Consider the following 57,671-nt stretch of genomic DNA (forward strand, 5'->3'; position numbering starts at 1 on the left):
CGGGTAGTCACGCCACTCGTTCGAACCGGTCGCGGCCGGGTCGGCCAGAATGCGCTCGTCCACCCGGATGGGCGCACCCGTGATGCAGGCCAGGCACAGCGCGTCGCTCGGCCGAGCGTCAATCTCGCCTTGCCCGGCCGGTCCGTCCAGCAGGACGGACGCATAGAAGCTGCCACCGGCGAGTTCGTTGATTCGCACCTCCGTGACCAGCGCGCCGGCCGCGCCGAGGAGGTTCGCGGTGAACTGGTGCGTCATGGGGCGCGGCATCTCCACGCTCTCCACGATCATCGTCAGCGCGAGGGCGGCGTTGGCGAGTACGCCGATCGGAAGCTCCCGGGTGCCGTCGTTCTCCCGCAGGATCACGATGTGCACCTTGAGACCGGCGTCCTCGCCGCCCGGACGCCGGATCCCGGCGACGGAGACGTCCACCCACCGCGGCTGCGTCGGCGCTTGACGTGCTGGCGTGTGTGACACGGAATCCTCCTGGACAAGGGGAGTCAGCCGAGGCGCCAGCGCGGCTCGCGCCTGGTGCAAGCGCGCCTTGACAGCACCCGGGCTTATGTGGAGTTCGGCCGCGACCTCGCGGTGACTCAGGCCCTGTAGGTAGTAAAGAAGCACCGCATCGCGTTGACCTGGTGCGAGGTCGCCGATCGCACGACGTACACGGTGTGCGAGGAGGGACGTCTCGGCGAGGTCTGCAGGTCCGGGACCGCGGTCCGGCACGTCCGTCTCCGGCAGGCGACCGAGCCTGCCGACCTCCTGCAGCCAGCGGCGAGCAACGTTCAACGCGATGCCGCACAGCCACGGCCCGAAGCTGGCCGGGTTGGCGAGGCGTTCCAGGCTCACCAGCGCCACCACGATCGCTTCCTGGCTCGCGTCCCGCGCCAGCTCGGGGTCGTTCAGTACGCGTTTGGCCAGCCGGCGCGCCTGGTCGCGATGACGGAGGACCAGCGTCGCGAACGCCGCCTTGTCACCTGCCCGCGCACGGCCGACCAGCATCTCGTCCGCGGCGTCCACCACGTCGTCGGCGTCACCGGCGTCATCGGCGTCGGGCTCCTCCACCACCGAACCAGACTGGGACATGCCCCATAGTGCGGTTACGGGTCACGGAGGTTGGCTCCGCGTACGACGGGTGGCCGGAATCGGGCACCATACGGCAGAGACGGCAGGCCGTTCGGCGCCGAGCACAGGAGGGCACCCCCATGGACCAGGAGACGAACGAGAGGAACGAACACCACAGCCAGTACGCCGTGCGGCCGATCGGCGTGGTCGAGTCCCCGCTCCACGATCCGGCGGCGGCGCCGAAGCAGGGTGACGAGGGCGCACCCGATGCGACCATCGTCTTCGTACCCGACGTCGAGGAGGCCCTGCGCGACCTGCGGCCCGGCAACGACGTCCTCGTACTCACCTGGCTGCACCGCGCTGACCGGGACGTCCTCGCCGTCCACCCGCGCGACGACCGGACCAGGCCGCTCGCCGGCGTCTTCAGCACCCGCTCACCGGACCGCCCGAACCCGATCGGCCTGCACCGCGTACGCATCGTCGCCGTGGACGGCCTCCGCGTCAGGGTGGCCGACCTGGAGGCGCTGGACGGCACCCCGGTCCTGGACGTGAAGCCGGTGCTCGACCCCGCCACCGAGCGCTGACAGGAGCGACCAGCACCGGAAGTGACCGGCGCGAGTCCGGCCGCCCGGTGGAAGGATGGCAGGGCCAGACCCGTACGCCACCCGGCGATCCGGGTCCCGCGTAGCAGAGCGAAGCAGAGGAGTCTCCGACCGTATGACGTCGCTCAAGGTCTTGTTCATCGGCGGTACCGGCATCATCAGTTCGGCGTGCGGGGCCCGCGCCGTCGAGACCGGTGTCGACCTCACCATCCTCAACCGCGGCTCGACCTCGATCCGCCCCGTACCCGACGGCACCGAGGTGATCCAGGGCGACATCCGCGACCCCGAGTCGGCGCGGGCGGCGCTCGGTGACCGGGAGTTCGACGTGGTGGTCGACTTCGTGGCGTTCACCCCCGAGCACGTGCAGACCGACGTCGACCTGTTCGCCGGCCGCACCGGGCAGTACGTCTTCATCAGCTCCGCCTCGGCGTACCAGACTCCCCCGGCCCGGCTGCCGATCGTGGAGTCGACGCCGCTGCGCAACCCGCGCTGGGAGTACTCCCGCAACAAGATCGCCTGCGAGAACCTCCTGGTCGAGGCGTACCGCGACAAGGGCTTCCCGGCCACGATCGTGCGCCCGTCGCACACCTACGACCGGACCGCGATCCCGACCACCGGCGGTTGGACCGACCTGGACCGGATGCGCCGCGGCCTGCCGGTCGTGGTGCACGGCGACGGCACCTCGCTGTGGGCGCTGACCCACCACGTCGACTTCGCCAAGGCGTTCGTCGGGCTGCTGGGCCAGCCGGCCGCCGTGGGGGACAGCTTCCACATCACCTCCGACGAGTCGCTGACCTGGAACCAGATCTACACCGCGCTCGGCACCGCCCTGGGCGTCGAGGCGAAGCTGGTCCACGTCGCCTCCGACACGATCGTCGCGGCCGAACCCTCGCTGGAGGGTGCGCTGCTCGGCGACAAGGCCCACTCGGTGATCTTCGACAACAGCAAGGTCAAGGGGCTGGTCCCCGACTACGTGGCGACGATCCCGTTCTCCGCCGGTGCCCGCGAGATCGTCGAGTGGTACGACGCCCACCCCGAGCGCCAGACCGTGAACGACGACCTGAACGCGACGTTCGACAAGCTGATCGCCGCCGCCGGCCAGTAGTCCGGACCACCCGCACCAGCACGCTCACCCGGGTCGCCACCACATCCGACCCGGGTGAGCCGTGGGTGCGTGACCCTCGTCCCTGACCGCCCGGGACGGACCGGCCCTCCCACCGTCCTTTGTCCCCTGGGTCCGCCCGCGCCCCGAGCCGCATCGTGGGTTTGGCACCCACCGGCGACAGGTACGCGACCACCGCGAGGGGGACGGTCCGGTCACGACCGACCGAGGCGGGCTCGGGCTCGAACCAAGCCCCACACGGTCCGTGCGACGCCCCGTCGGTGGGTGCCTCCTACCCGGCATCGCGCCGCAAGGAGGCCGGACGTGGCGGTCATCGCCCCAGAGCGCCCCGAGCTCCCCGAACGCCCGTCGCGCCGGGAGCGCCGGAAACGTCGCAAGGCTGACAAGGCCGACAAGCTCCGCAAGGCCGGCAAGGCCGGCAAACCCCGAAGGCCCCGCAAGCACGGGGAGCGCGCGAAACGCCCGAAGCGCACCCCCATCCGGCGGCGAGTGCTGCGGCGCCTGGGCCGGCTGGTCGGGCACCGCCCGGTCTGGCGGACACCGAAGCCTCCGCTGCGGTTCCTCCCGCAGGCGACGAAGGTGTCCGCCGTCGGGCTGGTGGTCGTGCTCGCACCGGGCGGCACGTTCTTCGGCCGGGTTTTGCGGCTGTTGGTGATCGTGGGTGCAGCGCTGCTCGTCCTGCGCGCCCAGCGGGGTGGCGCTCCGCGCCGGCGGGCCAGGCTGGCCACCCTGGTCGGCGTGGTGGACGTGGCCGCCGGCTTCGGGATCGGCCTGCCGCACGCGAGTGCCGACGGCCTGTCGCTGCGTTCGATGTTCGGGGTGACCCTGGTCGTGGTGGGCCTGCCGCTGCTGCTGGCCGGCATTCTGGCGTACGGCAGAACGGTGCGAGGTTGGCTGCGACTGCCCGTTCTGCTCGCCTCGGCGATCGCGGCGGCGGTGCTGCTGCCGCCCGTCGTGTCCGCGGTGGCCGCGGTCAACCCGCCGCCGGCGCTGCTGGACAAGCTCGACCCGGGGGACAAGGGGTTCGTGTACGACGACGTGGAACTTCACACCTCCGACGGCGTCCTCCTGCGCGGGTGGTACATCCCGTCCCGCAACTCCGCCGCGGTCGTTCTCGCGCCCGACGCCGGTATGACCCGGTCCAACGTCCTGCCGCAGGCGGCGCTGCTGGCCAAGCACGGGTACGGCGTCCTGCTGTACGACCCGCGTGGCACCGGGGCCAGCGAGGGTGACGCGATGGACCTCGGCTGGACCGGCGAACGCGACATCTACGCCGGGGTGAAGTTCCTCGCCCACCACTACGGCGTACGGCGGTCCAAGATCGGGGTGATCGGCCTGGGCCGGGGCGGCGAGGCGGCGATGGCCGCGTCGGTGCACGACGGCCGGATCCGCGCCGTCGTCGCGGAGGGCGTCGGGCGCCGCTCCCCCGGTGACACCCTGCGCATCCCGGGGACGCCGGCCGGCTGGCTGCAGCGGGTCACCGAGAACGTCGAGTACGCCACGGCCGCGGTGCTCCGGCGCTCACTTCCGCCCCGCGGCCTGCGGCACGACATCAGGGCGATGCACCCGCACAAGCTGCTACTGGTCGCCGAGCGCGGGGAGATCCGGGTGGGTCAGCTGTACCGGCGCACCGCCCCGTGGACGGTCACCTTGTGGAAGCTGCCCGACACCCCGCCCCTGCAGGCGTACGCGACCCGGATCGCGGCCTGGGAGGACCAGGTGATGGGCTTCCTGCAGAAGAACCTCAGGCCTCGCCAGGTGCCGACGAGTTCCTGACCGGCGGGAACGCCAGGCGTTCGCGGATCGCCACCGACTCGTCGATCGCCACGAACGCCTCGACGAGGTAGCCGCGGGCGTCGTGGAGGTGGGCCATCTCCTCCAGCGCGTCGGCCAGCAGCGCCTGGTCGTCCTGCCACGCCCGCTCGCTGAGGCGGACCGGCCGGCCACCGGTCAGCTCGTCCTCGGTCAGGGGGCCGTCGGCCAGGCCGTCGTCGGTCAGCACGTCGTCGGCCAGGGCGTCGTCGCGGCGTACGTCATCGCGGCGGACGTCGTCGGGCAGGGTGCCGCCGTCGTCGGCGCGCCGGGACTCCTCGGAGAGTACGGCGTCCGCCGGCACCGCCTGGTCACCGGCGAACCTCGCCGCCCGGGATCGCAGCAGCGCGATCGTCTCCTCGATCGCCTGGGCCGCCTCCTCCGACTGGCCGGTCGTCCGGCAGCGGACCCCGAGCAGGTAGAGGTCGCGGGCGAGCGTGTGCTCGGGGTCGGCACCGGAGCCGTCGGTGCCGGCGACGTTGGCGGCGAGGAGCCGCCGGTCGACCGCCACGCGTTCGGCGGTGAGCCGGATCGCGGGCACCCGCCGGCCCAGCCCCCACATGAGGTCGGCGAACTCCATCAGCAGCGCCGCCAACGGCCACAGCTGGGCGGGCGAACCTGTCGCCAGCCGCCGCCGGAGGGCGACCGCCTCCTCCAGCGCGACGATCGCGTCGTCGGCTCTACCCTGCGCGCGCAACTGGACGGCGAGGCACCGCAGGGCGTACGCGAGACCGGCTCCGGCCCGCTCCGGCTGGACGTCGAGCTCGTGCCGGAACAGCGACACCGCGAGGTCGGCGCCGTCCAGCGCCTCCGCGTGCTGGCCGAGGGCGCCGCGCCACCGCGCCACCTCGGTGAGCAGCGAAGCCTGGACGCAGCGGTACTCGGCCGGGTACGCACCGGCCATCAGTTGGAAGTACGCCAGTGGCCGGGCACCGTGTTCCAGCGCCTCGGCACAGCGTCCGAGGGCACCCAGCTGGCGGGCCAGCTCGCCCTGGGCGCAGAGGTAGGGGACGGTGTAACGCCAGCAGCCCCGCCGGAACAGCCGTTGGTACCGAACGACCGCCTCGCCATAGGCCGACAGGGCTTCCTCGTGGCGCCCGGCGGCGGCCAGCAGGCCGCCCATCCGGCTCAGCCCCGCGGCCAGCACCGCCACCGCGGTCCGGCTCGGGGCGACGTCCAGCGGAAGCAACAGGTGGACCGCGCGTTCGACCGCGGCCAGCGCCTCGTCGGGCCGCTCGGCGCGTGCGTGGACGACCGACAGCGCGGACCGGGTGGCGGCCAGGGTCACGACGTCCGCGCTCTCCTGGCGTTCGGCGAGCGCGACCCCCTCCTCGGCCACCGCGAGCGCCTCACCGACCGAGCCGAGATCGGCCAGGCGCTCGGCGAGCACCCCCAGGGACCGGGCCAGCCCGGCGCCGTGCCGACCGGGCCGGCGGGACTCCAGGGCGCGCCAGCAGTGCACGCCCGAACGCGCGGCCGCGGCGGCCTCCTCGCGCCGGTAGTGGAACGCAAGCTGCTGGGCGGCCCGGACCCACATCGCGGCGAGCCACACCCGACCCCACACGGGCACCACCCGAGCCGCCACCCGGGCGGAGGCGATGCGAGCGCGGAGAACGATCACGGGGCTCCCTACCAGTCATGAGGGACGAGCCGCCGAGGACAGGGGCGAGCTCACCGAGCCGGAGCATGAAACGTGTCCCCAGATCATCTCACCGCTCGGGCACTTGGTCACTCCAAACGTTCCGCAGCCAGCCACGTACCGAACATCTCCAGCGTGTCGTCCAGCTGGGAATGCCGCGGGCTGGGCAACGCGTCCAGGGGGAACCATCCCAGGGCGTCGAACTTGTGCGGCTCCCCGATCTCGACGGTGCCGGGTTCGACCGCGAACAGGACCGCCACCCAGTGCGAGACCGGCTCGCCCCGCAGGACGTTGCGTACGCCGAGAGTCGTCACCGCCCGCGCGTCGGTGGCGTACTCCTCCTTCACCTCACGCGCCAGGGTCGGATCAGAAGTGTGCGAGCAGGTCGGTGAACGCGTCCAGCCGGAGTACGCCGTCGTCGTCGGGGTCCACCTCGTCGTGCTCGAGTACCCAGGTGTGCCGGTTGGGGATGAAGACCGCGTTCATCCCCGCCCGCCGGGCCGGGTTGATGTCGGACTTCGGCGAGTTGCCGATCATCCAGGTGCGGCCGGGCTCCAGGCCGTGGGTGGCGGCCAGCTCGACATAGGTGTCCACCCGCTTCTCCGCGACGATGTGGATGCCGGCGAAGTGGTGCGCGAGGTTGGACGCGTCGATCTTGCGTTGCTGCTCGTCGAGGGCGCCCTTGGTGAGCAGCCGCAGCTCGTGCCGACTCCCGAGGGTGTCCAGGGTCTGCGCGACGCCGGGCAGGAGTTCGACCCGGTGCTCGACCAGCGCCACCGCGAGCTCGTCGATCTCGGTGCGTTCCCGGGCGGTCGCGGGCCGGGCACGCAGGTGTTCCAGGCACTCACCGAGACTGCGCAGGAACACCTTGCTGCCGTACCCGTGGGCGACGGCGTTGGCGGCCTCGATGTCGTCGAGGATGCGCCGGATCTCGGCCCGGTCGAGGGTGGGGTGCTCGAGCCAGTCGAGGTAGTCCTCGATGACCCGCTCGAACAGCAGGTTCATCTCCCACAGCGTGTCGTCGGCGTCGAAGATGAGCACCTGACCGGGCTGCACCGGTCGGGAGGTGGTCGGGGTCGTGGGTGAGGTCATGCCGGAACCTTCGGGTAGGCGTCGTCGAGAACACCGGCCAGCCGCCGGCGTACGGAGGGATCGGCGAAGCTCGCGGCCGGCGCCGCGCGGTTGACCTCGCCGAAGGCGGTCCTGGTCCAGCCGAACGCCTCGCCCAGCCTGGCGTACTCCCCGGTCAGGTCGACGTCGGTGACCGCCCTGGTGTCGGTGCTGATACTCACCGGCACCCCCGCCGACCGCAGCGCCCGGACCGGATGCGCGGCGTAGGTCGCGACCGCCCGGGTCTGCACGTTGCAGCTCCGGCACACCTCCAGGTGGATGCTCTCCGCCGCCAGCCGGGCCGGCAGGTCCGCGTCCTCGACCGACCGGACGCCGTGACCGATGCGGCGGGTGGTGGTCGTGTCCAGTGCCTCCGTCACGCTGTCCGGGCCGCCGCCATCGCCCGCGTGCACGGTGACGCCGAGCCCCGCGTCCGCGACGTCGATCTTGGGCAGGGCGCGCAGCTCCGCGGCCTCGTTCATGGTCGGCACCTCCGGCAGGCAGATTACCCAGCGCGGTCCGGCGGTCAGAGTGAATAAGTCACTCCTCAGCGGGGTTCTGCCCCGATATCTGACAGTCTGCTGTCAGGTTCGCCGCTGACGTCGAGGTGGCTGTGCCAGACTCTCGGGCCATGTCCACGACCTCCGAGCCGGTCCGCCCCGCCGCCTCCTCCGCGGCCTCCTCCACCGATGCCCCGGCCGCCGCTGCGAACGCGCACCCCGCGGTCCCCGTCCCGGACGCCGTTCCGCGCCGGTACGAGGCGTTCATTGCCGGGCTGCCGAAGGCGGAGCTGCACGTGCACCACGTCGGCTCGGCGTCGCCGCGGATCGTGGCGGAGCTGGCCGCCCGGCACCCCAAGGCGGGGGTGCCGGCCGACCCGGCGAAGCTGGCGGAGTACTTCACGTTCACCGACTTCGCGCACTTCATCACCGTCTACCTCAGCGTGGTGGACCTGGTCCGCGACGCCGAGGACGTCCGCACACTGACGTACGGCGTGGCGGAGAACATGCACGCGCAGGGCATCCGGTACGCCGAGCTCACGGTCACGCCGTACTCCCACATCCACCGCGGCATCCCCGGCGAGGCGTTCATGGACGCCATCGAGGACGCGCGGCTCGCCGCCGAGCGCGACCTCGGCCTGGTCCTGCGGTGGTGCTTCGACATCTCCGGTGAGTCCGGGATCCCGGCCGCCGACGTCACCCTGGACGCCGCCACCCGGCTGGCGCCCGCGGGCCTGGTGAGCTTCGGACTCGGCGGGCCGGAGATCGGGGTGGGGCGACCGCAGTTCAAGCCGCACTTCGACGCGGCCCGGGCGACCGGACTGCACAGCGTGCCACACGCCGGAGAGACGACGGGGCCGGAGACGATCTGGGACGCGCTGAACGTCCTCGGCGCCGAGCGGATCGGGCACGGCACCTCCGCCACCCGCGACCCCGAACTGCTGGCCCACCTCGCGGAGAAGCAGATCCCGCTCGAGGTGTGCCCCACCTCCAACATCGCCACCCGTGCGGTGGCGACGCTCGCCGAGCACCCCCTGGCGGACATGGTCGCCGCCGGCTGCCTGGTCACCGTCAACTCCGACGACCCGCCGATGTTCGCCACCGACCTCAACACCGAGTACGCCGTGGCCGCGGACCTGCTCGACCTGGACGAGAGCGGCATCGCAGCACTGGCCAAGAACGCGGTCACCACGTCGTTCGCACCCGAGGATGTCAAGGCGCGCTTGACAGCGGAGATCGACGGCTACCTCACGAGCTGGACGTCGCGGTAGTTCAGCGCACACCCCAGACTTCGCTCACCGTGCTGCCCCGGCACCTGGTGCGGGCGCGGGGTACGTTCCGAAGCAGCTTCCGACGTACGCACCGACCATCGGCCCTGCCGCGCTCGAGACCCGCACCGATGCCCACGGGAAGACGATCTACGTCAGGTGCGGGTCTCCGTCGTCCCGCGACCGGGTGGACTCCACCAGCTAACCGCTGAACCCGCCGCCGATGCCTCACCGCTGACGCAGGTGATGAGCCTTGTCCGTCTGGACAACGACCACGCCGCGGTCCAAGTCGACGCCGAAACCCGGCGGTGCACCCTGTGGGTCCTCCTCGCGGATCAGCGACACCGACTCCCGGTGTTCCAGCTCGGTCCGCTTGGTGGCGTGGAACAGTGCCGTGAACTCGTTCAGGTACGTCGATGACAGTGGCGTTCCCTGCCGCCTGCCACGGCGCTGCTGCACCTTGTCGTACGCCCAGAAGACGACAAGGAGGACGACGACCGCCGGAACGGTCAGTCCGAAGACCAGCTCCACCGGGCCACGGTAACAGGCGATCGCGCGAAGGGGGCTCGAAACCGGGCGTAAGTCCACACAGGTGTCGGTGGCTGCTCGTAGGCTCGCGACCATGACCGACCTGAACAACCTCACCGCGTTCACCGAGCTGATCCCTGCCGACCACGGCCTGTGCGTGCTCAGCACGTTGCGGCGCGACGGCAGCATCCAGTCCTCGGTGATCAACGCCGGCGTCCTGGAGCACCCGCTGCTGGGCGGGCAGGTGGTGGGGCTGGTCGCCATCGGCGGGTCGCGCAAGCTGAGCAACCTGCGCGCCGACCCCCGTGCCACGATCGTTGTCCGAGCCGGGTGGCAGTGGGCGGCCGTCGAGGGTGAGGTCGACATCATCGGACCCGACGACCCGCATCCAGAGGTCGACGCCGAGGCGCTGCGGCTGCTGTTGCGGGAGGTCTTCTGTGCCGCCGGCGGCACCCACCACGACTGGGACACCTACGACCAGGTGATGGCACAGGAGCGACGGGCCGCCGTGCTCATAGTCCCCCGCCGCGTCTACACCAACGCCCCGACCTCGTGACCCGAGACGACCTGCTCGCCACCTGCGCCGCGATGCCCGGCGCCGTCGAGGACTACCCCTTCGGGGACGGCGTGGCGGTGTTCAAGGTGGGCGGCCGGATCTTCGCGCTCGTGCCACTGGAAGGCAGCCCGACCACGAACCTCAAGTGCGACCCGGACCTGGCGCTGGAGTTGCGGGCCCGGCACCCGTCGGTGCGTCCCGGCTACCACCAGAACAAGCGGCACTGGAACACCGTCGACCTGGACGGTTCCGTCGACGACGACGAACTGCGGTGGATGATCGACCACTCCTACGACCTCGTCGTCGCCAAGCTCCCCCGAGCAGTCCGCGCCCACATCCCCATCCCCTGAGTTACCTCCCGCTGGAGCACTCAGAGGTGTCGGCGAACCTCGGCAGCGAACCGCGGCAAGCCGGTGCGTGGACGCGTCTGGCCTTCGGATGGTTGGTCACGGCATCAATGGGGGACTCATAGCCGGCGCCCGCAGCGTCAGGGAAGGATCGGCTCATCTGACCCACCCGACGATCAGGTCGGTCTGGAGCACGCAAGCATCGAGGAATGCGGGAGAGGCAACGAAACTTCGACCTCACCTCGTGCGTCTGGGGGTGGAGGTGAGGTCGTACAGTCCGTTCTCCTCGGCGTCCGCTGCCATCTGGTCCAAGATTTCGCCGGACGACCGAGCTCGTCTGGCAGCGTCCGACGGTACGCCGTGGTCTGGTCGCGGCCGGCGCCGTGGCGATCGGCTGGGCCGCCAGCCGCTGACGGTTAAATAGCCGGGCGAGCGTTTCCGCCTGTCCTGCCTGGCCTGGCGGATGACACTCTGCTCGCGTACGACCGCACGACGTCATGTCAACTCGCAGTTGTCAGTGTGAAATTGAGATTCCTACGACCACAATGGCCGTTCTGGGCCACATTGCCCGCCATGATCACTCCCGATGCGCGTGGTTTGACCACAGTGGAGTAGCGTGCGAGCACCCGATCCGCCTGGATCACATCACTGCACCCGGCGTTCCCCCGTCGCTGGTGAGCGGTGACCTCCGTGTGGTCCAGCGGATCGGGCCCCACCGCCGATCGCGGTCTCGCCATCAAGGGCGGCGTTGGGCTCGGACACCTGTTCGAAGGCCTACCGCTTTCGAGAGAATCGCCGTTAGCGAGTGGGACCAACCCGGTCTAGCCTTTCCGAAACCTCGCCCGAGGTCACCGACCTTCCGGTGACGGATACGGCGCGGGAAGCATCCGACAGTGGCGTGGGGATTTTGATGGATCGGCCAGACGACCAGCGGCTTGCGGATGCACTCGAGGGATTGACGCACGCTCTGTGGACCAACGAGTCTCCAGAGTCATCACTTGCCTGGCTGACCAAGGCCGCGGTGACGGCGGTGCCGGGGGCGATCGCCGCGGGGGTGACACTTCGCGACCAGAAGGGTGCGCTCGAAAGTTTCGCGGTCACCGCCGACTTCGTGCGGGAAGTGGACGCGGTGCAGTACCGCTACCGCGAGGGGCCCTGCGTCGCCTCGTTGCATCACGGGCCTGTTCACCTGGTCAGCGACATGGCCACTGACTCCCGGTGGCCGACATTCGCCCCCGCGGCGGTGGCCATGGGCGTCGGCGGCATGCTGTCGGCGCACATGTTCGCCTGGGACGGCGCCGCCGGGTCGCTGAACTTCTACGCCGACCGACCGGACGCCTTCGCCACGGGCGCGGACGCCATCGGCCTCCTGTACGCGTCCCAGCTGGCCATGACGTTCGCCCTCAGCCGGCAGCCGACGCGACTTCGGGACGCCATGACCACCCGAACCGAGATCGGCGCGGCGACCGGGATCCTGATGGAGCGCCACCACCTGGACAGGGACCACGCGTTCAGCCTGATGAGGAAACGTTCCCAGACCCGCAACATCAAGTTGCGGGAGGTCGCCCGGCAGATCATCCAGCTGCGGCTGGGCACCCAACTGCTCGACCATGAAGTCGACGTCTGACTTCGTTCCAGCGCGGTCGACAAGGCTCATGGAGCAGGTCACCCGCGGTGGTCGATGATGGACGGGTGATCATCCCCGAGGTCCTCGCGTTCGGTGATCAGGTGGCGGACGCCCTCACTCGCACGCTCGGCCCGGATCTTGTCGGCGCGTACTTCGTCGGCTCTGTCGCCCTGGGCGGCTACGTCCCGGGCGAGAGCGACATCGACATCGCCGCCGTGTCCGGTGCCGCACTGACCGACTCGCAGCGGCGATCGGTCGCCTCAGCGGTCGTCGAGGCGAGTGCGGGGTGCCCGGCCCGCGGCGTGGAGTTCACCCTCTACCGCCGCGAGATCGCAGGCTCGCCTCCCTCGGGCGCCGACTTCGAGGTCAACGCCAACGGCGGACCACGCATGCCAACGGCCGTGCATCTGGACGCGTCGGCCGAGCCCGGTTTCTGGTACGTCCTGGACCGGGCGATCGCCCACCGGTCCGGTCTCGCGATCAGTGGACCTCCTGCGCGAGAGGTCTTCGCCGATGTCCCTCGCGACACCCTGCTGGAGGCCATGTACCGGTCCATGGCATGGCACCGCGCCCACGAGAAGGCGACCCTCTATTCGGTGCTGAACGCCTGCAGGGCATGGCGGTTCGCCGAAGAGGACGTACTCGGGTCGAAACTCGAAGGTGCCGCCTGGGCTCGTGCCCGCTGGCCCGACAGCGGGACCATCGATGCCGCAGTGGCGCTCCGCCGTGGGGAGAACGCCGTGCTCGACGCCTCGGCGGTCGACGCGCTCCTCTCGGCCGTGGCGGCTCGGCTCCGCTAGGCAACGCAGGCATGACCCGCAGGAGCAGCCGGAGTGATCAACGCAGAGAAGGAACCGCACCTGTGACGGTGCTCACCTGCCGTACGACACGAGAAGAGGCCGGTCCCTGAACGGGAAACCGGCCTCTGACTGCGGTGGAGCTGAGGGGATTCGAACCCCTGACCCCCTCCATGCCATGGAGGTGCGCTACCAACTGCGCTACAGCCCCTTTGCCCTGTGGGCGCGGCCCACTCTATCGGGTCCACCCGGCTCAGGCGAAACCAGGGCACCAATGGAGATCCCGACCGTCCGCCGAGGACCTCGAACCGGCCCGGAGCGGCTCCGGACCGCCGTCGAACCTACCCGGCCGAGACGCCTCAGCGGTCGTCGCTGAGCACCGGCTCGGGCAGGGTGCCGGCGTTCCACTCCACGATCCGCCAGCCTCGCCGGCCCGGCTCGCAGACCACCCACGAGCAGTTGCTCAGCCCGCCGAACGCGTCCCAGTGTGCCGAGGTGAGACCGACAAGTCGGGCGACTCCGACCCGGGTGGCCAGACCGTGCGAGGCGACCACGACGGTCTCACCGTCGGCGACGAGCTCGGTGGCCCGCCGGAACGCCTTCTCCGCGCGTTCGGCGACCTCGGCGACCGTCTCGCCGTCGCCGCCGCGCCGGACGTCCTCCCCCGCCTCCATCCTGGCGTGGATGTCGGGGTGGCGAGCGGCGAACTCCACCCTCGTCATGCCCGCCCAGGAGCCGACGTGGATCTCCCGCAGATCGGGGTCGTACGACACCTCCAGCCCGGTCAGCCGGGCCAGCGCCGCCGCGGTCTGGGCGGCCCGTTTCAGGTCACTGGCCACGATGGCGGCCGGACGCAGGGCGGCGAGCCGGGCTGCGGCGGTCTCGGCCTGCCGCAGCCCCACCTCGTCCAGCGGGATGTCGGTCTGCCCCTGGAAGCGGTCCGTGTAGTTCCAACCGGTCCGCCCGTGCCGCCAGACCACCAGCCTGGCGGCCGTCACGCGTCGGTTCCGGTGGGACGCGGCCCCTCGGCGTCGGAGAGACCGCGGGAGAGATCACCCGGCATGTCTGCGGCCAGGTCGCGAGGGCCTCCGCCCACGGTGACGGCCTCGGGGAGCTTGATCTCGGGGCAGTCCCGCCACAGTCGTTCGAGCGCGTAGAAGGTGCGCTCCTCGACGTGCTGGACGTGGACGACGAGATCGCCGTAGTCCATCAGGACCCAGCGGTTCTCCCGGTCGCCCTCGCGGCGGGACGGCTTGTGGCCGGCGGCAGCCAGTCGGTCCTGGATCTCCCGGACGATGGCGCCGACCTGACGGTCGTTGGTGGCAGAGCACAGAAGGAACGCGTCGGCGATGGCGAGCCGCTCGGAGACGTCGAATGCGATGACGTCGCGGGCCTGCTTGTCAGAAGCGGCCAATGCGGCCAGCTGTGCCAGCTCGACGGCTTCGGTCGTTGCGGGCACGAGGTCCTTTCTCGCCGATTCCGGAACGAATGTATCGGAACGGCGTATCTGTTCGGCGTAAGGTCCACTCCAGGATCTCACGGCTTGAGGTACATCCGCCTCTTGTTGATGTACTGAACGATGCCGTCGGGGACGAGGTACCAGATCGGGCGACCCGCAGCGACACGTTCGCGACACTCCGTGGAGGAGATGGCCAGTGCCGGGATCTCCAGGAGCGTGACGGCCTCGGACGGAAGCTCGTCGATCTCGAAGGTGTGGCCGGGCCGGGTACACCCGACGAAGTGCGCCATCTGGAACAGTTCGTCGACGTCGCGCCAGGTGAGGATCTGGGTCAGCGCGTCCGCGCCGGTGATGAAGAAGAACTCCGCGTCCGGACCCCGCGCGGCCCGCAGGTCACGCAACGTGTCGACGGTGTAGGTGAGCCCCGGCCGGTCGATGTCGACCCGGCTCACCGAGAACCTCGGGTTGGACGCGGTGGCGATCACCGTCATGAGGTAACGGTCCTCGGCCTCCGCGACCTGCCGGGAACCCTTCTGCCAGGGCTGCCCGGTGGGTACGAAGATCACTTCGTCGAGGTCGAAGTCGGCCTGGACCTCGCTCGCGGCCACGAGGTGGCCGTTGTGGATGGGGTCGAAGGTGCCGCCCATCACACCCAGTCGGGGACGCCGGTCGCTCACCAGGTCCTCCGGACCGCCGGAGTGTGCCTACGCATCTGTCGTCAGCGTCAGGCGTGCGGCCGGCCCTTGCCGAAGGCGAGCGTGATCGCCAGGAGGGAGACCAGGATCAGGAAGGCGATGAGCCCGAACACCGGCCCGGGAAAGGGCAGCTTCGGGCCTTCCTGTGCGAGAAGTACGACGGACGCCATGGTCGCAAAGCCTACCCCGCACACCTACGATGCCGGCGCCGGGCCGCCCGGCAGCAGGCCCCGGCACCAACCCCGAGGTCAACCGCGGATCTGCCCCTCCCCGACCACGACGTACTTGGTCGAGGTGAGCTCGGGCAGGCCCATCGGCCCGCGCGCGTGCAGCTTCTGGGTGGAGATGCCGATCTCGGCGCCGAACCCGAACTCGCCGCCGTCGGTGAACCGGGTCGAGGCGTTCACCACCACCGCGGCGGAGTCGACCGCCTGGACGAACCGCCGGGCCGCGGGCTGGGACCGGGTGATGATCGCCTCGGTGTGGCCCGAGCCGTGCCGGCGGATGTGCCGGCAGGCGTCCTCGAGTGAGTCGACGACAGCCGCGGCGAGATCCAGGGAGAGGTACTCGGTGTCCCAGTCGGCGTCGGTGGCCGGGACCACCGCCTTGTCGTACGCCGCGACCCTGGCGTCCCCGTGCACCGTCACCCCCGCGTCGCGCAGCGCTGCCAGCGCACGCGGCAGGAACGCCTCGGCGGCGTCGGCGTGCACGAGCAACGTCTCCGCGGCGTTGCAGACGCTGGGGCGCTGGGTCTTGGCGTTCAGCAGGATCGAAAGGGCCATGTCCAGGTCGGCGTCGGCGTCGACGTACACGTGGCAGTTGCCGACCCCGGTCTCGATGACCGGAACCGTGGAACCCTCGACGACGCTGCGGATCAGGCTTGCGCCGCCGCGCGGGATGAGGACGTCCACCAGGCCGCGCGCCCGCATCAGGTGCCCGACCGACTCGCGGCTGTCGCCGGGGACGAGCTGGACCGCGTCGGCGGGCAGTCCGGCGTCGACCAGCGCCTTGCGCAGCACGTCGACGATCGCGGCGTTGGACTCCCGCGCGGAGGACGAGCCCCGCAGTAGTGCGGCGTTCCCGCTCTTCAGGCACAGACCGGCCGCGTCCGCGGTGACGTTGGGGCGGGCCTCGTAGATGATGCCGACCACGCCGAACGGCACGCGTACCTGGCGAAGCTCGAGACCGTTCGGCAACGTGAAGCCGCGGACCACCTCACCCACCGGGTCGGTCAGCGCGGCGACCTGGGCCAGGCCGTCGGCCATCGCCGCGATCCGGCCCTCGTCCAGCCGCAGCCGGTCGATGATCGCGTCGGGTGTGCCGGCCGCACGCGCGCGCTCCACGTCGGCGGCGTTGGCGGTGACGATGGTCTGCGCCTGGGCTCGCAGAGCGGCGCCCATCGCGGCGAGGGCGGCGTCCTTGTCGGCGCGGGACCGGCCGGCCAGGTCGACGGCGGCCTCCCGGGCGCGGGCCGCGGTCTCCAGGACGGCCGCGCGCTCACGATCGGTGTCGGCGCCCGCGGTCACGGCGTCGGCGTTCACGGAAGCAGTCACGGTTCAGATCCTATGGCGCGGGCGTAGGCGAGCAGTTACTGCCGTACGCCGAGATCACACCGTCAGTACGGGCGGACGCTGCCGATGCCGGCGAACGGCGGCGGGGCGGTTCCCTCGTCCACGCGCTGGGTGAAGGTGTCCCGGTCCAGCACCTCCAGGCCGATGACCTCCCACTGGGGCAGCCCTGCGCTGTCGCGGTGTTCGGTCCACAGCCGCAGCGCCAGCGAGGCCGCGTCCAGAAGATCGGTGGCCTGCTCCCAGTAGCGCACCTCCGCCCGGTCCGGCTGGAAGCGCACGGTCAACAGGAACGGCCGCTCCTCGACCAGGCGTTCGAGGCCGGCGCGTACTTCGTCCGGATCGTGGGGTTCGCCCGCCACCGTCACGGTGATGTGCCACGTCCGCGTCTCGTCGGAGCTCACACCGCCGCCTTTCTTCAGTGCGTGATTCAGGTGTGCGCGATCGTACGGTCGCGTTCGGGTAATAGCACGAGGTCGTCGCGATGGACGACCTCGCGTTCGTAGGCGGGACCGAGCTCGCGAGCGAGGTCCCGGGTGGAACGGCCGAGCAGGTCGGGAAGCTCGCGGGCGTCGAAGTTGACCAGCCCGCGGGCGACAGCCCGGCCCTCGGGATCGACCAGGTCGACCGGATCCCCCACTTCGAACGTCCCGTCCACCGCCACGATCCCGGCCGGGAGCAGGGACGCGCGGCGCTCGCAGACCGCGCGCACCGCGCCGGTGTCGAGCCGGAGCCGGCCGCGCGGCGTGGTGGCGTGGGCCAGCCACAGCAAGCGGGTGGGGCGCCGCCTGCCGGTGCGGTGGAAGTGGGTGCCGACCCGCTCGCCGGCCAGCGCCCGGCCCGCGTCGCCGGCGTCGGAGAGCACCACGGGAACGCCGGCAGCGGTCGCGATGCGGGCCGCCTCCACCTTGGTCGCCATGCCCCCGGTGCCCACGCCGGAGCGACCGGACCGGCCGAGCGAGACGTGGGCGAGGTCGGCGTCGTTGCGCACCTCTTCCACGCGTTCGGTGCCGGGCCGGCGCGGGTCACCGTCGTAGAGTCCGTCGACGTCGGACAGCAGGACGAGCAGGTCGGCGTGCACGAGGTGGGCGACCAGCGCGGCCAGCCGGTCGTTGTCGCCGAACCGGATCTCCTCGGTGGCCACCGAGTCGTTCTCGTTCACGATCGGCACCACGCCGAGCTCCAGCAGCCGCGCCATCGTGCGGTAGGCGTTGCGGTAGTGGGACCGCCGGGTCACGTCGTCGAGGGTGAGCAGCACCTGCGCCACCCGGAAGCCGTGCCGCCCGAACGCCTCGGTGTAGCGGGCCACGAGGAGTCCCTGGCCCACGCTCGCCGCCGCCTGCTGGGTGGCCAGGTCACGGGGGCGGGTACGCAATCCGAGCGGTGCGATGCCGGTCGCGATCGCGCCGGAGGAAACCAGCACGATCTCGGTGCCGGCGGCGCGGCGGGCGGCGAGGGCGTCGACGAGCGCGTCGATGCGGTCCTGGTCGATGCCGCCGCGCGAGGTGGTGAGTGAGGACGACCCGACCTTGACGACCACGCGCTCGGCGGCCGTCACGTCGGTGCGCAGCCCTTTGGTCACCGGTTGGTCACCGACCGTCCAGCCGGGGGTCGCTGCCCCGTGGGCCCTGCAGCAGCTCCGCGCCGGACTCGACGCTGGGGTCGAAGTCGAACACCACGGCGTTGTCCTCCTCGCCGATCGCCACCGCGTCGCCGCGCTGGGCGCCCAGCTTGCGGAGCTTGTCCTCGACGCCGAGGCGGTTGAGCCGGTCGGAGAGGTAGCCGACGGCCTCGTCGTTGCTGAAGTCGGTCTGGCGTACCCACCGCTCGGGACGGCGGCCGCGCACCCGCCACACGTCGCCCTCGCGGGTGATGGTGAAGTCGGACTCGTCGACGGCCCGGGGTCGGATGACGATCCGGGTGGGCTCGGCCGGTGGGGTCGCCGCGCGCCGCCCCTGGACCAGACGGGCCATGGCGTACGACAGTTCGACCAGGCCGGCGTGCGTGGCGGCGGACACCTCGAAGACATGCAGTCCTCGTGCCGCGAGCTCGGGCTTCACCAGCTCGGCCAGGTCACGGGCGTCGGGCACGTCGACCTTGTTGAGTACGACGAGGCGCGGACGGTCCTCGAGCCCGCCGTGCGCGGCGAGCTCCCCCTCGATGATGTCCAGGTCGGACAGCGGGTCGCGGCCCGGCTCCAGCGTCGCGCAGTCGATCACGTGGCACAGCGCGCTGCACCGCTCGACGTGGCGCAGGAACTCGTGACCGAGCCCCCTCCCCTCGCTCGCGCCCTCGATCAGCCCGGGGACGTCGGCGACGGTGAAGGTCGTGTCGCCCGCGGTCACCACGCCGAGGTTCGGCACCAGCGTGGTGAACGGGTAGTCGGCGATCTTCGGCCGGGCACGGGACATGGCGGCGATCAGGCTGGACTTGCCGGCGCTGGGGAACCCGACCAGCCCCACGTCGGCGACGAGCTTCAGCTCCAGCACGATGCTGCTGCGGTCGCCGGGCTCGCCGAGCAGCGCGAACCCCGGAGCACGGCGGCGGGCCGAGGAGAGCGCGGCGTTGCCCAGACCGCCGTTGCCACCCGCGGCGACGACGTAAGAGGTGCCGGCGCCTACCAGGTCGATCAGCACCTCGCCGTCGGTCGTCTTGACGACCGTGCCGTCGGGGACTCGCAGCACGAGGTCGGCGCCGTCGGCACCGGCGCGGTTGCTCCCCTGGCCGGGGCGGCCGTTGGCCGCTCGGCGGTGGGGTGCGTGGTAGTAGTCGGCCAGCGTGGTGAGGTTGGGCGCGACCTCGAGGACGACGTTGCCGCCACGGCCGCCGTTGCCGCCGTCCGGGCCGCCGAGGGGCTTGAACTTCTCCCTGTGGACCGAGGTGCAGCCATGGCCGCCGTCACCGCCGGCCACGTGCAGCGTCACCCGGTCGATGAACGTGGGGACCGCCACGGCGCACCTCCTCCCTGCTGGAATCGCCTGACTGGATCGCCTGACTGGAACCGCCGACCGGAGCCGACGACGACCGCGGCCGCTGGTGAACCGCTGGTCAAACACGTACGGGGCGGGCCCAGATGGCCCGCCCCGCCCATGTGTGTCTGGGTGTGGCTTACGCGCTCGGGAGAATGCTGACGGTGCGACGACCGCGGCGGCTCCCGAACTCCACGGTGCCCGCGGACAGCGCGAACAGCGTGTCGTCGCCGCCCCGCCCGACGTTGAAGCCGGGGTGGAAGTGGGTGCCGCGCTGGCGGACGATGATCTCACCGGCGTTGACGAGTTGGCCGCCGTAGCGCTTGACACCGAGTCGCTTGGAGGTGGAGTCGCGCCCGTTCCGCGAGGACGAGGCGCCCTTCTTGTGTGCCATGAGATGTCAGCCCTTGGTCTTTTCGGTGGGTTGGTCCGGAGGTGGTGCCTGGCGGACTAGCCCTGCGTGATGTCGGTGACCTTGACCTTGGTCAGTGCCTGGCGGTGGCCCTGGCGCTTGCGGTAGCCGGTCTTGTTCTTGTACTTCAGGATATGGATCTTCGGGCCCTTGGCGGCACCGAGGACCTCAGCGGTCACCGAGACCCTGCCGAGCGCCGCGGCGTCGGACGTGACGCTCTCACCGTCGACGACGAGGACGGCCGGAAGCTGCACCGTCGAGCCCGTCTGCTCGGCCAGTCGGTTGACCTCGAGGACGTCGCCGACGGCCACCTTGTGCTGCCGGCCGCCACTGCGCACGATCGCGTACACCGCTGGTCTCACTCTCTTCGGACGTTCGGGAGCGCGTCACGGGGAACGGACGCGCGAAGATGGCGCGGACACCGCGCCGACGGATCAGACTACCGCAGGCCCTCGGCACGGATCAAAGCCGGGCCACCCGGCGGGTACCGGCGGACCTGCCACCGGGCACCCGCACCGGGTGTTCCTGCTCTGACCGGGCACGTGCGGACCTACTCGGCGGGTACCCGCCGACGGCTGCGCCGACGGGCGGGACGACCGCCGAAATCCTCCGGCGACTCCTCCTCGGGGGCGCCGGACGCCTCCTCGGACTTGTCGGAGGTACCGACGGGCTCCGCGCCGTTGCGGGCCGCGTCGGGTGTTCGGTGTTCCGGCTCGGCCGTTTCCCGGTCCGGCTGCGCTTCCCGGGTCGTACCGGACGTATCGGGCGTGCCCGCGGCGGCCTCCGAAGATGCGGGCTCGGAAGGCGCGGCCCCCGAAGACGCCGGCTCGGCTGCCACGGCAGGGGTGTATCCGACGTTCACCCACTTGGCCGCGGCCGGCGTGGCGACAACCGGCTCGGCCTGCGGCTGCTCGGCCTGCGGCTGTTCGGCCTGCGGCTGCTCGGCCTGCGGCTGCTGGCCATCGGCCTTCTGGGCGTTCTCGTCGTTCTCGTCGTTCTCGTCCTTCGATGCCTGCTCGGCATCGGACGGGCCCTCGGCTGCCTCGGACGCGACCGGCTCGGGCTTGACCGCCTCGGACGCGACCGGCTCGGGCTTGACCGCCTCGGACTCGGCCGGCTCGGCCTTGTCCACGTCGGACTCGACAGGCTCGGCGTCGACGGGCTCGACGTCGACAGGCTCGGCGACTCCGTTGCCACCGCCACCGCCACCACGGCGCCGACGGCGGGAGCGCCGGCCGTGCTCCTCCTCACCGCTGGGCGGCGAGGGAGCAGCCTCGACGGGTTCGAGGCGGACCTTCACGCCACGTCCCGAGCAGGCCTCACACGGCTCGCTGAACGACTCCAGGAGGCCCGTTCCGATCCGCTTACGCGTCATCTGGACCAGGCCCAGCGAGGTGACCTCGGCCACCTGGTGCTTGGTGCGGTCGCGGCCGAGGCACTCCACCAGCCGGCGGAGCACGAGGTCGCGGTTGGACTCGAGCACCATGTCGATGAAGTCGACGACGATGATCCCGCCGATGTCGCGCAGCCGGAGCTGGCGCACGATCTCCTCGGCGGCCTCGAGGTTGTTGCGGGTGACGGTCTCCTCGAGGTTGCCGCCGGCACCGGTGAACTTCCCGGTGTTGACGTCGATGACGGTCATCGCCTCGGTGCGGTCGATCACCAGCGAACCGCCCGAGGGTAGCCACACCTTCCGGTCCAGAGCCTTCACGATCTGCTCCTCGATCCGGAACGAGGTGAACACGTCGTCGGACTTCGACCAGCGTTCCAGCCGGTCGGCGAGGTGCGGCGCCACGTGCTCGACGTACCCCTCGACCATGTCCCAGGCCTCGTCACCGGAGACGACCAGACGGGCGAAGTCCTCGGTGAACAGGTCGCGGACGACCTTGATCAGCAGGTCGGGCTCGGCGGAGAGGAGGTTCGGCGCCTGACCGTTGGCGGCCTTCTTCTCGATCGCCTCCCACTGCGCCTTCAGCCGGGCGACGTCGCGGGACAGCTCTTCCTCGCTCGCGCCCTCGGCGGCGGTGCGGACGACCACACCCGCCTGGTCGGGAACGATGTCCTTCAGCAGTGCCTTGAGCCGGCTGCGCTCGGTGTCGGGCAGCTTGCGGCTGATGCCGTTCATCGAGCCGTGGGGTACGTAGACGAGGTAGCGGCCGGGCAGGCTCACCTGGCTGGTCAGCCGGGCGCCCTTGTGGCCGATCGGGTCCTTGGTGACCTGGACCAGCACGCTCTGCCCCGACTTGAGCGCGAGCTCGATCCGGCGGGGCTGGTTCTCGTGACCCAGGGTGTTCCAGTCGACCTCGCCCGCGTAGAGCACCGCGTTGCGGCCGCGGCCGATGTCGATGAACGCCGCCTCCATGCTGGGCAGGACGTTCTGCACCCGGCCGAGGTAGACGTTGCCGATCATCGACGACTGCGACTCGCGGGTGACGTAGTGCTCGACGAGTACGTCGTCCTCGAGCACCGCGATCTGCGTACGGTCACGCTGCTGGCGGATCACCATCGTGCGCTGAACGGCCTCGCGGCGGGCCAGGAACTCCGACTCGGTGAGGATCGGCGGCCGGCGGCGACCGGCCTCCCGGCCCTCCCGGCGGCGCTGCTTCTTGGCTTCCAGCCGGGTCGAGCCCTCCAGGGCGCTCGGCTCGTCGTCGCCCTTGCGGGGCTCGCGGACCTTGACGACGGTGTGCTCGGGGTCGTCGGGCGCGCCGTCGGTGGACTCACCGCGACGGCGGCGACGGCGCCGGCGGCGACGCGAGCCGCCTCCGTCCTCGTCGGAGTCGTCCTCGGAGTCGTCGGACTCCGCGGCGGAGGTCTCCGCCGCTTCGTCGGTGCCAGCCTGGCCGGCGTCGTCGGAGGTGGAGTCGGCGCCGGAGTCGTCGTCGGCGCCGTTCTTGTTCCTGCGGCGCCCGCCGCGGCGGCGACGGCGACGGCGGCCGCCCTCGGACTCCTCGCTGTCGTCGGAGTCGTCGATGTCGGCTTCGTCGGAAACGGGTTCGGCCTTGCGCCCGCGCCTGCCGCGGGTGGACCGGCCGCCAGCGTCGGTCCCGGACTGGTCCGCCTCAGCGGCCTGGTCCGGCTGGTCCTGCTTGTCCGCCGCCTGGCCGGCGTCTGCGGTCTCGGCAGCTTCGGCGGTCTCGGTGGCCTGTGCGGCCGCTCCCCCGCGGGTACGCCGGCGGCGCGACGGCTTCTGCTCACCGGACTCCGCCGGCTCCCCCGCCGCTGACCTCTCGACGGGAACGACCGGTGCGGTCTCGATCGCCGGCGGCTGGAACAGCACGGTCGGCGGCTGGAAGGCCACGGCTGCCGGAGCCTCGGGCCCGGTGGACTGCGGCCGGCCGGCGGGCTCGGCGGCCTCCTCGGAAACGGCCGGCTGCTCCGCCGGCTCGTTGCCCGACTGGTCGCCACCAGCGGGGGCGGGTGGGTTGGCCGCCTCCGCCTCGGTGGCGGCGGCCGCAGCGGCGGCCTCGGCCGGTGCCATCGCGACCGGAGCGGAGGTCTCCGGCTGGGCCGGCTGAGTGCTCTCGGGCTGGGCGCTCTCGGGCTGGGCGCTCTCGGGCTGGGCGCTCTCGGCCTGGTCGTTCTTCGGCGCCGCGGCCTTCTTGGCCCGGGTGCGCTTGGCGGCGGCTCGCTTGCGCGGCGCCGGCTTCTGCTCCTCGGCCGAACCGTCGGCCGGAGTGTCGGGAGTACCGGCCGCCTCGGCGGGGACCACTGGGGTCTCCGCGTCCGCGGTGGCCTCGGCCGGCGCGGCGGCCTTCTTCGCCCGGCTCACGCGCTTACGCGCGGTGCGCCGCGGCGTGGTGGTCGTCGGCTCCGGCTCCTGCGCCGGGCCGTCTGCCTGCGGCGGCGAGCCGTCTGCCTGCGGCGGCGGGCCGTCTGCCTGCGGCGGGGAGCCGCCGGTGTCGGCAGCGGGTCGATCGGACTGTTCGGGTGTCGCGCCCGTTTCGGCGCCGGGCTCGTTTTCGAGCAAGTCTGTCTCCTGTCAGCCCCCGGGCTGGTGAGCCGCGCGGAGGCCCGTGTCGGTCGCCGGGACCACCCGCGGGTGGCTCCGACGTAAGTCGCTTGTCAGTCCCGACCGAGAGCCGTAGCTTCACTCCGGAACCGCGACGGCGCCTTCGCCACGGCATCGCTCCCGATCGGTGTCCCAACCGCGTCAACGGCTCCTGTCACTCACGAGGTGACGGAAGCGTCGCGGTCGGGGGCCAGCGGGTCGCCCACGGTGCCGGACTCCTCGTCCCACGGGCCCTGGCTCCGCCGGGTCATGCGATGTGCTGGCGGAAGCTGGAGCCCTGACGCCAGGCGGAGCCCGGCGAGGACGTCGTCGGGTCGCACAGCGGGCGTTCCGTGCCGCACGACCACCTGCAGTATCGCACAAGGAATCGAGAGGTCGGTCGCACCGCCGGACGGTGCGCCCGCGGCCGGTTCCGGCCGGGTCAGGCCGAGCCGGCGGACCGCGTCCCGAATGTCGAATACGCGAAGTCCGTTCTTGGTGAGGCGCTCCACCTCCACCACGTCGCGGGCGTGGAACGCCTCGACCGCGGCGGACAGGTCGCCGGCCGCTTCCACCGGGAAGGCGAGCTCCCAGAACGACGCCTGCAGCCGGTCCGCCAGCGCACCCGCGCCCGCCTCCACGACCTCCAGCACGTCCAGCCCCTCGGGCAGCGCGGCGTCCAGTCCGGCACGCAGCGCCTGCGGGTCGCAACGCACGGCGACACCGAGTTCGGCGTACTCCGCCTCACTGGCGGCCCCGGTCGGCGCGGCCCCCGCGTAGGAGATCTTCGGATGCGGACTGAAACCGGCGGAGTACGCGATGGGTACGCCGGCCCGGCGGACGGCACGCTCCAGCGCCCGCTGGAAGTCGCGGTGGCTGGTGAAGCGCAGCCGTCCCCGCTTGGCGTACCGGAAACGCAGCCGCTGCACGGTCGGCGGGGTGTTGCGGTCGGGTGGCTTCGGTGTCCGGCTCATATCGCCGCAGACCTTACCCGTGTGCCCGCGCGGGGCCGGCCGGTCAGCCGGTCAGCCGGAGTCACGACTGCCGGCGGGGGCCAGGAGCTCGGCCTGCCGGGCCTGCGAGACGCCCACGATGGGGAGCATCTTCTGCCCGGTCGGGCCGACCTGGATCTCCGTACCCATCTGCGGGCAGACGCCGCAGTCGAAGCACGGTGTCCAGCGGCAGTCCTCGACCTCGACCTCGTCCAGCGAGTCCTGCCAGTCCTCCCACAGCCACTCCCGGTCCAGGCCGGCGTCGAGGTGGTCCCACGGGAGCACCTCGGTCTCGCCGCGTTCGCGGGTGGTGTACCAGTCGAGGTCGACGGGCTCGCCGGCCAGCGCCTCCTCGCACGCTTTCACCCACCGGTCGTAGGAGAAGTGCTCGCTCCAGCCGTCGAACCGGCCGCCGTCGGCCCACACCGCACGGATCACCCGACCCACCCGGCGGTCGCCGCGGGACAGCAGTCCCTCGACCACCGAGGGCTGCCCGTCGTGGTAGCGCAGCCCGATCGCCTTGCCGTACTTCCGGTCGCTGCGGATCGCGGCCCGCAGCTTGGACAGCCGGGCGTCGACGTTCTCCCACGACTCCTGGGCGGCCCACTGGAACGGCGTGTGCGGCTTCGGCACGAACCCGCCGATGGACACCGTGCACCGGATGTCGTTGCGGCCGGACACCTCGCGGCCGGTGGCGATCACCCGCTGGGCCAGGTCGGCGATGGCGAGCACGTCCTCGTCGGTCTCGGTCGGAAGACCGCACATGAAGTACAGCTTCACCTGCCGCCAGCCGTTGGCGTAGGCGGTGGCGACGGTACGGATGAGGTCGTCCTCACTGACCATCTTGTTGATGACCTTGCGCATCCGCTCGCTGCCGCCCTCGGGCGCGAACGTCAACCCGGACCTGCGGCCGTTGCGGGAAAGCTCGTTGGCCAAAGTGATGTTGAACGCGTCGACCCGGGTCGACGGCAGTGACAAGGAGACGTTGCTTCCCTCGTAGGTGTCGGCGAGTCCCTTCGCCACATCACCGATCTCGGAGTGGTCGGCGCTGGACAGCGACAGCAGCCCGACCTCCTCGAAACCGGACGCCTCCACGCCCTTCTGCACCATCTCGCCGATGGTGGAGATGTTGCGCTCGCGTACCGGCCGGGTGATCATCCCCGCCTGGCAGAACCGGCAACCGCGGGTGCAGCCGCGGAAGATCTCCACCGAGAAGCGCTCGTGCACGGTCTCCGCCAGCGGGACCAGCGGCTGCTTGGGGTAGGGCCACTTGTCGAGGTCCATCAACGTGTGCTTGACGACGTGCGACGGAACCCCGCTGCGGTTGGGCGCCACCCGCTTGATCCGGCCGTCGGGGAGGTAGTCGACGTCGTAGAACTTGGGTACGTAGACCCCGCCGGAGGCGGCCAGCCGGAACAGCAGCTCGTCCCGTCCGCCCGGACAGCCCTCGGCCTTCCACTCCCGCACCACGTCGCTGATCGCGAGGACGACCTCCTCCCCGTCGCCGAGGACGGCGGCATCGAGGAAGTCGGCGATCGGCTCGGGGTTGAACGCGGAGTGGCCGCCGGCCAGCACGATCGGGTGCTCGTCGGTGCGCTCGCGGGACTCCAGCGGGATCCCGGCCAGGTCGAGCGCGGTGAGCAGGTTGGTGTAGCCGAGTTCGGTGGCGAAGGACACGCCGAGAAGGTCGAACGCGCCGACCGGGCGGTGCGCGTCGACGGTGAACTGCGGGATGGCGTTGTCCCGCATCACCTTCTCCATGTCCGGCCACACGGAGTACGTGCGCTCGGCCAGGATCCAGTCGCGCTCGTTGAGCACCTCGTAGAGGATCTGCACACCCTGGTTGGGCAGCCCCACCTCGTAGGCGTCGGGATACATCAGCGCCCACCGGACCTGGGTGGAGTCCCACTCCTTGACGGTCGAGTTCAGCTCGCCGCCGACGTACTGGATCGGCTTCTGTACCGCCGGTAGCAGGGGCTCCAGCCGGGGGAACAACGACTCCACGGCCATGGTTCTCAGCACACCTTCGATCGGGGTCTCGTCGGCCAAAGCATCCAGGGTAACCGCCGGGTTCACCCGGCCCGGGTGGTCGGGGCCGCGTCGGCCGGGTGTCCCGGTCCCTCGTCGGGTTCTGCGTGGGGCCCGGCGCGGCGCGCGGGTCGGCCGGGCGGGCGACGCCATTCCCCCGCGCGAGGGAGGTGGGCGCCGGTCCACCCCGGCCAGCGTGAAGGCGTGCGAACTCCTGACGGAACGCGGGTCCGCCGCGACGCCGACGGCATGGACGGCATGGAGTGCCCCGACAGCCCGGACAGCCGCGACAATCCGAACGACATGAACGAGTACGCGGCCGGCACCTGCTCGGACCGCCCGAAGGTCCACTGGTCGGCGTGCTTGCCGGCGCTGGTGGTCGGCTTCGTCCTCGCATATGGGGCACTTCGTACGTACTGGGCACTCGGCCACCGGCCGTGGTTCCCGCCGATCGGGCCCGACCTGCTGGCGTTCTCCGGCTGGGGCGTGGTCGTCCTGTGCGCGGCGGCGGCCGCGGTGGCGGGGGTCATCCGCCTGCTGGTCGGCCCGCTCGGGGTGGTCTCCGAGGACGACGACCCCGCCGCACCGAGCGTCACCGGAGCACGCGGAGCGATGGCGCGGGCGAGCGCCGGCTGGGCGGCGGTGGTACTCGCCTGGGTCGTGAGCGCCGCCCTCACCTCCGCCGCCTGTCTGCTGCTGCTCGACGTCGTGGGGCTGTTGTTCGTGGGGCTCGGCATGTCGTTCGACGTGGGTGCGCTGCTCAGCCGGGCCGGCTGCATGGCGGGCGCGGTCCTGGTGGGCAGGACCGCGCTGGCCGGCGGTCGGCGGCTGCGGAACGGCTGCCCCGCCTGTGGCCGGCGGCGCGGTGGCCGAGCGGCGTGTGACACGCCTGCCGGGTCGTCCGTAGGCGGAGGGACGGTGCGCTCACCGTCGTGGGCGTTCGCGGCCGGCTACCTGGCGGTTCTCGGGTGTGTGGCCCGGTTCGGCGCGCAGGCGCTGGTCGGGTTCGGCTCGGAGGCGGCGCCCACGACCGGTGCGGCCGGCCGGGTGGCGGGCTTCGCGTTCCTGGCGGCCGCCGCGCTCGCCGGCACGTTGCTGCCGCTGGCGCAGGTGCACCGCTTCGGACGGGTCTCGCCGCGCTGGGTGCTCGGCCTCGCCGGCCGCCGGATCCCGCGGTGGCTGGTCCTCGGCCCGGGGCTGGGCGTCTCGGTGGGGATGACGGCGTACTTCGGGACCGGTCTGGTTCAGCTCCTCACCGAACCGGCGAGTGCGACGTCCACCGACCCGTACCCGTCCTGGTTCATGGGGGTGGCCATGTCCGCGTACCTCGTGTGGGGAGTGGGCCTCGGCATCGCCGCGCTCTCCTACCGACTGCTCACCCGGCCGCGGTGCTCCTGGTGCGCGGCGCCGGCTCGGTAGGCCGGATCTGTCGGATGGCGGATTCGGTCGGTACGGCCGGATCCGTCAGTACGAGGGGATAATGTCCGCGCGTGGGCCACCGGGACACGCCACGGCCTTGTCCCGGCCCGTTCGCTGCGGATCGGCCCACCACCTACCGAACGCAGCACGGAGAAGGCGGCCATGAACGACCAGCGACCCGAACCCCGCCCGTCGGAGCAGCCGGGGCCCGCCCGGCCGGCCGGCGGTGCCGACATCCTGGCCTCCGACGCCGAGCGGGAGGCGGTCGTCTCCCGGCTCAACTCCGCGTGTGGCGAGGGCCGGCTGACGCTGGAGGAGTTCAGCGACCGGCTCGAACGCTCCTACACCGCCCGCACCCGCGGTGAGCTCGAGCCCCTCCTCCGTGACCTCCCGGTCGGCACCGAGGAGAAGGCCGAAGCGGCGGCACGGCCCTCCCACGGCCGCGGGCGCACCGACTGGCACGTGACGCCACTGGGCGGACTGCGCCGCAGCGGGCGCTGGCGGATGCGCGACCACCTGCTGTCGGTCACGTTGATCGGCGGTGTCGACCTCGACCTGCGCGAGGCGCAACTGGACGCACCGGAGGTCACGCTGACCTCGGTGTCGGTCATCGGCGGCGTCAGCCTGACCGTTCCGCCCGGGGTCTCGGTGGTGACCGAGGGGTTCAGCCTGCTCGGCGGCCGGAGTATCGACGTCGACGAGGTGGCCGGCGACGACGCGCCGACGCTGCGGGTTCGCGCGTACTCCGTGCTCGGAGGCCTGCGAGTGGCGAGCTCCCGGCCCTATGACGGATTCCGTGCCGCTCGGGCGAGCCGACGCGAGGCCCTGGCCGACGCGCGGGCCCAGCGTGGCGCGGCCCTCGGTGAGGCCCGGACCCAGCGCAGGTCCGCGCTCGCCGAGGCCCGGTCCGAGCGCCGGGACGCGTTGCGCGACGCTCGGCAGGCCCGGCGGGACGCTCGGCGGGAGCGACGGGGCGGCCGGTAGCCGGAGTTCTACCTACCCGCCACGCCTGGAGCCGGTCCGGGTAGGAGGTGTCGGCGTCTGATGGGAAGATGTGCCGCATGGCCGCGTTCTTGTGTCTCCCGACCGGGTCGGGACTCACTCTCGCCGACATCGAAGACTGGGCGTCTCGCGCCCGCGCGCTCGGCGCCGTCGACGACGCCGAGGTCGTGGTCGGTGAGCCCCCGCTGCCCGACGGCGGTGAGCGCGTGACGCTCAGCGTCGCGGTCAACGTCAGCCGTACGGTCCTGCCCGACGCCTGACCGGCCGGCCCGTGGCCGCGCTCTGGTCCGCGGCGAACGGTTCTCCCGGCCCACTGCTGGACTCCCTGGTCTCCCCCGGCGTCCGGCGTACGTCCTACCGCGCATTCCCCTCCGGGCCAAGCGGACCGGCACTCCCCACCGGAACCGCTTCCGGTCACGATCTCGACCAACGCGGACCTGACCGCTTCTGATGGACCCGTTCGGGAGTCGATGCAGGAGTTCATCCACTCAGACCACCTGATCCGAGCTGTCCCCGACGGCGTACCCGAGGGGGCACCTCGATCGGCCTGAAGTGACTCCTCAACCTCCGGCTCCCCTCACCGACAGGAAGGTCCCACCGTGCCAGACGCCGCGCCCGACAGTACGCCGTCCGCCAGGCCCAACGTGGTGGTCGTCTTCACCGACCAGCAACGTTGGGACACCACCGGGGTGCACGGCAACCCGCTGGACCTCACCCCGAACTTCGACGCCATGGCGCGCGCCGGGACACATGTGGTGCAGGCCTGTACGCCGCAGCCGGTGTGCGCACCGGCTCGGGCGGCCATCCAGACCGGCGCCTACCCCACCACCACGGGCGTCTTCCGCAACGGCCGCACGCTGCCCGCCGACGTACCCACGCTGGCCGGCTGCTTCGCCGAGGCGGGCTACTCCACCGGATACATCGGCAAGTGGCACCTGGCAGACGAGGAACCGGTGCCGCCGGGCAAACGTGGCGGCTACCAGAGTTGGCTCGGTGCGAACGTGCTGGAGTTCGTCTCCGACGCCTACCGCACCGTGATGTTCGACGACGACGGCCGGCCGGTGATGCTGCCGGGCTACCGGTCCGACGCGGTCATCGACGCGGCGATCCGGTTCGTCGCCGACCAGACCAGCCCGGACGGGTCGGGCACGGCGCGGCCGTTCTTCCTCTTCGTGTCGCTGATCGAACCGCACCACCAGAACGAGGTGGACACCTACCCGGCACCGGACGGGTACGCCGAGCGCTACCAGGGACGCTGGCTCCCACCGGACCTCGCCACGCTGTCAGCCCAGGGCGGCACGGCGCACCAGCACCTCGGTGGCTACTGCGGGCAGATCCGCCGCGTCGACGAGGGACTCGGCCGGTTGGTCGACGCGCTGCGCAGCCTGAACCTGCTCGACGACACGATCCTGGCCTTCACCTCCGACCACGGCAGCCACTTCAAGACCCGCAACGGGGAGTACAAGCGCTCCTGCCACGACGCCTCCATCCGCGTGCCGCTCGCCCTGCGCGGACCCGGCTTCGACGCCGGCGGTGCGCTGAACCGGCCGGTGAGCACGATCGACCTGCCGCCGACCCTGCTCGACGCGGCCGGAGTGGACGTGCCGAAACAGATGCAGGGCCGGTCGTTCCTGCCGCTGGTCCGCGATCCGGGTGCGGACTGGCCGGAGGAGGTGTTCGTCCAGGTCAGCGAGTCGGAGGTGGGCCGCGCGATCCGTACGTCCCGATGGAAGTACTACGCCGTCGACCCCGACGCGCACCCCTGGGACGACCCGGCGGGCACGCGGTACGTGGAGACGGCGTTGTACGACCTGGCCAACGACCCGTACGAACTCCGCAACCTGGCCGGGCTGACCTCCCACCGGCAGGTCGCGGACCAGCTGCGGGAACGGCTCGCCGCCCGGATGGTGGAGGCGGGCGAGGCCGCGCCCCAGATCCTGCCCGCACCCGAGGTGCCCGCCGGGCCGCAGCGACGGGTCGACCCCGCCGCGCACTCCGGCCGGTGGACCCCGGTGCGGTTCGGGCACCAGCGAGCCGGATCCTGAGCCGGCGCCGAGGCCGGGTTCGCGCCCGGTGCCGGAGCCGAAGCGCGCGGCGTCCAGACGCACGAGGTCACCGGCGCACGGACCTGAGGTAAGCCACCGTCTCGGCATGACCGAAGTGCTCGGCCCAACCGAGCGGGGTGGCCTGGTGAGCCGTGTCCACCCGGTCGAGGTCGGCGCCGCGCTCGACGAGGAGCCGTGCCACGTCGAGCGCGCCCGCCCCGGCCGCGTAGTGGAGCGGAGACGGCGCCGACGAACGCTCGGGCGCGTCGACGCCGAACCCGAGGTCGACGAGCAGGCGTACGGCATCCCAGCGTTGGCGCGAGGCGGCCCGGGAGACGATGCCGGGATCCTCCTGGCGAAGGCGTTCGACCACGCCCGGGTCCTGGGCACTGAGCCGCTCCGCCTCCGCCCGGTCACCGCGGAGGCACGCGTCGGCGAACGGGTCCTGGGGGCGCTGGTGTGCGTACAGGTCGCGGACCACTCCGATCTCCGCACCATGGTGGATCAGCTCGTCCAGGATGTGCAGCACGAACGCGGCACCGTCGGACTCGGCGAACGGCCCGGCGATCTCACCCATCGGCCGGGCCAGTGCCTCGTCGGTCACGGCTGCGAGCCGGCGGCGCCAGATCGCGTGCGCGCGTTCGATGGCCGCGATCGCCGCGGCGGCGGTGCCCTGCGGCGCCGGCTCCTGGTCGGCGCCGACCGGCAGTCCGAGCCAGGTGGCGGTGCGGTCCTCTCCCAGGAGGCCGGCAATGTGAGCGATCCGCCAGGCCAGAGTGGTGAACGGCGCCGGCTGCGGTGGCAGGGCCGAACCGTCGGCGGCGTGGCCGCCGTCCCCGGTCGGCCGGACCGTCCAGACGCCGGGCACCGGCTCCCAGAGGTACTCCTCGTCGGTGAGGCCGCCGAGCCGGTGGCGCAGTCGCTGCCAGGCGTAGTCGGAGAGTTCGAGCAGGTGAGCCTTCATGGAGCTGCTGGCCGGAAGGTCGGTGGATGCGTCCGTCGGGGTGGTCATAGCCGAACGCTAGCCCCGGTGGCGGACAGCTCCGGTCCGGCATTCCCGGCGAACCACGAGGTCATCGGGCGGAGCGCGGCGAACTCCGCGAGCACCCGGTCGACCACCTCCGGCGTGTGCAGCCAGGCCTCGCCGCCGACCGGCCGGGAAGCGGTCAGCGTCCGGTGCCGCAGCAGGTCCGCTCGGGGATGGTCAGGCGGGAAGCCGCGGGGCACCCGCTTGAGCAGATCACCGCCGATCTCGTACCCCTCCTCGCTCAGGTCCTCGACGACCTCCGCCAGCTCCGCGCCGGCGTCGCCGGCGACCGCGGCCCGGTAACGCTCGACCTGCTCACCCGGCGCGTACCACCACGAGCACTGGACGGCCAGGCCGTCCAGGTCGAACGACACCCCCAGCTCGACGTTGGGCGCGACCCGGACCATGCCGACCTGCCGCTGCCACGGCCACAGCATCTTGGCGAAACCCCAGACGTGGAAATCCTCGTAGGCCTCGTCGGCGGCGGCCACGTCCCGCAGCAACGCGAGCATCGGCCGGCGGACCAGCCGCTCTCGATCGCGGCGCTGTCGTTCGCGCTCGGCCAGGGTCGGGTCGCCGTCCAGCCGCAGCAGCACGTCGAACGCCTCCTCCGGCCAGCCGGTGCAGTGATCTTCGTCGGTTCGGCCCGCGGTGTGGTTCGCGGGCTGGTTCGCGGTGTCGTTCGCAGGTCGTCCCATGGGGACCTCCCGGGCGGAAGCGGGATCGCGGATCAGGGTGTGCGGAGCATGCCACCGCCCACCGACAACCGGCGGAGGCGGCCGAGCCGACGCTGGGGGTCTGGTCCCCGGAAGGGTCGGCGCGGAAGAATCGCCGGGTCATGGACGTCATGGACACCGCCGCCCGCCTGCTCCGGCTGCTCTCCCTCCTTCAGGCCCGCCCGCACTGGCCCGGAGAGGAGCTGTCCGAACGCCTCGGGGTCACCCCGCGCACCGTCCGTCGCGACGTCACCCGGCTGCGTTCCCTCGGCTACCCCGTACGCGCCGATCTGGGTACGCACGGCGGCTACCGGCTCGCCGCCGACGGCCGGCTGCCTCCGCTGCTGCTGGACGACGACGAGGCGGTGGCCATCGCGGTCGGGCTCGGCGTCGCCGCGACCACAGCCGTGTCCGGTGTGGCGGACGGCGCCGTCGCGGCGCTGGCGAAGCTGGACCAGGTCCTGCCCGCCAGGTTGCGCGAACGCGTGAGCGCCGTCCGGGCGAGCACGGTGCAACTGCCCGGGCCGGACCTTGCCCTGGTGGACGCCGACGTCCTGGTCGTGCTGGCCACCGGGTGCCGGCGTACGGAAGGCGTTCGGTTCGGCTACCTCGACCACCACGGACAGGTCAGCGAGCGGTCGGTCGAGCCGTACCGGATCGTGCACACCGGCCGGCGGTGGTACCTCGTGGCCCGAGATCGGGACCGCGACGACTGGCGGACGTTCCGGGTCGACCGGGTGCGGGACCCGGTGCTGACCGGCCGGCGGTACGAGCACACCGACCCGCCGGACGCCATCGCCATGGTGTCGGAAGGGACCAACCTCGCACCGTGGTCGATCCAGGCCCGGCTCCGGGTGCCGTTCGACCTGGCGGAGGCCCGGCGGCGGTTCCCGCCCAGCGTCGGTGTCGTCGAGCCGGACGGCGAACCGGACGGCGACGAGCCGTCCACGATCCTGCGGGTGGCCGCCAACGAGCTGGGGCCACTGATGTCGTTCGTCGCCGGGCTGGACTGCGACGTCGACGTGCTGGCGCCTGCGGAGTTGCGGGCCGCTGTCCGCGACCGCGGCGTCCGCCTGGCCGCACGTCACGGCGACCCGCCACCCGGGTGATCACCGGCCTACCGGTCGCCGCCCGGTGGCGGTGCTCGCATAGGGTCGACAGACGAACCCCACCCATGTCGTCGCAACGGAGATCACCAGCGATGCTCGATCGCGCCGAAATCGACGCCCTCTTCCCCGCGGACCTGCCCGAGCCGGCGTACTGGGAACAGCAGTACCCGCCCCGGCAGCTGCCCGAGGGCGCGAAGGTGACGCGGGTCGGTCCGTCGCCCACCGGGTCGGCCCACCTCGGTCTCCTCTACGTCGCGATCATCGACCGGTCCGTCGCCGACGAGTCCGGTGGCCGCTACATCTTCCGGATCGAGGACACCGACCAGGCCCGTGAGGTTCCCGGCGCGCTGGAGCAGTTCGACCGGGCCTTCGCCTACTTCGCGGTGAAGCCGGACGAGGCCGAGGACCTGCCCGGCGACTACGGCCCGTACCGCCAGTCCCGGCGTTCGCACATCTACCTCAGCTACGTCCGCGAGCTGCTGCGCCAGGACAAGGCTTACCTCTGCTTCGCCACCAAGGAGGAGCTGGCGCAGATCACCGCGACGCAGCAGAAGACGAAGCTGCCGACCGGCTACTACGGGCGGTGGGCGATCTGGCGCGACGCCGAGCCCGACGCCGTGCGGGCCAAGCTCGCCGACGGTGCGCCGTACGTCGTCCGCTTCCGCGCCCCGGCGCGCCCGGGCGCACGGACCCGCTTCACCGACGCCATCCGGGGCGAGCTCTCCCACGAGTCCAACCGCAACGACGTGGTGATCCTGAAGACCTCCGCGCAGGAGCCGCGGCTGCCGACGTACCACTTCGCGCATGCCGTGGACGACCACCTGATGCGGGTCAACCTGGTGATCCGCGCCGACGAGTGGATCTCGTCGGTGCCGCTGCACCTGCAGCTGTTCGAGGCGCTGGGCTTCGAGGCGCCGGAGTACGCCCACATCGCGCCGCTGAACAAGCAGGACGGCGGCAGCAAGCGCAAGCTGTCCAAGCGCAAGGACCCCGAGGCGTCGGTCGACTTCTTCCTGGAGGCGGGCTACCCCGCGCCGGCCACGCAGTACTACCTGCGCGGCCTGGCCAACGGCCGGCTCGCCGACCTGCCGATGGCGGAGGCGCTGGCGGCGCCGATCCGGCTGGCCGACTGCGGTGTGGCCGGTCCCCTGGTCGACGTGGTGAAGCTGTCCGACATCAGCGCCGACCACATCGCCACCCTCTCCGGTGAGGAGATCCTCGACCAGCTCTCGGCATGGGCGCGGACGTACGACCCCGAGCTGGTGGAGGTCGTGGCGAACGACCACGACCTGGCCCTGCGCGCGCTGGCCGTCGAGCGCGATGGGGTGGAGAACCCCCGCAAGGACCTGCGCCGGTGGTCGGACTTCCGGCCGGTGTACGGCTTCTTCTTCCCGGCGCTGTTCCCGCTGGTCGACGACCCCGCCGACGAGCGGCTGGGCGGGCTGGACCCGGCGATCGTGCGCACGCTGGCGGCGGAGTTCGCGGACGGGTACCAGGAGCTGGACGACCCGCAGGAGTGGTTCGGCCAGATCCGCGACCTCGCCTCCCGGCACGGCTTCGCCAAGAACGCCAAGGAGTACAAGCGCGACCCGGACGCCTACCCCGGCTCCATCCGCGAGGCCGCCCAGGTGATCCGGGTGGCGCTCACCGGCTCCACCCGCAGCCCCGACCTGTTCTCGGTCGCCCGGGCGCTGGGGGCGCCGGAGGTGCTGCGGCGGGTGCGTGCGCTGACCGGCGCCCAGGCCTAGGGCCGAGGCTGACCGCGGACCCCGATGCCGACCACGACCGGGGGTACGGGGGGCGCTCGGGGCGCGAGCAGCCGAGCCGGTGGACCGCGGTCCGGCGTACGAAAGCGCTCCGGGGCGGCGCTGCTCGGTCCTGCGATGGTCGCCGCGGTCGCCTACGTCGATCCCGGCAACGTCGCCACCAACGTCACCGCCGGCGCGACCTACGGCTACCTGCTGGTCTGGGTGATCGTCGCCGCCAACCTGATGGCCGGGCTGGTGCAGTACCTCTCCGCCAAGGCGGGCCTGGTCACCGGGCGTTCCCTGCCGGCGCTGGTCGCGGAGGAGCTGTCCCGGCCGGCCCGGTTGGCGTACTGGCTGCAGGCCGAGCTCGTCGCGATCGCCACCGACCTCGCCGAGGTGGTGGGCGGCGCGATCGCACTGGCCTTGCTGTTCGACCTGCCGCTGCTGGTCGGCGGGCTGGTGACCGGCACCGTGTCGATGGCGGTGCTGGCAGTGCACGACCGGCTCGGCCGCCGTCCGTTCGAACGCGTCATCGTGTCGTTCCTGCTGGTCGTGACAGTCGGTTTCCTCGCCGGCCTGGTCGTCTCCCCGCCGGCGCCGGGCGAGGTCGCCGCCGGGCTGGTGCCGGGGTTCGCCGGGCTGGACAGCGTGCTGCTGGCCACGGCGATGCTCGGCGCGACGTTGATGCCGCACGCGGTCTACCTGCACTCCGGGCTGGCCGCCGACGGGCCGGCCGCGCGGCGGCTCGCCGCCTGGACCTCCGCGGGACGGCATCCGACCGCTGACCGGGCGGAGGACGCCACCGCCGCCCGGGTACGCCGGCGCGCGGGCGGGGTGGTCCGGCGCTATCTCGTCGTCACCCGGATCGACGTGCTGGTGGCGATGGTGCTGGCGGGCACCGTCAACCTCGGCCTGCTGCTGGCCGCCGCCACGGCACTGCGCGGTGTGCCGGGCACGGACCGGCTGGAAGGCGCGTACGCCGCGATCGCCGACCAGCTCGGCGGTGGGATCGCGGTGGTCTTCGCGGTGGGGCTGCTCGCCTCCGGGCTGGCGTCCACCTCGGTCGGCTGCTACGCCGGCGCGATGATCATGGAGGGGCTGCTGCGCCGGCGGATCTCGCTGTTGGTGCGGCGGCTGGTGACGCTGGCACCGGCCCTGCTGCTGCTCGGGATCGGCGTCGACCCCACCCGGGCGCTGGTGTTGTCGCAGGTGGTGCTGTCGTTCGGGGTGCCGTTCGCGGTGGTGCCGCTGGTGCTGCTCACCGCCCGCCGGCGACTGATGGGCGAGGCCACCAACCACCCGGTCACCACGGTGGCGGCCGGGGTGGTCGCCACCGTGGTCACCGCGCTGAACCTCGGGCTGGTGGTCCTCACGGTCGCCGGAGCGGGCTAGGCGAGAGCGGCCCCGGGGCCGCGGCAGACTCTAGACCTTCGGGAACCAGAGAGCGATCTCGCGGGCCGCGGACTCGGCCGAGTCGGAGCCGTGCACGAGGTTCTCCCGGTTGGACAGCGCGAGGTCGCCGCGGATGGTGCCGGCGGCCGCCTTCCGGGCGTCGGTCGCGCCGTTGAGCGCCCGCACGACCTCGACCGCCTGGTCACCCTCCAGCACGGCCGCGACCAGCGGGCCGCTGGTCACGAAGTCGCGCAGCGGCGGGTAGAAGGCCTTCTCCACGTGCTCGGCGTAGTGGGCGTCGGCCATCGCCGCGTCGATGGTGCGGAGTTCGAGCGTGACCAGGGAGAGCCCCTTGCGTTCGTAACGGCTCAGGATCTCGCCGACCAGGCCACGGCGTACGGCGTCGGGCTTGATCAGGACCAGGGTGCGCTCGGACACGCGGACTCCTCGCGATGAGTGGGGCCGGCACACGGGGAGGCCGGCTCGGCGGAACGGACAGAACCAACAGGATGGACAGGATGCGCAGCGTAACCGGTCACTGGGTGCGGTCCCGGTCGGCCCGGAGCGCGACGATGCGCCGGTCGAGGACGAGGCAGACGAACCACAGCACGGCGAAGATCGCGCCGAGGAAGAACATCAGGGGTACGACGACACCCAGCGCGATCGCGACCACCTGCAGCACCGACCCGACCACCCGGCCGGCGGGATAGCGCAGCAGGCCCGCCGTGATGAGACAGGCGACGGCGATCCCGCCACCGACCGCGCCGGCCCGGCCGCCGCTGACGTCCTCGATCGACACGGCCACCGGGATGGCCAGGCCGACGATGATCGCCTCGAAGACGAGGATCGCCGCGAGTACCGAGCGCACGCCGTCACCGTCCCCCGAGCAGGACCCGCGCCTCGCCGGCGGTGATGACCGAGCCGGTGACCAGCACGCCGCCGGAGCCGAAGGCCGCTGCCTCCTCCTCCGCCAGCCGCATGCCGAGGTCCAGCGCCTCGTCCAGACGCGGGGCGAGGTCGACGCGTTCCTCGCCGAAGATGTCCATCGCGATCTCGGCGAGCTCGGCGGCCGGCATGGCGCGCGTGGTGGAGTTCTGGGTGCACACGATCCGGCTCAGCACCGGCTCGAACGCCTCCAGCACCCCCTCCACGTCCTTGTCCGCCATCACCCCGACCACGCCGATCAGGGGCTCGAACGAGAACGACTCGGTGACGGCCGCCGCGGTCGCGGTGGCACCGTGCGGGTTGTGCGCCGCGTCGAGCAACACGGTCGGGCTGCGGCGGACAACCTCGAGGCGCCCGGGCGAGCTGACGTTGGCGAAGCCCTCGCGGACCAGGTCGGCGTCCAGCCCCTCGCCCTCGGTGACCCCGCCGGCGAGGAAGGCCTCGACCGCAGCCAGTGCCACCGACGCGTTGTGAGCCTGGTGGACGCCGTGCAGCGGGAGGAAGATCTCGTCGTACGTGCCGTGCAGGCCCTGCAGGGTGAGTTGCTGCCCGCCGACCGCGAGGTCGCGGTTGACGACGCCGAACTCCAGGCCCTCCCGCGCCACCGAGGCGCCGACCTCCGCGGCCCGGCGCATCAGCACCTCCGCGACCTCGACCTCCTGCTGGGCGATCACCGCGACCGCGCCCGGCTTGATGATCCCGGCCTTCTCCCCGGCGATCTCGGCGGGCGTGTCGCCGAGGTACTGCGCGTGGTCGACCGCCACCGGGGTCACCACCGCGACCCGGCCGTCGGCGACGTTGGTGGCGTCGAACCGGCCGCCGAGCCCGACTTCCAGCACCGCGGCGTCGACCGGGGCGTCGGCGAAGACGGCGAACCCGATGGCGGTGACGATCTCGAAGAAGGACAGCGGCCGGTCCAGCCGCGGGTCGGCGAGGTCCACGAACGGCATCACCTCGTGGTAGGCCTGCACGAACCGCTCCGGCGACACCGGCTCCCCGGCCAGGCTGATCCGCTCCCGGATCTCGGCCAGGTGCGGGCTGGTCAGCCGGCCCGCCCGGACTCCGAACGCCGCCAGCAGCGAGTCGACCATCCGGGCGGTGGACGTCTTGCCGTTGGTGCCGGTCAGGTGGATCACCGGCGCGGCGTGCTGCGGCTCACCCAGCAGCTCGCACAGCAGCCGGATCCGCTCGAGGGTGGGGCCTTCGACCGACTTGTGCTCGGGCAGGCGGCGCAGCAGCGCCCGCTCCACCTCGGCGTAGGCCTCCTGGGCGGCCCGGTCGGTCTGCGCGGCCTGGTCCGCCCGGCCGCCATCACCGCGCGCCATGGCGACCAACTCCTGCTCGTGTAGTCACCCGGGCATTGTTTCGCGCTCGGGCGCCGAGCCGCCGCAAGGGGTCGCCATCGCGGGCTCAGCGTGGCTGATCGCGGACCAGTTCGACGAGGCGCGCCAGCAGTGCCGCGCGGCGGGGCAGGTGCGCGACCTCGACGTACTCCCCCGGCGCGTGGGCGTCGGCACCGACCGCGCCCAGCCCGTCCAGGGTGGGGGTGCCCACGCCGGCCGCGATGTTGCCGTCCGAGGCGCCACCGACGCTCGCGCCGGTCAGGGGTTCGAGCCCGAGCTCGCCGGCCGCCCGCTGGGCCAGCGCGAACAACTCCGCCGTGGCCGACGGCTCCAGCGGAGGATGCGCCCAGCCGGCCCGCACGTCCACGGCCGTGCCGGGGACCACCGGGTCGAGGTCGCGGATAGCGGCGTCGATCCGATCCCGATCGGCTGCCGAGGCCACTCGTACGTCGACGTGAACGGACGCGTCGGCCGGCACGGTGTTGTTCGTGGTTCCGGCAGCCAGCACGGTCGGGGTCACGGTCGGGCCGTGCGGCCCCTCGTCCAGGTCGGCGAGCCCCACCACGAGGTGGGCGAGGGCGACGCCGGCGTTGGCGCCGTTCCAGGGTTCGAGTCCGGCGTGCGCGGCCCGGCCGCGCACCCGCACCTCGTAGTGGGACACGCCCCGGCGCGCGGTCTTCAGGGCACCGCCGTCCGCGCTCGCCTCGAGTACGAACGCCGCGGCGCCGGCGCGGGCCTCCTGCTGGATCAGGCCGCGCGAGCTCGGGGCGCCGACCTCCTCGTCACCGGTCACCAGGACGGTCACTCCGTCGCGGCTGGGCAGGACCGACAGGGCGTGGAACAACTGCACCAGCCCGGCCTTCATGTCGAAGCAGCCCGGGCCGTACGCCCTGCCGTCGTGCACCTGCCAGGGGTGTTCGGTCAGCGAACCCACCGGCCACACCGTGTCGTGGTGCCCGAGCAGCAACACCCGCCGCCCGTCCGACGCGTCGCCGAAACGCCACCGCAGGTGGGTACGCCCGTCGGCGACGATGCGCTCCGGCGCCTGCCCGGTCAGGCGTTCCCCGAGCTCGGCGACCACGTCCGCGCTGGCGGCCACCGCGGCCAGGTCCGCCGACGGCGACTCCTGGCGCACCAGCGTCCCCAGGTCGTCCACCATCCCCGGCAGGGCGTCGGTGAGCGACCGCAGAGCTGCCTCGATTGACGGCACCGGGGTCAGCCGGCGGGCAGGGCGGCGAGCTGCGCCTCCAGCCGGGCGATGTCGGCCTCGGCCGTGGCGTACTGGCGGTTCACCTTGTCAACCACCTGTTGCGGCGCCTTGGCGAGGAACTCCGCGTTGCCGAGCTTGCGCTGGGCCTGGTCGCGGTCCTTGCGGGCGTTACCGAGGTCCTTCTCCAGCCGCCGCCGCTCGGCCGCCACGTCGATCGTGCCGGCGGTGTCCAGCTCGACGCGGACGTCGCCGACCGGCAGGGACGCCGACGCGGTGAAGTCCGGTCCTGCCTCCTCCAGCCGCAGCAGCGTGCGGATCGCAGGCTCGTGCGCGGCGAGGACGCCCGCCTCGATGCCGACCAGCCGGGCCGGCACCCGCTGCCCGGGCCGCAGGCCCTGGTCGGAACGGAACCGCCGGACCTCGGTCACCAGCCGTTGCAGGGAAGCGATCTCGGCCTCCGCGGCCTTGTCGGCGTACGCCTGCTCCGGCACCGGCCACGAGGCCACCACCAGCGACCGCTCGGCCTCGCCCGTGGCGGCGCCCGCGGCCTCACCGTCAACGCCGCCTTGCGTCAGGGCGAGCCACAGCTCCTCGGTGACGAACGGCATCACCGGGTGCAGCAGCCGCAGCAGCCGGTCCAGGACGTGCCCGAGCACCGCCCGGGTGGCCTGTGCCGCGTCCCCGCCCGCTGTCAACGACGTCTTGGCAAGCTCGACGTACCAGTCGCAGAACTCACCCCACGCGAAGGCCTGGATCGCCTCGCACGCCCTGGCGAACTCGTAGCCGTCGTAGGACGCGTCGACCTCGGCGATCACCGTGTGCAGGCGGGACAGGATCCACCGGTCCGCGCTGGACAGCCTGTCCGCCGCAGGCACCGGCAGCCCGGCGGACGCGCCGTTCATCAGCGCGAAGCGGGAGGCGTTCCACAGCTTGGTGGCGAAGTTGCGCGAGCCCTGCGCCCACTCCTCGGTGATGGGTACGTCGGAGCCGGGGTTGGCGCCGCGGGCCAGGGTGAAGCGGGTCGCGTCGGCGCCGTAGCGGTCGATCCAGTCCAGCGGGTCGATGACGTTGCCGAACGACTTCGACATCTTCTTGCCGTGCGCGTCGCGAACCATGCCGTGCAGGACGATCTCGCGGAACGGCACGCTGTCGGCGGGGCCGCGGTCCTGCATGGCGTACAGCCCGAACATCGCCATGCGCACGACCCAGAAGAACAGGATGTCGTAGCCGGTGACCAGCACGCTGGTCGGGTAGTAGCGCGCCAGGTCGGGGGTCTGCGCGGGCCAGCCGAGGGTGGAGATCGGCCACAGCCCGGACGAGAACCACGTGTCCAGCACGTCCTCGTCCTGGGTCCAGCCCGGGCCGGTGGGCGGCTGCTCGTCCGGACCGACGCACACCACCTCGCCGTTCGGCCCGTAGAAGACCGGGATGCGGTGGCCCCACCACAGCTGGCGCGAGATGCACCAGTCGTGCATGTTGTCGACCCAGGAGAAGTAGCGCTTGGCGAGCTCGGGCGGGTGGATCGCGATCCGGCCCGACCGCACGGCGTCGCTTGCGGCACTGGCCAGCGGCTCCACCTTCACGAACCACTGCAGGGAAACCCGGGGCTCGACCACGGTGTCGCAGCGCTGGCAGTGGCCGACGGCGTGGCGGTACGGCCGGACCTCGCGCTCGATCCGCCCGTCGGCCCGCAGCGCGGCGACCACGGCCGGCCGCGCCTCGAACCGGTCCAGCCCCTGGAACGGCCCGTGCGTGGTGATCACGCCGTGCTCGTCCATGATCACCAGGCTGGGCAGGTCGTGCCGGCGGCCGATCTCGAAGTCGTTGGGGTCGTGGGCGGGGGTGACCTTCACCGCGCCGGTGCCGAACTCCGGGTCGACGTGCTCGTCGGCCACCACCGGGATGCGGCGGCCGGTCAGCGGAAGCTCGACGTCGGTGCCGACCAGGTGGGCGTAGCGCTCGTCGTCGGGGTGCACCGCGACGGCGGTGTCACCGAGCATCGTCTCCGCGCGGGTGGTGGCGACCACGAGGGAGTTGTCGCCGTCGCCGTAGCGGATGGAGACCAGCTCACCGTCGTCGTCGGAGTGCTCCACCTCGATGTCGGACAGGGCGGTGAGACAGCGGGGGCACCAGTTGATGATCCGCTCGGCGCGGTAGATCAGCCCGTCGTCGTACAGCCGCTTGAACATCGTCCCGACGGCCTGCGAGAGCCCCTCGTCCATGGTGAACCGCTCGCGGGTCCAGTCGACCGAGTCGCCGAGCCGGCGCATCTGGCCGAGGATCTTGCCTCCGGACTCGGCCTTCCACCGCCACACTCGCTCCACGAACGCCTCCCGGCCGAGGTCGTGGCGGGACAGGCCTTCCTTGGCAAGCTCGCGTTCGACGACGTTCTGGGTGGCGATGCCGGCGTGGTCCATGCCGGGCAGCCACAGCGTGTCGAAGCCCTGCATCCGGCGCCTGCGCACCAGGACGTCCTGGATCGTGTGGTCGAGAGCGTGGCCCACGTGCAGGGAGCCGGTGACGTTCGGCGGCGGGATGACGATGGAGTACGGCGTGGCGTCGGGCTTGCCGCTCGGGGTGAAGTAGCCGCGCTCGACCCACCGCTCGTAGAGCGTGCCTTCCACCTCGGCCGGAACGAACGTCTGCGGAAGCTCGGGCGCGGACTCGGGCCGCTGCGGCGCACTCATGCGGTGAAGTTTAGGGACCGGCTCCCGGCGCCCGATCACGCGGGAACGGCGCGTCGTCCCGGCGTCGCGTCCAGCAGGGTGGACAAACTGTCTATGCCGCTTGACGGCCTCTCCGCCGTCTAGCACAGTGGACGAATGACGTTGGACGAAGAACTCCTCGCCAAGGCGCGTACCGCCCGGGAGCGGCTCGTCTCCCTCCAGCACGACGCCGAGATTGCCCAGGCCGACTACCACTACGCGATCCGGGTCCTCCACGCCGGCGGCGGCTCCATGCGGGAGATCGCCGACGCCCTCGACCTCAGCCACCAGCGGGTCCACCAGGTGGTCGACGCGGGTGATCCCGCCGCGGCCCGCAGGTCCGCCGAGCGCGGCGACCGCGACCGCACCGAACGGGACCGCGACCGCACCGAACGGGACCGGGAACGCGCCGAGCGCGACCGCGGCCGGGCCGAGCAGGACCGGGACCGCGCTGAGCGCGACCGGCAGCGTGCCGAACGCGCTGAGCGGCGCAAGGCCCAGGCCGAGGAGCGCCGGGAGCGGACCGAGCGCCGGCTGACCCGCCGGGCCGAGCGCCGGAACGGTCCCGACCAGTCAGGGGCCGAACACTCCGGCCCGCCTGGCGTACCCGGGTACGACCGGTTGTTCGCCGATACCCGGCACGTGCTCGACCTCGCGCGGGAGGAGGCGGTCGGGTTCGGGCACAACTACATCGGCACCGAGTCCCTGCTGCTCGGGCTGATCCGGGCCGACCAGGGCACCACCGGCCGGTTGCTGTCCGCCGCCGGTGTCGACCTCGAGACCGCCCGTGCGGGCGTGGAGCGCCTCATCGGCCGTGGCACCGAGTCCGTGGACGCGGAGCTGGTCCCGATGACACCGCGGGCGGCGAAGGTCGTCGAGCTGGCGCTGCGCGAGGCCAGGCACGACCGCGCGGACCTCGCCCGCGGCGAGCACCTGCTGCTGGCTCTCCTGCGGGAGGGCAAGGGCGTGGCGGCGCAGATCCTCGCCGAGGCCGACTTCGGCCGCTACGACGACGTACGCCGGCGGCTGGGCCGGGCCGGGTTGCGCTGCTCGTTCTGCGGCCGCGACGGGCTGCGGACCGACCGGCTGATCGCCGGGCCGGAGGTCTTCGTCTGCCGGGAGTGCGTCGACGACGCCGCTCAACTGCTGGCCGGTGAGGAGCCGGACTCCCCCGAGGCGGCCGACCGACTCACCCTGGTCGCCGATGGCATGGGTGGCACCGACCGGGACGCCGCCGCCTGCGGGTTCTGCGGCCGCCCCGGCGCCGAGGTCGGGCAGCTGGTCGCCGGGCCGGACACCGCGATCTGCGCCGGCTGCGTCGAGTTGTGCGGGCAGATCGCCGACGAGCCGGACAGCGGGCGCCGCTGAGCGGACGGTTCGTTCGTACGGAATTCTGCTGGCGAGGCGTCTCGCGGCCGGGCACACTGCCCGGGTGCACCCCGCGAACCCCACCGAGCCTGGCGCCGGCCGCCCCGCCCACACCCTGCGCGCCGCCACCGCCGACGACGCCGGCTTCATCGCCGAGATGACACTGGAAGCGTTCAACTGGTCACCGGACCGGCCGGCGTTCACCCCCGAGCAGTTCTGGGCGGACCCGGCGCTGCGGAAGTACGTCGAGGGCTGGCCGGCACCGGGTGAGCAGGGCGTGGTCGCCGTGGCCGGGGACGACTCCGGGGACGAGTCCGGGGGCACCGCCGCGCTGGGCCGGCCGGTCGGCGCGGCCTGGTGGCGCTACTTCCCCGCCGACAGGCCCGGGTACGGCTTCGTCGCCGAGGACGTGCCCGAGGTCAGCATCGCCGTGGCGCCGGACTCGCGCGGACGCGGGCTGGGCCGGGCACTGATCCGGGCGATCGTCGAGCAGGCGCGGGCGGCGGGGGTTCCCCGGCTCAGCCTGAGCGTCGAACGCACCAACCACGCGGCCGCGCTCTACGCGGCCGAGGGGTTCGAGATCGTGGGCGGCGACGAGAACGCCGACACCATGGTCCGCGAGATCTAGGGCGTGTCCTGCGGATCAGGCGGCGAAAGTGAGCGGGCCATCCGCGCCCGGCTGGCAAGGCGGAGGAGGAGCGCGTAGCGGTGTTCTACGCGCGACGACGACAACGCGGCCAGGCGGGATGCGGGGGCACGCGAGCCGGCGCAAGATCCGCAGGACGCCCTAGTCGGTGGATCAGGCGCGCTTCGGCTCAGCCCGGCCGGTGTGCCGGAGCCAGGCCAGCCCGAGGATCGGCAGCACCAGCGGCACGAACAGATAGCCGCGCCCGAACACCGACCACACCGTGGCGTCCGGGAAGGCCACCGGGTCGAACAGGCTGAAGAACCCGATCGTCAGCACCCCGGCGAGTTCGACGCCACACGCGCACCAGGCCACCTTGCGGGCGGTCGGCCCGCCGCGGGCCAGCGCCACGGTGGCCACGACGTACACCACGGCGGAGAACGCCGACAGGACGTACGCCAGCGGGGCCTCGGCGAACTTCGTCAGCATCTGCACCGTCGCCCGTGACGTCGCGGCCACGGCGAACACCGCGTACACCGCGACCAGGACCCGGCCCGGGCCGGAACGGGTGCTCGCCGCCCGCTGCCGCTCCGCACTCACCGGTCGCTCCTCGGGCACCGGCCGCTCGTCAGGCACCGGTCCACACCTGCTGCATCCGAAGGACCAGGACGACGACCACCAGGCCGGCGACGCCGAGGACCACGCTGCTCCAGCGGTTGCGTTCGGCGGCCGCCCACAGCACGGCGGCCGGCATCACCAGCACCGACACCACCATGTAGGCAAGGAACGTCGCGAACTCCGCCGGCCGCTCTCCCCGCACGAGCTGGACGATCACGCCCACCAACTGGACCAGGGCGAGGAGTTCGACCAGTGCGGCGCCGCCGACCTGGAGGGCGCCGGGGAGGCGGTTCAGCGCCGCGATCACCAGGGCCAGCACCGCGAACGCCAGGGCCACGACCATCACCACGACCGCCAGGGGGCCGATCACCGCTGCTCCTCCGTCTGGTCGATCGCTGCTGTCCGGCCGGCCGGGACAGTCCCCGCGCCGATCCGCCGATCCGCCGGTCAGTCTACGAACACGGCCCGACATGTCCTACGCCTGGTAGTACGAACGTCGCCCACGGGGTTGCGGCCTCGCGTATCATCGGCGGCGATGGCTACGAACGGTCCGCTTCTCCCCCGCGCCCGCTGCCGCGCCCACGGCGCCCGGGCGCGAGTAGCCGTGCGCCGCCAGGGCGCGTAGCAGCTTCCTTCTCGCGCATCCCTCGCGGCGCGCCTTCGCCGACCGCACTCGCATCCGGCGTACGCCACCATCCTTCGACGCGGCGCCGCGACTCCAAGGTGAGCCATCGTGACAACCCACGCGACGACCACATCCACCAGCGCCACCACCGCACCCGGCGCCACCACCCCGACCGACTCCGGTACGAACTCCGCCAGGACCATCCCGGACAAGCCCTCCCTTGACGGCCTCCACCAGGCCTGGGCGCGACGCTGGCACGAGCAGGGCATCTACCGCTTCGACCGCTCCGCCGAACGTTCGGCGATCTACGCGATCGACACTCCCCCACCCACCGTGTCCGGCAGCCTGCACGTCGGGCATGTGTTCTCCTACACCCACACCGACCTCATCGCCCGCTTCCAGCGGATGCGGGGGAAGGAGGTCTTCTACCCGATGGGGTGGGACGACAACGGCCTGCCCACCGAGCGCAGGGTGCAGAACTACTTCGGTGTCCGCTGCGACCCCTCCCTGCCGTACGACCCCGACTTCACCCCGCCGGCCAAGCCGGACCCGAAGCGTCAGGTGCCGGTGAGCCGGCCGAACTTCGTGGAGCTGTGCGAGCGGCTTGTCGAACAGGACGAGGAGGCGTTCGCCGGTCTGTGGCGCAAGCTCGGCTTGTCAGTGGACTGGGAGCAGACCTACACCACGATCGGGCCGGTGGCCCGGACCGCCTCCCAGCGGGCGTTCCTGCGCAACTATGCCCGCGGCGAGGCCTACCTCCAGGAGGCGCCGACGCTGTGGGACGTGACGTTCCAGACCGCGGTCGCCCAGGCCGAGTTGGAGTCGCGGGAGTACGCCGGCCACTACCACCGGATCGCGTTCCACGGCCCGAACGGACCGGTGTACGTCGAGACCACGCGGCCCGAGCTCCTGCCGGCCGCCGTGGCCCTGGTCGCGCATCCCGACGACGAGAGGTACGCCCCGTTGTTCGGCACCACGGTGACCTCGCCGGTGTTCGGGGCGGAGATCCCGGTGCTGGCGCACGAGGCCGCCGAGCCGGACAAGGGCGCCGGCATCGCCATGTGCTGCACGTTCGGCGATCTGACCGACGTCACGTGGTGGCGTGAGCTGCGGCTGCCGGTGCGTACGGTCATCGGCCGCGACGGCCGGCTGCTGCGGGAAACGCCGGAGTGGCTGGCGCACAAGCCGGCCTCCTCCGCGTACGCCGAACTCGCCGGGAAGACCACCCACAGCGCCCGGCAGGCGATGGTGTCCCTGCTGCGCGCCTCCGGCGACCTCGACGGCGAGCCCACCCCCACCGTGCGGATGACGAACTTCTACGAGAAGGGCGACAAGCCGCTGGAGATCGTCTCCACCCGGCAGTGGTACATCCGTAACGGCGGCCGCGACGACGACCTACGGGCCGAGCTCCTGGAGGACGGCGCACGGATCACCTGGGTGCCCACCCACATGCGGCATCGGTACGACAACTGGGTCGGCGGCCTGAACGGCGACTGGCTGATCTCCCGGCAGCGGTTCTTCGGCGTGCCGTTCCCGGCGTGGTATCCCCTGGACGGCGACGGCGAACCGGACTTCGACCACCCGTTGCTGCCGAGCGAGGTCGAACTCCCGGTCGACCCGTCCGCCCAGGCGCCACGGGGGTACGACGAGTCGCAGCGCGGCCGGCCGAACGGCTTCGCCGGCGACCCGGACGTGATGGACACCTGGGCCACCTCCTCGCTGTCCCCGCAGATCGCGGGCGGCTGGGAGCGGGATCCGGACCTGTTCGCCCGGGTGTTCCCGATGGACCTGTGCACGCACGCGCACGACATCATCCGCACCTGGCTGTTCTCCCGGATGGTGCGCGCCCACCACGAGCACCAGACCGTGCCGTGGACGCACGCGCTGATCTCCGGCTTCATCGTCGACCCCGACCGCAAGAAGATGAGCAAGTCCAAGGGGAACGCAGTGGTGCCCGAGCAGATCGTCGACACCTTCGGCGCGGACGCGGTGCGCTGGCGGGCGGCGATGGCCCGGCCGGGGCTGGACTCGCCGTTCGACGAGACGCAGATGAAGGTGGGCCGGCGGCTCGCGATCAAGATCCTCAACGCCAGCAGGTTCGTGCTCGGCCTAAGCGCGGAGCCGAGCACGGCCGGCCCGGGTGCCGTGACCCAGCCGCTCGACCGGGCGATGCTGGCCGCGCTCGCCGAGGTGGTCGAGCGGGCAACCAGTGCGTTCGAGGCGTATGACTACACCACTGCCCTGGAGGTCACCGAGCGGTTCTTCTGGACGTTCTGCGACGACTACCTGGAGCTGGTGAAGGACCGCGCCTACCGCGGCGACCCTTCCGTCAAGGCGGCGTTGGCACTGGCCCTGTCGGTACAGCTGCGGCTGTTCGCGCCGACCATGCCGTTCGTCACCGAGGAGGTGTGGTCGTGGTGGCGGGACGGTTCGATCCACCGGCAGCCGTGGCCGCGCGTGGACGAGCTTCCGGCCGGTGGTGCGCACGGACGGCTGCTGACACTGGTCGGTTCGGCGCTGTCGGCGGTGCGCGGGGAGAAGTCGGCCCGCAAGCTGTCCATGCGTACGGAGCTGGACCGGGTGGAGGTGCGCGGCCCGACCGGTGACCTCGACCTGCTGGCGTCGGCCCGTGACGACCTCGCCGCCGCCGGCCGGATTCGCATCCTCGACCTCGTGCCGGACACCACCGCCGAGGGACTGTCGGTGAACGTCGGCGTCGACCCCGGCGACACCGGCGAGAGCGGCGACAGCGGCGAGGTCAGTCGCTGAGCAGGATCGACCAGCCGTGGGCGGGGACCGTCGTGATCGGCGTGTCCTCGCCCCGGCCGGTCGCAGCGGTCTCGGTGGTCTCGGCGGTCTGGGCGACGTGGAAGCCGGTGGCGTCGACCGGGAAGTCGTACGCCTCGTCGTGAAGATTCAACAGCAGCAGGGTTTCCGGGCCCGCCGCCCCGCCACCACCATCACCACCGGCCGGAGTCGACCGCAGCGCCAACCCGCAGTTGACGACGTGCTCGGTGGTGGTGCGGGCATGTGTCAACCACGGGTTGCGGCGGCGGAAGGCGAGCAGCCGCTGGTGCAGGTGGTACAACGGCCAACCCGACGGCGCGAGGTCGGCGGGGGAGGCCGGGAACTCCGGCCGGATCGCGTCGTCGCCGCCCTCGCGTTCCTCCTTGGTGCCCTCGAACGCCTGCTCGTCCCCGGCGTAGATGGTCGGCACCCCCGCCACGCACACAAGCACGGCCAGCGCGTGCCCGAGGTGCCGCTGGTCCTCCAGCCGGGTGGCGAGCCGGGTCACGTCGTGGTTGCCGGTGAACGTCTGCGGCAGCTCGGCGGCCAGGAACTCACCGTGCCTGCGCAGCGCCCACTCCAGCTCGAACAGGTTGCGGTCGTTCAGACTGCTCCAGATCGCCTTCCACAGTTCGTACTGCGTGACCGAGTCGACCGTGCTCTGCGTGGCGAACTCCGCGTAGTCGCCGTGGATCACCTCGGCCAGGAACCATGCGTCCGGATGGGCGGCGCGGGCCGGCGCCAGGACCGTACGCCAGAACGACGGCGGCACGGCGTAGGCGGCGTCCAGCCGCCAGCCGGAGATCCCGCGGTCCAGCCAGTACGTCAGCACCCGGGTCACGTGGTCGGCGACGGCCGGCTCGGCGTGGTCGAGGGCGACCAGCTGGTGGTGACCTTCGAAGGTCGCGTAGTCGTCCGGCCCGTCGCCGGTACGCCGGAACCACCGGCCGGCCGGTGAGTCCGGGCCCGACCGCAGCGCCTCGGCGAACACCGGGAACGACCGGCCGACGTGGTTGAACACCCCGTCCAGGACGACGCGCAACCCGCGCGCCCGGGCGGCGGCCACCAGCCGGTCGAAGTCGGCCTCGTCGCCCAGCCGGGGGTCGATCCGGAAGTGGTCCTCGGTGTCGTAGCCGTGCGTGCCGGAGGCGAACACCGGGCCCAGCAGCAGCCCGGAACACCCCAGGTCGGCCGCGTAGTCCAGCCACGCCTCGAGCCGGACCAGCCGGTGGCGAACCGGCTGGACCGCGCCCTCACTCTCACCGAGAACGTCGTCGGCAGAGGTCTCGGCGCCGACGAAGCCCAGCGGGTAGACGTGCCACAGCACCGCGTCGTCGAGCCAGGTCGGCACCACTCCCCCGTTCGTGCCGGGCGTACCTCTGGTGATCAGGCCGTGCTCAGCGCAGGTCGCCGTTGACCATCGGCGACGCCGCCGGCGGCCAGGCCACCAGGCCGAGCTCGGCCGGCGAGCTGAGTTCGGGGTTCTTCGGCAGGATCCGGACGGTGTAGCCCACCGGGCCGGTCCGGTCGAAGCGCACCTGTCCCTCGTAACGGTAGCGGCCCGCCTCGTAGTCCTCGGCCCGCTCCAGCGACACCAGGCTCGGGCTCTGCAGCCGGTCGGCCTCGTCGACCCGGCCGTGCAGGACCTGGATGTCCACGTCGTCGGGTGAGAGACCGCCCAGGCTGACGAACACCCGCAGCTGCGCGGACCCGCCGACCTCGGCACCCTCGCCGGTGCCGACCGACTCCACGTGGTCGACGTGCACGCCGCCCCAGCCCTCCCGGACCCGCCGCTTCCACGCGGCGAGCTGCCGGGCCCCCTCGAACGAGGAGTTCATCGCCCGCGAGCTCAGCGCGGCCGGGGCGTAGAGCTTGGTCACGTAGTCGTCGAACATCCGGGTGGCCAGCACCTTCGGCCCGAGCGACTTCAGCGTGTGCCGGACCATCTCCAGCCACCGGCGCGGCAGGCCGTGCTCGTCACGGTCGTAGAACCGTGCCGCCACCTGGTGCTCGAGCAGGTCGTAGAGCGCGTGCGCCTCGAGGTCGTCGCGCCGGTCGGGGTCGTTCACCCCGTCGGCGGACGGGATCGCCCAGCCGTTCTGGCCGTCGTACCACTCGTCCCACCAGCCGTCGCGGATGGAGACGTTGAGCCCGCCGTTGAGGGCCGCCTTCATGCCGGACGTGCCGCACGCCTCGTACGGCCGCAGCGGGTTGTTGAGCCACACGTCGCAGCCGGTGACCAGCGGGTGGGCCAGGCCCATGTCGTAGTCGGGCAGGAACACGATCCGGTGCCGGACCTCCGGGTCGTCGGCGAACCAGACGATCTCCTGGATCAGCCGCTTGCCGCCGTCGTCGGCCGGGTGCGACTTGCCCGCGATGACCAGCTGGATCGGCCGCTCCGGGTCGAGCAGCATCCGCTTGAGGCGTTCCCGGTCCGACAGCATGAGGGTGAGCCGCTTGTACGACGGCACCCGGCGGGCGAACCCGATGGTGAGGACGTTCGGATCGAGCGCGTCGGCCACCCAGCCCAGCTCGGCCTCGGAGGCACCGCGGGCCAGCCAGGACTCCCGCAACCGGTCGCGGGCGTAGTCGACCAACCGGGCACGCATGGCGGCCTTGGTCTTCCAGATCGCCGACTCCGGAACCTGGTCGATGCCGGCCCAGTCCTCCGCGCCGTCGCGGGCGGTGGGGTCCACCTCGGGGCGAGACACCAGCTCGGTCATCTCCCGGGCGACCCAGGTGCCCGCGTGCACGCCGTTGGTGATCGAGGTGATGGGCACCTCGGTCTCGTCGAAGCCCGGCCACAGGCCGGCGAACATCCCGCGGCTCACCACGCCGTGCAGGGCGCTCACGCCGTTGGCGCGCTGGCCGAGGCGGAAGCCCATCACGGCCATGTTGAACAGGCCGGGGTCGCCGCCCTCGTAGTCCTCGGCGCCGAGGGCGAGGATGCGGTCGACGGGGACGCCGGCCGCCTCGTTGTCACCACCGAAGTGCTGCTCCACCAGATCCCGGGCGAACCGGTCGATTCCGGCAGGCACGGGGGTGTGGGTGGTGAACACGGTGCCGGCGCGGGTGACCTCCAGCGCGGCGTCGAAGTCCAGCCCGCAGTCCTCGACGTACTCCCGGATGCGTTCCAGCCCGAGGAAGCCGGCGTGGCCCTCGTTGGTGTGGAACACCTCGGGCGAGGTGGCGCCGGTGATCCGGCAGTAGGCGCGCAGCGCGCGCACGCCCCCGACGCCGAGCAGCATCTCCTGCAGCAGCCGGTGCTCGGTCCCACCGCCGTAGAGGCGGTCGGTGGTGTCCCGCTCGGCGGGCTCGTTGTCCTCGATGCCGGAGTCGAGCAGCAGCAGCGGCACCCGGCCGACGTGCGCGACCCAGATCTGGGCGACCAGGCGGCGGCCGCCCGGCAGGCCCACGGAGACACGGGCGGCGGTGCCGTCGGCCTCGCGCAGCAGGCTGAGGGGCATCGCCTGAGGGTCGACGATCGGGTAGCGCTCCTGCTGCCAGCCGTCACCCGACAGTGACTGCTTGAAGTAGCCGTGGCGGTAGAGCAGGCCCACGCCGATCAGCGGGGCGCCGAGGTCGCTGGCAGCCTTCAGGTGGTCGCCGGCGAGGATGCCGAGGCCACCGGAGTACTGCGGGAGTACGGCGGTCAGCCCGAACTCCGGCGAGAAGTATGCGATCTGGCGGGGTACGTCCGGCCCCAGCGACTGGTACCACCGGTCCTGGTGCACGTAGGCGTCCAGGTCCGCGGCGACCGAGCGCAGGTCGGACAGGAACGTCTCGTCCGAGCCGAGCTCGGTGAGCCGGTCGGTGGAGACCTCACTGAGGAGGCGCATCGGATCGTGCCCGGTCGACGCCCACAGCCTGGGGTCGACGGCAGCGAACAGATCCTGGGTCGGCGGGTGCCAGGACCAGCGGAGGTTCATGGCGAGGTCGCCGAGCGGCGCGAGCGGCTCGGGCAGGACCGGTCGGACAGTGAATCGACGGATGGCACGCACGAGGGCAGAGGCTAACCCAGTGGAAGGTCCGACACGCCGTCGGCATGCCTTCCTGTTGCAGGAAGAGCAAGGTTTTGCAACGTTCCAGGGGGAACCACTCCGTTATGAGCACCCCCGGATCGCATGCCCCCAGGGGCGGGCCGGACCGCCCGGAAGATCGACGAGGTGGACGCCCGGCCACAAACCCTGATACTGGGGTAGGTAGGTTCACCGCTGTGCCTGCGCGCCGACAGAAAACCCGCCGACTCCCCCCTCGGAATCCGATGCCTGCCAAGAACGAGCAGCCCAGGGCCACGACCGAGACCGCCCCGACCGCGAGTCAGGTGACCGCGGCCACCGACGGCGGCGCCTCCGGCACCCCGACCAGTCCCGGCTCCAGTACCGCCTCCACCCCCGGCTCCACGGCCACGGCCTTCGACACCGTCGTCGGCCGGATCCCGATCATCAACGTCACCCCCGACGTGCGCGCCGGTGGGCGGCTGCCCGCCAAGGCCGTCGTCGGCGAGGCCCTCACGGTCGAGGCGACGGTCTTCCGGGAGGGCCACGACGCCCTCGGGGCCAACGTCGTGACCCGCGGACCCGACGGCCGCACCCTCGGCTGGACGCCGATGCGGTGCGACGAGCCGGGCACCGACCGATGGTCGGCGCGGATCCGACCCGACGCCGAGGGCGACTGGACGTACTCCGTGGAGGCGTGGAGCCACCCGGTGGCAACCTGGCGGCACGCCGCGGAGGTCAAGATCGCGGCCGGCGTCGACGTCGAGCTGATGCTGGCCGAGGGCGCCCTCGTCCTGGAGCGCGCCGCCGCCAACCTGCCGGCCGACCAGGCCCACGGCCGGGAGCTGCTCCAGGCGGCGGTCCGGGCGCTGCGCGACGACTCGCGCCCGGCCCAGGCCCGCCTCTACGCCGCCACGGCGCCGGACGTCGAGGAGGTCCTCGCCGCCCACCCGCTGCGCGACATGGTGACGATCTCGGAGGAGTTCCCGCTGCGGGTCGAGCGCGAGCGCGCGCTCTACGGCAGCTGGTACGAGTTCTTCCCGCGGTCGGAGGGCGCCTACTACGACGAGCACCAGGGTCGCTGGGTGTCCGGCACCTTCAAGGCCGCCGCCGACCGGCTGCCCGCGATCGCCGACCTCGGCTTCGACGTCGTCTACCTCCCCCCGATCCACCCGATCGGGCGGGTCAACCGCAAGGGCCCGAACAACACCCTCGACCCCGCCCCCGGCGACCCCGGTTCCCCCTGGGCGATCGGCAGCGACGAGGGCGGCCACGACGCCGTGCACCCCGACCTCGGCACGCTGGAGGACTTCGACGCGTTCGTCGCCCGGGCCAACGAGCTGGGCCTGGAGATCGCCCTCGACCTGGCCCTGCAGGCGGCACCGGACCACCCCTGGGTCAAGGAGCACCCGGAGTGGTTCACCACGCTGTCCGACGGGACGATCGCCTACGCCGAGAACCCGCCGAAGAAGTACCAGGACATCTACCCGATCAACTTCGACAACGACCCCGCCGGGATCTACGCCGAGGTGCTCCGCGTCGTCCGGCACTGGATGAGCCACGGCGTGCGGATCTTCCGGGTGGACAACCCGCACACCAAGCCGGTGCAGTTCTGGGAGTGGCTGCTCGCCGAGGTCCGGCGTACCGACCCCGACGTGCTCTTCCTGTCCGAGGCGTTCACCCGGCCGCCGATGCTGCAGACCCTGGCCAAGGTCGGGTTCCACCAGTCGTACACCTACTTCACCTGGCGCAACACCAAGGAAGAGCTGGAGTCCTACTTCACCGAGCTCAGCCAGGAGTCCTCGGACTTCCTCCGGCCGAACTTCTTCGTGAACACCCAGGACATCCTCACCGCCTTCCTGCAGAACGGCGGCCTGCCGGCGTTCCGGATCCGCGCCGCGTTGGCCGCCACCGGCTCGCCGACCTGGGGCGTCTACTCCGGTTTCGAACTGGGCGAGCACGTCGCGCTGCGGCCGGGCAGCGAGGAGTACCTCAACTCCGAGAAGTACCAGTACCGCCCCCGCGACTGGGCGGCTTACGAGCCGGGCGGGGAACGCGCGGGTGAGTCGATCGCGCCGTACCTCCGTCAGCTGAACGAGATCCGGCGCCGCCACCCTGCCCTGCAGCGGCTGCGCAACCTGGTCGTGCACCAGGTGCCCGACCCCAACCTGCTGGTGTTCTCCAAACGGGACGTACTCCCCGACGGGCGCGACGACACGGTGATCGTGGTGATCAACATCGACCCGTACGGCCCGCACGACTCGGTGGTCACCCTCGACATGCCGGCGCTCGGCCTGGACTGGCACGACTCGTTCGTGGTCCAGGACGAGTTCACCGGCGACAGTTGGCGATGGGGCCAACACAACTACGTCCGGCTCGACCCGGCGTACCACCCTGCCCACATCCTCACCCTTCAGCGGGGTTCAGCATGACCCAGACCCAACTACTGCACGAGGGCGGCCTGAGCTCCGAGCCGGAGTGGTACAAGCGTGCCGTCTTCTACGAGGTCCTCGTCCGGTCCTTCCACGACTCCTCCGGCGACGGCGTGGGCGACATCAAGGGCCTGAAGGAGAAGCTCGACTACCTCGAATGGCTCGGCATCGACGCCCTGTGGCTGCCGCCGTTCTACGTCTCCCCGCTGCGCGACGGCGGCTACGACGTGGCCGACTACACCGCGATCTCGCCGGACGTGGGCGCGCACGAGGACTTCGTCGAGTTCATCGAGGCGGCGCACCAGCGCGGCATCCGGGTGATCGTCGACTTCGTGATGAACCACACCTCCGACCAGCACCCGTGGTTCCAGGCGTCCCGGTCGGACCCGGACGGCCCCTACGGCGACTTCTACGTCTGGGCCGACACCGACGAGGGCTACTCCGACGCGCGGATCATCTTCGTCGACACCGAGACCAGCAACTGGACGTTCGACCCGGTGCGCAAGCAGTACTTCTGGCACCGGTTCTTCTCCCACCAGCCCGACCTGAACTTCGAGAACCCGGCCGTCCAGGAAGCGATCGTCAACGCGCTGCGCTTCTGGCTGGACCTCGGCATCGACGGGTTCCGGCTGGACGCGGTGCCCTACCTGTTCGAGGAGGAGGGCACCAACTGCGAGAACCTCCCCCGGACCCACGAGTTCCTCAAGCGGATCCGCAAGGAGGTCGACGCCGACTACCCCGACCGGGTGCTGCTGTGCGAGGCCAACCAGTGGCCGGCGGACGTGGTGGAGTACTTCGGCGACCTCGGCAGCGGCGGGGACGAGTGCCACATGGCGTTCCACTTCCCGGTGATGCCGCGCATCTTCATGGCGGTGCGGCGGGAGTCGCGCTACCCCATCTCGGAGATCATGGCGCAGACGCCGAAGATCCCCGACGGCTGCCAGTGGGGCATCTTCCTGCGCAACCACGACGAGTTGACGCTGGAGATGGTCACCGACGAGGACCGCGACTACATGTGGGGGGAGTACGCCAAGGACCCCCGCATGAAGGCCAACATCGGCATCCGCCGGCGCCTCGCCCCACTGCTGGAGAACGACACCAACCAGATGGAGCTGTTCACCGCGCTCCTGCTGTCCCTGCCCGGCTCGCCGATCATCTACTACGGCGACGAGATCGGCATGGGCGACAACATCTGGCTCGGTGACCGCGACGGCGTACGCACCCCGATGCAGTGGACGCCGGACCGCAACGCGGGCTTCTCCACCTGCGATCCGGGCCGGCTGGCGCTGCCGGTGATCATGGACTCGATCTACGGGTTCCAGGCGGTCAACGTCGAGTCCCAGCTGTCCAACGCGTCGTCCCTGCTGCACTGGGTGCGCAGGATGATCCACGCCCGCAAACAGAACCCCGCGTTCGGGTCGGGCACCTTCACCGACCTCGGCGGCAGCAACCCCAGCGTGCTGTCGTTCGTC

General features: G+C 71.9%; 50 protein-coding genes and 1 tRNA gene (2 of these 51 running past the window's edge). 20 read left to right on the forward strand and 31 right to left on the reverse strand.

Features of this window, described 5'->3' with window-relative positions:
• On the reverse strand, window positions 1-1,083 hold the 5' portion of the coding sequence (locus ABZV93_RS22735) for a bifunctional nuclease domain-containing protein (RefSeq protein ID WP_354939381.1). Its footprint begins 54 nt before the window's first position; only the first 1,083 of its 1,137 coding nucleotides appear in the window; the start codon lies at window positions 1,081-1,083; the stop codon falls past the left edge of the window.
• A gap of 119 nt (window positions 1,084-1,202) precedes the next feature.
• Here ABZV93_RS22735 and tsaA point away from each other — a divergent pair, with 119 nt between their 5' ends.
• From tsaA to ABZV93_RS22750, 3 genes are all read left to right on the forward strand, one after another.
• On the forward strand, window positions 1,203-1,646 hold the full coding sequence (gene tsaA, locus ABZV93_RS22740) for a tRNA (N6-threonylcarbamoyladenosine(37)-N6)-methyltransferase TrmO (protein WP_354939383.1): 444 nt from the start codon (window positions 1,203-1,205) through the stop codon (window positions 1,644-1,646).
• Window positions 1,647-1,779: 133 nt separating this feature from the next.
• Entirely contained in the window at window positions 1,780-2,769 is a 990-nt protein-coding gene (locus ABZV93_RS22745; protein ID WP_354939384.1) for an SDR family oxidoreductase, read from the forward strand.
• Window positions 2,770-3,090: 321 nt separating this feature from the next.
• Window positions 3,091-4,563, forward strand: a complete 1,473-nt coding sequence (locus ABZV93_RS22750; RefSeq protein ID WP_354939386.1) for a CocE/NonD family hydrolase — start codon at window positions 3,091-3,093, stop codon at window positions 4,561-4,563.
• Here ABZV93_RS22750 and ABZV93_RS22755 read toward each other — a convergent pair.
• The 4 genes from ABZV93_RS22755 to ABZV93_RS22770 form a co-directional block, all read right to left on the reverse strand.
• The gene (locus ABZV93_RS22755) at window positions 4,532-6,220 is read right to left on the reverse strand and encodes a tetratricopeptide repeat protein (protein ID WP_354939388.1); all 1,689 of its coding nucleotides are present in this window, start codon (window positions 6,218-6,220) and stop codon (window positions 4,532-4,534) included. The two genes, ABZV93_RS22750 and ABZV93_RS22755, sit on opposite strands and share 32 nt — an antisense overlap.
• A 107-nt stretch (window positions 6,221-6,327) precedes the next feature.
• Window positions 6,328-6,597 (reverse strand): NUDIX domain-containing protein, encoded by a 270-nt coding sequence (locus ABZV93_RS22760; RefSeq protein WP_354939637.1) that lies wholly within the window; start codon window positions 6,595-6,597, stop codon window positions 6,328-6,330.
• A gap of 7 nt (window positions 6,598-6,604) precedes the next feature.
• The gene (locus ABZV93_RS22765) at window positions 6,605-7,330 is read right to left on the reverse strand and encodes an HAD family hydrolase (RefSeq protein ID WP_354939390.1); all 726 of its coding nucleotides are present in this window, start codon (window positions 7,328-7,330) and stop codon (window positions 6,605-6,607) included.
• Window positions 7,327-7,830: a hypothetical protein gene (locus ABZV93_RS22770; RefSeq protein ID WP_354939392.1), complete on the reverse strand. Its 504-nt coding sequence runs from the start codon at window positions 7,828-7,830 to the stop codon at window positions 7,327-7,329. The genes ABZV93_RS22765 and ABZV93_RS22770 overlap by 4 nt, the downstream gene beginning before the upstream one ends.
• A 149-nt stretch (window positions 7,831-7,979) precedes the next feature.
• Between ABZV93_RS22770 and ABZV93_RS22775 the strand changes: the two genes are divergently transcribed.
• The gene (locus ABZV93_RS22775) at window positions 7,980-9,119 is read left to right on the forward strand and encodes an adenosine deaminase (RefSeq protein ID WP_354939394.1); all 1,140 of its coding nucleotides are present in this window, start codon (window positions 7,980-7,982) and stop codon (window positions 9,117-9,119) included.
• A gap of 225 nt (window positions 9,120-9,344) precedes the next feature.
• Here ABZV93_RS22775 and ABZV93_RS22780 read toward each other — a convergent pair whose 3' ends face one another.
• Window positions 9,345-9,647 carry a DUF6191 domain-containing protein gene (locus ABZV93_RS22780; protein WP_354939396.1) on the reverse strand — a complete coding sequence of 101 codons (303 nt, stop codon included), beginning with the start codon at window positions 9,645-9,647 and terminating at the stop codon, window positions 9,345-9,347.
• Between the two features lie 91 nt (window positions 9,648-9,738).
• Between ABZV93_RS22780 and ABZV93_RS22785 the strand changes: the two genes are divergently transcribed.
• From ABZV93_RS22785 to ABZV93_RS22800, 4 genes are all read left to right on the forward strand, one after another.
• Complete coding sequence (locus tag ABZV93_RS22785) at window positions 9,739-10,200, forward strand: TIGR03618 family F420-dependent PPOX class oxidoreductase (RefSeq protein WP_354939398.1); 462 nt, start codon at window positions 9,739-9,741, stop codon at window positions 10,198-10,200.
• Complete coding sequence (locus ABZV93_RS22790) at window positions 10,197-10,550, forward strand: MmcQ/YjbR family DNA-binding protein (RefSeq protein ID WP_354939399.1); 354 nt, start codon at window positions 10,197-10,199, stop codon at window positions 10,548-10,550. The genes ABZV93_RS22785 and ABZV93_RS22790 overlap by 4 nt, the downstream gene beginning before the upstream one ends.
• A 952-nt stretch (window positions 10,551-11,502) precedes the next feature.
• On the forward strand, window positions 11,503-12,174 hold the full coding sequence (locus ABZV93_RS22795; protein WP_354939401.1) for an ANTAR domain-containing protein: 672 nt from the start codon (window positions 11,503-11,505) through the stop codon (window positions 12,172-12,174).
• Between the two features lie 47 nt (window positions 12,175-12,221).
• Window positions 12,222-12,974, forward strand: coding sequence for an aminoglycoside adenylyltransferase domain-containing protein (locus tag ABZV93_RS22800; RefSeq protein WP_354939402.1), 753 nt, complete (start codon window positions 12,222-12,224; stop codon window positions 12,972-12,974).
• A gap of 135 nt (window positions 12,975-13,109) precedes the next feature.
• Here ABZV93_RS22800 and ABZV93_RS22805 read toward each other — a convergent pair.
• From ABZV93_RS22805 to ABZV93_RS22870, 14 genes are all read right to left on the reverse strand, one after another.
• Window positions 13,110-13,182 (reverse strand) — tRNA-Ala (locus ABZV93_RS22805).
• Window positions 13,183-13,330: 148 nt separating this feature from the next.
• Complete coding sequence (locus ABZV93_RS22810; protein ID WP_354939404.1) at window positions 13,331-13,969, reverse strand: histidine phosphatase family protein; 639 nt, start codon at window positions 13,967-13,969, stop codon at window positions 13,331-13,333.
• Window positions 13,966-14,430 carry a ribosome silencing factor gene (gene rsfS / locus ABZV93_RS22815; RefSeq protein WP_354939406.1) on the reverse strand — a complete coding sequence of 155 codons (465 nt, stop codon included), beginning with the start codon at window positions 14,428-14,430 and terminating at the stop codon, window positions 13,966-13,968. The genes ABZV93_RS22810 and rsfS overlap by 4 nt, the downstream gene beginning before the upstream one ends.
• Window positions 14,431-14,507: 77 nt before the next feature.
• Window positions 14,508-15,107 carry a nicotinate-nucleotide adenylyltransferase gene (nadD, locus tag ABZV93_RS22820; RefSeq protein ID WP_354939408.1) on the reverse strand — a complete coding sequence of 200 codons (600 nt, stop codon included), beginning with the start codon at window positions 15,105-15,107 and terminating at the stop codon, window positions 14,508-14,510.
• 47 nt (window positions 15,108-15,154) lie between these two features.
• Window positions 15,155-15,295, reverse strand: a complete 141-nt coding sequence (locus ABZV93_RS22825) for a hypothetical protein (protein WP_354939410.1) — start codon at window positions 15,293-15,295, stop codon at window positions 15,155-15,157.
• 78 nt (window positions 15,296-15,373) lie between these two features.
• Window positions 15,374-16,651, reverse strand: coding sequence for a glutamate-5-semialdehyde dehydrogenase (locus ABZV93_RS22830; RefSeq protein WP_354939639.1), 1,278 nt, complete (start codon window positions 16,649-16,651; stop codon window positions 15,374-15,376).
• A gap of 89 nt (window positions 16,652-16,740) precedes the next feature.
• Window positions 16,741-17,097: a hypothetical protein gene (locus ABZV93_RS22835; RefSeq protein ID WP_354939412.1), complete on the reverse strand. Its 357-nt coding sequence runs from the start codon at window positions 17,095-17,097 to the stop codon at window positions 16,741-16,743.
• A 26-nt stretch (window positions 17,098-17,123) separates the two neighbouring features.
• Complete coding sequence (gene proB / locus ABZV93_RS22840) at window positions 17,124-18,275, reverse strand: glutamate 5-kinase (RefSeq protein ID WP_354939414.1); 1,152 nt, start codon at window positions 18,273-18,275, stop codon at window positions 17,124-17,126.
• A 7-nt stretch (window positions 18,276-18,282) separates the two neighbouring features.
• Window positions 18,283-19,644: a GTPase ObgE gene (gene obgE, locus ABZV93_RS22845; protein ID WP_354939416.1), complete on the reverse strand. Its 1,362-nt coding sequence runs from the start codon at window positions 19,642-19,644 to the stop codon at window positions 18,283-18,285.
• Window positions 19,645-19,801: 157 nt separating this feature from the next.
• On the reverse strand, window positions 19,802-20,056 hold the full coding sequence (gene rpmA, locus ABZV93_RS22850) for a 50S ribosomal protein L27 (RefSeq protein WP_092887532.1): 255 nt from the start codon (window positions 20,054-20,056) through the stop codon (window positions 19,802-19,804).
• A gap of 56 nt (window positions 20,057-20,112) precedes the next feature.
• Complete coding sequence (gene rplU, locus ABZV93_RS22855; protein WP_354939418.1) at window positions 20,113-20,424, reverse strand: 50S ribosomal protein L21; 312 nt, start codon at window positions 20,422-20,424, stop codon at window positions 20,113-20,115.
• Between the two features lie 200 nt (window positions 20,425-20,624).
• Window positions 20,625-24,044 (reverse strand): Rne/Rng family ribonuclease, encoded by a 3,420-nt coding sequence (locus ABZV93_RS22860; RefSeq protein ID WP_354939420.1) that lies wholly within the window; start codon window positions 24,042-24,044, stop codon window positions 20,625-20,627.
• A gap of 200 nt (window positions 24,045-24,244) precedes the next feature.
• Window positions 24,245-25,039, reverse strand: coding sequence for a TIGR03936 family radical SAM-associated protein (locus ABZV93_RS22865; protein ID WP_354939422.1), 795 nt, complete (start codon window positions 25,037-25,039; stop codon window positions 24,245-24,247).
• Between the two features lie 51 nt (window positions 25,040-25,090).
• The gene (locus ABZV93_RS22870) at window positions 25,091-27,067 is read right to left on the reverse strand and encodes a TIGR03960 family B12-binding radical SAM protein (RefSeq protein WP_354939641.1); all 1,977 of its coding nucleotides are present in this window, start codon (window positions 27,065-27,067) and stop codon (window positions 25,091-25,093) included.
• A gap of 222 nt (window positions 27,068-27,289) precedes the next feature.
• On the opposite strand from ABZV93_RS22870, the gene ABZV93_RS22875 reads away from it, so the two are divergent.
• From ABZV93_RS22875 to ABZV93_RS22890, 4 genes are all read left to right on the forward strand, one after another.
• Window positions 27,290-28,504 carry a hypothetical protein gene (locus ABZV93_RS22875; protein ID WP_354939424.1) on the forward strand — a complete coding sequence of 405 codons (1,215 nt, stop codon included), beginning with the start codon at window positions 27,290-27,292 and terminating at the stop codon, window positions 28,502-28,504.
• Between the two features lie 162 nt (window positions 28,505-28,666).
• Window positions 28,667-29,488: a DUF1707 domain-containing protein gene (locus tag ABZV93_RS22880; RefSeq protein ID WP_354939426.1), complete on the forward strand. Its 822-nt coding sequence runs from the start codon at window positions 28,667-28,669 to the stop codon at window positions 29,486-29,488.
• Between the two features lie 77 nt (window positions 29,489-29,565).
• The gene (locus tag ABZV93_RS22885; protein ID WP_354939428.1) at window positions 29,566-29,766 is read left to right on the forward strand and encodes a hypothetical protein; all 201 of its coding nucleotides are present in this window, start codon (window positions 29,566-29,568) and stop codon (window positions 29,764-29,766) included.
• Between the two features lie 339 nt (window positions 29,767-30,105).
• Window positions 30,106-31,551, forward strand: a complete 1,446-nt coding sequence (locus ABZV93_RS22890; protein WP_354939430.1) for a sulfatase-like hydrolase/transferase — start codon at window positions 30,106-30,108, stop codon at window positions 31,549-31,551.
• A 67-nt stretch (window positions 31,552-31,618) separates the two neighbouring features.
• Here the strand turns inward: ABZV93_RS22890 and ABZV93_RS22895 are convergent, their stop codons facing one another.
• Both ABZV93_RS22895 and ABZV93_RS22900 read right to left on the reverse strand, forming a co-directional pair.
• Window positions 31,619-32,563, reverse strand: coding sequence for an ankyrin repeat domain-containing protein (locus ABZV93_RS22895; protein WP_354939432.1), 945 nt, complete (start codon window positions 32,561-32,563; stop codon window positions 31,619-31,621).
• Window positions 32,560-33,276, reverse strand: coding sequence for a DUF2461 family protein (locus tag ABZV93_RS22900; protein WP_354939434.1), 717 nt, complete (start codon window positions 33,274-33,276; stop codon window positions 32,560-32,562). Before ABZV93_RS22900 ends, ABZV93_RS22895 begins: the two co-directional genes overlap by 4 nt.
• Window positions 33,277-33,416: 140 nt before the next feature.
• Between ABZV93_RS22900 and ABZV93_RS22905 the strand changes: the two genes are divergently transcribed.
• From ABZV93_RS22905 to ABZV93_RS22915, 3 genes are all read left to right on the forward strand, one after another.
• Window positions 33,417-34,403 carry a WYL domain-containing protein gene (locus ABZV93_RS22905; RefSeq protein ID WP_354939436.1) on the forward strand — a complete coding sequence of 329 codons (987 nt, stop codon included), beginning with the start codon at window positions 33,417-33,419 and terminating at the stop codon, window positions 34,401-34,403.
• A 92-nt stretch (window positions 34,404-34,495) separates the two neighbouring features.
• Window positions 34,496-36,151 carry a glutamate--tRNA ligase family protein gene (locus ABZV93_RS22910; protein WP_354939438.1) on the forward strand — a complete coding sequence of 552 codons (1,656 nt, stop codon included), beginning with the start codon at window positions 34,496-34,498 and terminating at the stop codon, window positions 36,149-36,151.
• A 135-nt stretch (window positions 36,152-36,286) separates the two neighbouring features.
• A complete protein-coding gene (locus ABZV93_RS22915; protein WP_354939643.1) occupies window positions 36,287-37,543 on the forward strand; it encodes an Nramp family divalent metal transporter in 1,257 nt (418 codons plus the stop codon).
• Between the two features lie 30 nt (window positions 37,544-37,573).
• Here ABZV93_RS22915 and ndk read toward each other — a convergent pair whose 3' ends face one another.
• The 5 genes from ndk to ABZV93_RS22940 all read right to left on the reverse strand — a co-directional run bounded on the left by ndk (window position 37,574) and on the right by ABZV93_RS22940 (window position 43,728).
• A complete protein-coding gene (ndk, locus tag ABZV93_RS22920) occupies window positions 37,574-37,981 on the reverse strand; it encodes a nucleoside-diphosphate kinase (protein ID WP_354939440.1) in 408 nt (135 codons plus the stop codon).
• Window positions 37,982-38,078: 97 nt separating this feature from the next.
• Window positions 38,079-38,411, reverse strand: a complete 333-nt coding sequence (locus ABZV93_RS22925) for a DUF4233 domain-containing protein (protein WP_354939442.1) — start codon at window positions 38,409-38,411, stop codon at window positions 38,079-38,081.
• A 4-nt stretch (window positions 38,412-38,415) separates the two neighbouring features.
• Window positions 38,416-39,813, reverse strand: a complete 1,398-nt coding sequence (locus ABZV93_RS22930) for a folylpolyglutamate synthase/dihydrofolate synthase family protein (RefSeq protein WP_354939444.1) — start codon at window positions 39,811-39,813, stop codon at window positions 38,416-38,418.
• Between the two features lie 85 nt (window positions 39,814-39,898).
• The gene (locus tag ABZV93_RS22935; RefSeq protein ID WP_354939446.1) at window positions 39,899-41,041 is read right to left on the reverse strand and encodes a M20 family metallopeptidase; all 1,143 of its coding nucleotides are present in this window, start codon (window positions 41,039-41,041) and stop codon (window positions 39,899-39,901) included.
• Window positions 41,042-41,046: 5 nt separating this feature from the next.
• Window positions 41,047-43,728: a valine--tRNA ligase gene (locus ABZV93_RS22940; protein WP_354939448.1), complete on the reverse strand. Its 2,682-nt coding sequence runs from the start codon at window positions 43,726-43,728 to the stop codon at window positions 41,047-41,049.
• Between the two features lie 135 nt (window positions 43,729-43,863).
• Between ABZV93_RS22940 and ABZV93_RS22945 the strand changes: the two genes are divergently transcribed.
• Window positions 43,864-45,114 (forward strand): ClpX C4-type zinc finger protein, encoded by a 1,251-nt coding sequence (locus ABZV93_RS22945; RefSeq protein WP_354939450.1) that lies wholly within the window; start codon window positions 43,864-43,866, stop codon window positions 45,112-45,114.
• 64 nt (window positions 45,115-45,178) lie between these two features.
• Complete coding sequence (locus tag ABZV93_RS22950; protein ID WP_354939452.1) at window positions 45,179-45,742, forward strand: N-acetyltransferase; 564 nt, start codon at window positions 45,179-45,181, stop codon at window positions 45,740-45,742.
• 171 nt (window positions 45,743-45,913) lie between these two features.
• Here the strand turns inward: ABZV93_RS22950 and ABZV93_RS22955 are convergent, their stop codons facing one another.
• Window positions 45,914-46,375, reverse strand: a complete 462-nt coding sequence (locus ABZV93_RS22955) for a hypothetical protein (protein ID WP_354939454.1) — start codon at window positions 46,373-46,375, stop codon at window positions 45,914-45,916.
• Window positions 46,368-46,727, reverse strand: coding sequence for a hypothetical protein (locus ABZV93_RS22960; RefSeq protein ID WP_354939455.1), 360 nt, complete (start codon window positions 46,725-46,727; stop codon window positions 46,368-46,370). Before ABZV93_RS22960 ends, ABZV93_RS22955 begins: the two co-directional genes overlap by 8 nt.
• Window positions 46,728-47,183: 456 nt before the next feature.
• On the opposite strand from ABZV93_RS22960, the gene valS reads away from it, so the two are divergent.
• On the forward strand, window positions 47,184-49,751 hold the full coding sequence (gene valS, locus ABZV93_RS22965; RefSeq protein WP_354939645.1) for a valine--tRNA ligase: 2,568 nt from the start codon (window positions 47,184-47,186) through the stop codon (window positions 49,749-49,751).
• On the opposite strand, the gene ABZV93_RS22970 is transcribed toward valS, so the two are convergent.
• Window positions 49,741-51,120, reverse strand: coding sequence for an alpha-amylase family protein (locus tag ABZV93_RS22970; RefSeq protein WP_354939457.1), 1,380 nt, complete (start codon window positions 51,118-51,120; stop codon window positions 49,741-49,743). The genes valS and ABZV93_RS22970 overlap by 11 nt on opposite strands.
• 46 nt (window positions 51,121-51,166) lie before the next feature.
• Window positions 51,167-53,770 carry an alpha-glucan family phosphorylase gene (gene glgP / locus ABZV93_RS22975; RefSeq protein WP_354939459.1) on the reverse strand — a complete coding sequence of 868 codons (2,604 nt, stop codon included), beginning with the start codon at window positions 53,768-53,770 and terminating at the stop codon, window positions 51,167-51,169.
• Between the two features lie 263 nt (window positions 53,771-54,033).
• On the opposite strand from glgP, the gene ABZV93_RS22980 reads away from it, so the two are divergent.
• Complete coding sequence (locus ABZV93_RS22980) at window positions 54,034-56,199, forward strand: alpha-1,4-glucan--maltose-1-phosphate maltosyltransferase (protein ID WP_354939460.1); 2,166 nt, start codon at window positions 54,034-54,036, stop codon at window positions 56,197-56,199.
• A protein-coding gene (gene treS, locus ABZV93_RS22985) for a maltose alpha-D-glucosyltransferase (RefSeq protein ID WP_354939462.1) crosses the window boundary here: on the forward strand, window positions 56,196-57,671 show its 5' portion. 228 nt of this gene lie beyond the right edge of the window; only the first 1,476 of its 1,704 coding nucleotides appear in the window; its start codon is at window positions 56,196-56,198; its stop codon lies beyond the right edge, outside the window. Before ABZV93_RS22980 ends, treS begins: the two co-directional genes overlap by 4 nt.

This window comes from Actinopolymorpha sp. NPDC004070, assembly GCF_040610475.1.
GTDB lineage: Bacteria > Actinomycetota > Actinomycetes > Propionibacteriales > Actinopolymorphaceae > Actinopolymorpha.

Bases quoted from the DNA above. Each gene is read 5' to 3' on its own strand.
- ABZV93_RS22905 (WP_354939436.1), top strand. From the start codon at position 33,417: ATGGACGTCATGGACACCGCCGCCCGCCTGCTCCGGCTGCTCTCCCTC.
- ABZV93_RS22865 (WP_354939422.1), bottom strand. From the start codon at position 25,039: ATGAGCCGGACACCGAAGCCACCCGACCGCAACACCCCGCCGACCGTG.
- ABZV93_RS22785 (WP_354939398.1), top strand. From the start codon at position 9,739: ATGACCGACCTGAACAACCTCACCGCGTTCACCGAGCTGATCCCTGCC.
- ABZV93_RS22940 (WP_354939448.1), bottom strand. From the start codon at position 43,728: ATGAGTGCGCCGCAGCGGCCCGAGTCCGCGCCCGAGCTTCCGCAGACG.
- ABZV93_RS22980 (WP_354939460.1), top strand. From the start codon at position 54,034: ATGCCTGCCAAGAACGAGCAGCCCAGGGCCACGACCGAGACCGCCCCG.
- ABZV93_RS22895 (WP_354939432.1), bottom strand. From the start codon at position 32,563: ATGACCACCCCGACGGACGCATCCACCGACCTTCCGGCCAGCAGCTCC.
- tsaA (WP_354939383.1), top strand. From the start codon at position 1,203: ATGGACCAGGAGACGAACGAGAGGAACGAACACCACAGCCAGTACGCC.
- ABZV93_RS22880 (WP_354939426.1), top strand. From the start codon at position 28,667: ATGAACGACCAGCGACCCGAACCCCGCCCGTCGGAGCAGCCGGGGCCC.
- ABZV93_RS22910 (WP_354939438.1), top strand. From the start codon at position 34,496: ATGCTCGATCGCGCCGAAATCGACGCCCTCTTCCCCGCGGACCTGCCC.
- ABZV93_RS22770 (WP_354939392.1), bottom strand. From the start codon at position 7,830: ATGAACGAGGCCGCGGAGCTGCGCGCCCTGCCCAAGATCGACGTCGCG.
- rpmA (WP_092887532.1), bottom strand. From the start codon at position 20,056: ATGGCACACAAGAAGGGCGCCTCGTCCTCGCGGAACGGGCGCGACTCC.
- ABZV93_RS22885 (WP_354939428.1), top strand. From the start codon at position 29,566: ATGGCCGCGTTCTTGTGTCTCCCGACCGGGTCGGGACTCACTCTCGCC.
- ABZV93_RS22915 (WP_354939643.1), top strand. From the start codon at position 36,287: ATGGTCGCCGCGGTCGCCTACGTCGATCCCGGCAACGTCGCCACCAAC.
- ABZV93_RS22945 (WP_354939450.1), top strand. From the start codon at position 43,864: ATGACGTTGGACGAAGAACTCCTCGCCAAGGCGCGTACCGCCCGGGAG.
- ABZV93_RS22930 (WP_354939444.1), bottom strand. From the start codon at position 39,813: ATGGCGCGCGGTGATGGCGGCCGGGCGGACCAGGCCGCGCAGACCGAC.
- ABZV93_RS22765 (WP_354939390.1), bottom strand. From the start codon at position 7,330: ATGACCTCACCCACGACCCCGACCACCTCCCGACCGGTGCAGCCCGGT.
- ABZV93_RS22825 (WP_354939410.1), bottom strand. From the start codon at position 15,295: ATGGCGTCCGTCGTACTTCTCGCACAGGAAGGCCCGAAGCTGCCCTTT.
- ABZV93_RS22870 (WP_354939641.1), bottom strand. From the start codon at position 27,067: ATGGCCGTGGAGTCGTTGTTCCCCCGGCTGGAGCCCCTGCTACCGGCG.
- ABZV93_RS22745 (WP_354939384.1), top strand. From the start codon at position 1,780: ATGACGTCGCTCAAGGTCTTGTTCATCGGCGGTACCGGCATCATCAGT.
- ABZV93_RS22900 (WP_354939434.1), bottom strand. From the start codon at position 33,276: ATGGGACGACCTGCGAACGACACCGCGAACCAGCCCGCGAACCACACC.
- ABZV93_RS22775 (WP_354939394.1), top strand. From the start codon at position 7,980: ATGTCCACGACCTCCGAGCCGGTCCGCCCCGCCGCCTCCTCCGCGGCC.